Source organism: Aeromonas sp. FDAARGOS 1407 (genome assembly GCF_019048725.1).
GTDB classification, from domain to species: domain Bacteria; phylum Pseudomonadota; class Gammaproteobacteria; order Enterobacterales; family Aeromonadaceae; genus Aeromonas; species Aeromonas enteropelogenes.
The window spans coordinates 412,501-468,891 of sequence record NZ_CP077399.1 but is presented as its reverse complement, the minus strand read 5'-3'; the positions used below and the strand labels follow the sequence as shown (position 1 = coordinate 468,891).

54 protein-coding genes and 4 tRNA genes (2 of these 58 cut by a window edge) are annotated in these 56,391 nt (G+C 58.6%); 27 read left to right on the top strand and 31 right to left on the bottom strand.

The window, feature by feature from the left end; genetic code table 11:
• From I6L37_RS02270 to folB, 4 genes are all read right to left on the bottom strand, one after another.
• Positions 1-1,017 carry the 5' portion of a methyl-accepting chemotaxis protein gene (locus tag I6L37_RS02270; protein WP_216993179.1) on the bottom strand. Its footprint begins 819 nt before the window's first position, so only the first 1,017 of its 1,836 coding nucleotides appear in the window; the start codon lies at positions 1,015-1,017; its stop codon lies beyond the left edge, outside the window.
• Positions 1,018-1,322: 305 nt separating this feature from the next.
• Positions 1,323-1,811, bottom strand: a complete 489-nt coding sequence (locus I6L37_RS02265; RefSeq protein WP_216993178.1) for a YbaK/EbsC family protein — start codon at positions 1,809-1,811, stop codon at positions 1,323-1,325.
• 107 nt (positions 1,812-1,918) lie between these two features.
• On the bottom strand, positions 1,919-2,428 hold the full coding sequence (folK, locus tag I6L37_RS02260) for a 2-amino-4-hydroxy-6-hydroxymethyldihydropteridine diphosphokinase (RefSeq protein ID WP_042070320.1): 510 nt from the start codon (positions 2,426-2,428) through the stop codon (positions 1,919-1,921).
• Positions 2,428-2,799 carry a dihydroneopterin aldolase gene (gene folB, locus I6L37_RS02255; protein ID WP_042070321.1) on the bottom strand — a complete coding sequence of 124 codons (372 nt, stop codon included), beginning with the start codon at positions 2,797-2,799 and terminating at the stop codon, positions 2,428-2,430. Before folB ends, folK begins: the two co-directional genes overlap by 1 nt.
• Before the next feature lie 158 nt (positions 2,800-2,957).
• Between folB and plsY the strand changes: the two genes are divergently transcribed.
• The 9 genes from plsY to I6L37_RS02210 all read left to right on the top strand — a co-directional run bounded on the left by plsY (position 2,958) and on the right by I6L37_RS02210 (position 7,277).
• Positions 2,958-3,620: a glycerol-3-phosphate 1-O-acyltransferase PlsY gene (plsY, locus tag I6L37_RS02250; protein WP_216993177.1), complete on the top strand. Its 663-nt coding sequence runs from the start codon at positions 2,958-2,960 to the stop codon at positions 3,618-3,620.
• A 47-nt stretch (positions 3,621-3,667) separates the two neighbouring features.
• Positions 3,668-3,743, top strand: a tRNA-Phe gene (locus I6L37_RS02245).
• A gap of 52 nt (positions 3,744-3,795) precedes the next feature.
• Positions 3,796-3,871: transfer RNA gene (locus tag I6L37_RS02240), tRNA-Thr, on the top strand.
• 3 nt (positions 3,872-3,874) lie between these two features.
• A tRNA-Phe gene (locus I6L37_RS02235) sits at positions 3,875-3,950 on the top strand.
• Positions 3,951-3,958: 8 nt separating this feature from the next.
• Positions 3,959-4,034: transfer RNA gene (locus I6L37_RS02230), tRNA-Asn, on the top strand.
• 394 nt (positions 4,035-4,428) lie between these two features.
• Complete coding sequence (locus tag I6L37_RS02225) at positions 4,429-5,100, top strand: GAF domain-containing protein (RefSeq protein ID WP_216993176.1); 672 nt, start codon at positions 4,429-4,431, stop codon at positions 5,098-5,100.
• Positions 5,101-5,158: 58 nt separating this feature from the next.
• Entirely contained in the window at positions 5,159-6,076 is a 918-nt protein-coding gene (locus I6L37_RS02220) for an IS5 family transposase (protein WP_216991975.1), read from the top strand.
• Positions 6,077-6,117: 41 nt separating this feature from the next.
• The gene (locus I6L37_RS02215) at positions 6,118-6,537 is read left to right on the top strand and encodes a GGDEF domain-containing protein (RefSeq protein ID WP_302056913.1); all 420 of its coding nucleotides are present in this window, start codon (positions 6,118-6,120) and stop codon (positions 6,535-6,537) included.
• Positions 6,538-6,698: 161 nt separating this feature from the next.
• Positions 6,699-7,277, top strand: a complete 579-nt coding sequence (locus I6L37_RS02210; protein ID WP_216993174.1) for a penicillin-binding protein activator LpoB — start codon at positions 6,699-6,701, stop codon at positions 7,275-7,277.
• Between the two features lie 237 nt (positions 7,278-7,514).
• Here I6L37_RS02210 and I6L37_RS02205 read toward each other — a convergent pair whose 3' ends face one another.
• On the bottom strand, positions 7,515-7,832 hold the full coding sequence (locus I6L37_RS02205) for a hypothetical protein (protein WP_216993173.1): 318 nt from the start codon (positions 7,830-7,832) through the stop codon (positions 7,515-7,517).
• Between the two features lie 325 nt (positions 7,833-8,157).
• On the opposite strand from I6L37_RS02205, the gene I6L37_RS02200 reads away from it, so the two are divergent.
• From I6L37_RS02200 to I6L37_RS02185, 4 genes are all read left to right on the top strand, one after another.
• Positions 8,158-9,045 (top strand): sensor domain-containing diguanylate cyclase, encoded by an 888-nt coding sequence (locus tag I6L37_RS02200; protein WP_026455836.1) that lies wholly within the window; start codon positions 8,158-8,160, stop codon positions 9,043-9,045.
• Between the two features lie 449 nt (positions 9,046-9,494).
• A complete protein-coding gene (locus tag I6L37_RS02195; RefSeq protein WP_254203537.1) occupies positions 9,495-9,776 on the top strand; it encodes a hypothetical protein in 282 nt (93 codons plus the stop codon).
• 78 nt (positions 9,777-9,854) lie between these two features.
• Complete coding sequence (locus I6L37_RS02190) at positions 9,855-11,276, top strand: IS66-like element ISKpn15 family transposase (RefSeq protein WP_032495448.1); 1,422 nt, start codon at positions 9,855-9,857, stop codon at positions 11,274-11,276.
• A 24-nt stretch (positions 11,277-11,300) separates the two neighbouring features.
• Positions 11,301-12,311: an amino acid permease gene (locus I6L37_RS02185; protein WP_254203536.1), complete on the top strand. Its 1,011-nt coding sequence runs from the start codon at positions 11,301-11,303 to the stop codon at positions 12,309-12,311.
• A 64-nt stretch (positions 12,312-12,375) separates the two neighbouring features.
• Here I6L37_RS02185 and I6L37_RS02180 read toward each other — a convergent pair whose 3' ends face one another.
• Both I6L37_RS02180 and I6L37_RS02175 read right to left on the bottom strand, forming a co-directional pair.
• Complete coding sequence (locus I6L37_RS02180) at positions 12,376-13,014, bottom strand: exopolysaccharide biosynthesis protein (RefSeq protein WP_216993171.1); 639 nt, start codon at positions 13,012-13,014, stop codon at positions 12,376-12,378.
• 138 nt (positions 13,015-13,152) lie between these two features.
• Entirely contained in the window at positions 13,153-13,458 is a 306-nt protein-coding gene (locus tag I6L37_RS02175) for a monooxygenase (RefSeq protein WP_216993170.1), read from the bottom strand.
• Between the two features lie 119 nt (positions 13,459-13,577).
• On the opposite strand from I6L37_RS02175, the gene I6L37_RS02170 reads away from it, so the two are divergent.
• Both I6L37_RS02170 and amt read left to right on the top strand, forming a co-directional pair.
• Positions 13,578-13,910 (top strand): helix-turn-helix domain-containing protein, encoded by a 333-nt coding sequence (locus I6L37_RS02170; RefSeq protein WP_216993169.1) that lies wholly within the window; start codon positions 13,578-13,580, stop codon positions 13,908-13,910.
• Between the two features lie 621 nt (positions 13,911-14,531).
• The gene (gene amt, locus I6L37_RS02165; protein ID WP_042029058.1) at positions 14,532-15,947 is read left to right on the top strand and encodes an ammonium transporter; all 1,416 of its coding nucleotides are present in this window, start codon (positions 14,532-14,534) and stop codon (positions 15,945-15,947) included.
• 77 nt (positions 15,948-16,024) lie between these two features.
• Here the strand turns inward: amt and I6L37_RS02160 are convergent, their stop codons facing one another.
• From I6L37_RS02160 to I6L37_RS02120, 9 genes are all read right to left on the bottom strand, one after another.
• On the bottom strand, positions 16,025-16,492 hold the full coding sequence (locus tag I6L37_RS02160; protein ID WP_026455841.1) for a glycine zipper 2TM domain-containing protein: 468 nt from the start codon (positions 16,490-16,492) through the stop codon (positions 16,025-16,027).
• A 98-nt stretch (positions 16,493-16,590) separates the two neighbouring features.
• A complete protein-coding gene (locus I6L37_RS02155; RefSeq protein ID WP_216993168.1) occupies positions 16,591-17,088 on the bottom strand; it encodes a GNAT family N-acetyltransferase in 498 nt (165 codons plus the stop codon).
• 101 nt (positions 17,089-17,189) lie between these two features.
• Complete coding sequence (locus I6L37_RS02150) at positions 17,190-17,594, bottom strand: nitrous oxide-stimulated promoter family protein (protein ID WP_026455843.1); 405 nt, start codon at positions 17,592-17,594, stop codon at positions 17,190-17,192.
• Between the two features lie 88 nt (positions 17,595-17,682).
• Positions 17,683-19,485, bottom strand: a complete 1,803-nt coding sequence (locus I6L37_RS02145) for an aminopeptidase P family protein (RefSeq protein ID WP_216993167.1) — start codon at positions 19,483-19,485, stop codon at positions 17,683-17,685.
• 32 nt (positions 19,486-19,517) lie between these two features.
• Positions 19,518-20,183, bottom strand: coding sequence for a GntR family transcriptional regulator (locus tag I6L37_RS02140; protein WP_026455845.1), 666 nt, complete (start codon positions 20,181-20,183; stop codon positions 19,518-19,520).
• A gap of 190 nt (positions 20,184-20,373) precedes the next feature.
• Positions 20,374-21,999 carry a phosphoenolpyruvate carboxykinase (ATP) gene (pckA, locus tag I6L37_RS02135; protein WP_124239487.1) on the bottom strand — a complete coding sequence of 542 codons (1,626 nt, stop codon included), beginning with the start codon at positions 21,997-21,999 and terminating at the stop codon, positions 20,374-20,376.
• Positions 22,000-22,147: 148 nt separating this feature from the next.
• The gene (gene hslO, locus I6L37_RS02130) at positions 22,148-23,032 is read right to left on the bottom strand and encodes an Hsp33 family molecular chaperone HslO (protein WP_042029062.1); all 885 of its coding nucleotides are present in this window, start codon (positions 23,030-23,032) and stop codon (positions 22,148-22,150) included.
• 86 nt (positions 23,033-23,118) lie between these two features.
• The gene (gene hslR, locus I6L37_RS02125; protein ID WP_026455848.1) at positions 23,119-23,517 is read right to left on the bottom strand and encodes a ribosome-associated heat shock protein Hsp15; all 399 of its coding nucleotides are present in this window, start codon (positions 23,515-23,517) and stop codon (positions 23,119-23,121) included.
• Between the two features lie 244 nt (positions 23,518-23,761).
• The gene (locus I6L37_RS02120; protein WP_026455849.1) at positions 23,762-24,139 is read right to left on the bottom strand and encodes a hypothetical protein; all 378 of its coding nucleotides are present in this window, start codon (positions 24,137-24,139) and stop codon (positions 23,762-23,764) included.
• A 193-nt stretch (positions 24,140-24,332) separates the two neighbouring features.
• On the opposite strand from I6L37_RS02120, the gene I6L37_RS02115 reads away from it, so the two are divergent.
• The 3 genes from I6L37_RS02115 to I6L37_RS02105 all read left to right on the top strand — a co-directional run bounded on the left by I6L37_RS02115 (position 24,333) and on the right by I6L37_RS02105 (position 28,093).
• Positions 24,333-25,730, top strand: a complete 1,398-nt coding sequence (locus I6L37_RS02115; RefSeq protein WP_216993166.1) for a phosphatase PAP2 family protein — start codon at positions 24,333-24,335, stop codon at positions 25,728-25,730.
• Positions 25,727-26,818 carry an AI-2E family transporter YdiK gene (gene ydiK, locus I6L37_RS02110; RefSeq protein WP_042029066.1) on the top strand — a complete coding sequence of 364 codons (1,092 nt, stop codon included), beginning with the start codon at positions 25,727-25,729 and terminating at the stop codon, positions 26,816-26,818. Before I6L37_RS02115 ends, ydiK begins: the two co-directional genes overlap by 4 nt.
• 234 nt (positions 26,819-27,052) lie before the next feature.
• Positions 27,053-28,093, top strand: coding sequence for an IS481-like element ISAs19 family transposase (locus tag I6L37_RS02105; protein WP_216993165.1), 1,041 nt, complete (start codon positions 27,053-27,055; stop codon positions 28,091-28,093).
• Positions 28,094-28,225: 132 nt separating this feature from the next.
• Here the strand turns inward: I6L37_RS02105 and I6L37_RS02100 are convergent, their stop codons facing one another.
• Entirely contained in the window at positions 28,226-29,242 is a 1,017-nt protein-coding gene (locus I6L37_RS02100; RefSeq protein ID WP_216993164.1) for a restriction endonuclease, read from the bottom strand.
• A gap of 423 nt (positions 29,243-29,665) precedes the next feature.
• On the opposite strand from I6L37_RS02100, the gene dhaR reads away from it, so the two are divergent.
• On the top strand, positions 29,666-31,561 hold the full coding sequence (dhaR, locus tag I6L37_RS02095) for a dihydroxyacetone kinase operon transcriptional regulator DhaR (protein ID WP_216993163.1): 1,896 nt from the start codon (positions 29,666-29,668) through the stop codon (positions 31,559-31,561).
• An 87-nt stretch (positions 31,562-31,648) separates the two neighbouring features.
• Here dhaR and I6L37_RS02090 read toward each other — a convergent pair whose 3' ends face one another.
• The 8 genes from I6L37_RS02090 to I6L37_RS02055 form a co-directional block, all read right to left on the bottom strand.
• Complete coding sequence (locus I6L37_RS02090; RefSeq protein ID WP_216993162.1) at positions 31,649-32,731, bottom strand: glycerol dehydrogenase; 1,083 nt, start codon at positions 32,729-32,731, stop codon at positions 31,649-31,651.
• A gap of 136 nt (positions 32,732-32,867) precedes the next feature.
• The gene (gene dhaM, locus I6L37_RS02085) at positions 32,868-33,584 is read right to left on the bottom strand and encodes a dihydroxyacetone kinase phosphoryl donor subunit DhaM (protein WP_216993161.1); all 717 of its coding nucleotides are present in this window, start codon (positions 33,582-33,584) and stop codon (positions 32,868-32,870) included.
• 2 nt (positions 33,585-33,586) lie between these two features.
• The gene (dhaL, locus tag I6L37_RS02080; RefSeq protein ID WP_201942533.1) at positions 33,587-34,216 is read right to left on the bottom strand and encodes a dihydroxyacetone kinase subunit DhaL; all 630 of its coding nucleotides are present in this window, start codon (positions 34,214-34,216) and stop codon (positions 33,587-33,589) included.
• Between the two features lie 9 nt (positions 34,217-34,225).
• A complete protein-coding gene (gene dhaK / locus I6L37_RS02075; RefSeq protein WP_216993160.1) occupies positions 34,226-35,296 on the bottom strand; it encodes a dihydroxyacetone kinase subunit DhaK in 1,071 nt (356 codons plus the stop codon).
• Positions 35,297-35,526: 230 nt separating this feature from the next.
• On the bottom strand, positions 35,527-36,885 hold the full coding sequence (locus I6L37_RS02070) for an NCS2 family permease (RefSeq protein ID WP_042029078.1): 1,359 nt from the start codon (positions 36,883-36,885) through the stop codon (positions 35,527-35,529).
• A 301-nt stretch (positions 36,886-37,186) separates the two neighbouring features.
• Complete coding sequence (gene cspA / locus I6L37_RS02065; RefSeq protein WP_005316548.1) at positions 37,187-37,399, bottom strand: RNA chaperone/antiterminator CspA; 213 nt, start codon at positions 37,397-37,399, stop codon at positions 37,187-37,189.
• Positions 37,400-37,870: 471 nt separating this feature from the next.
• The gene (gene yjbD, locus I6L37_RS02060) at positions 37,871-38,155 is read right to left on the bottom strand and encodes a DUF3811 domain-containing protein (protein WP_216993159.1); all 285 of its coding nucleotides are present in this window, start codon (positions 38,153-38,155) and stop codon (positions 37,871-37,873) included.
• A 143-nt stretch (positions 38,156-38,298) separates the two neighbouring features.
• A complete protein-coding gene (locus tag I6L37_RS02055) occupies positions 38,299-39,201 on the bottom strand; it encodes a cation diffusion facilitator family transporter (RefSeq protein WP_216993158.1) in 903 nt (300 codons plus the stop codon).
• A gap of 419 nt (positions 39,202-39,620) precedes the next feature.
• On the opposite strand from I6L37_RS02055, the gene I6L37_RS22165 reads away from it, so the two are divergent.
• Positions 39,621-39,746: a hypothetical protein gene (locus I6L37_RS22165; RefSeq protein ID WP_019445191.1), complete on the top strand. Its 126-nt coding sequence runs from the start codon at positions 39,621-39,623 to the stop codon at positions 39,744-39,746.
• A 74-nt stretch (positions 39,747-39,820) separates the two neighbouring features.
• Here the strand turns inward: I6L37_RS22165 and I6L37_RS02050 are convergent, their stop codons facing one another.
• Together I6L37_RS02050 and I6L37_RS02045 are read right to left on the bottom strand one after the other, a co-directional pair.
• On the bottom strand, positions 39,821-40,564 hold the full coding sequence (locus tag I6L37_RS02050) for an ABC transporter substrate-binding protein (RefSeq protein ID WP_216993157.1): 744 nt from the start codon (positions 40,562-40,564) through the stop codon (positions 39,821-39,823).
• A gap of 125 nt (positions 40,565-40,689) precedes the next feature.
• Positions 40,690-41,256: a single-stranded DNA-binding protein gene (locus tag I6L37_RS02045; protein WP_026456622.1), complete on the bottom strand. Its 567-nt coding sequence runs from the start codon at positions 41,254-41,256 to the stop codon at positions 40,690-40,692.
• 381 nt (positions 41,257-41,637) lie between these two features.
• Between I6L37_RS02045 and uvrA the strand changes: the two genes are divergently transcribed.
• The 5 genes from uvrA (at position 41,638) to I6L37_RS02020 (ending at position 50,924) form a co-directional block, all read left to right on the top strand.
• A complete protein-coding gene (gene uvrA, locus I6L37_RS02040; RefSeq protein ID WP_216993156.1) occupies positions 41,638-44,463 on the top strand; it encodes an excinuclease ABC subunit UvrA in 2,826 nt (941 codons plus the stop codon).
• A 117-nt stretch (positions 44,464-44,580) separates the two neighbouring features.
• Entirely contained in the window at positions 44,581-46,287 is a 1,707-nt protein-coding gene (locus I6L37_RS02035; protein WP_216993155.1) for a diguanylate cyclase, read from the top strand.
• 434 nt (positions 46,288-46,721) lie between these two features.
• The gene (gene ompW, locus I6L37_RS02030; RefSeq protein WP_216993154.1) at positions 46,722-47,336 is read left to right on the top strand and encodes an outer membrane protein OmpW; all 615 of its coding nucleotides are present in this window, start codon (positions 46,722-46,724) and stop codon (positions 47,334-47,336) included.
• A 220-nt stretch (positions 47,337-47,556) separates the two neighbouring features.
• A complete protein-coding gene (locus tag I6L37_RS02025) occupies positions 47,557-49,536 on the top strand; it encodes a methyl-accepting chemotaxis protein (protein ID WP_216993153.1) in 1,980 nt (659 codons plus the stop codon).
• An 8-nt stretch (positions 49,537-49,544) separates the two neighbouring features.
• Complete coding sequence (locus I6L37_RS02020; protein ID WP_216993152.1) at positions 49,545-50,924, top strand: ABC transporter substrate-binding protein; 1,380 nt, start codon at positions 49,545-49,547, stop codon at positions 50,922-50,924.
• Between the two features lie 76 nt (positions 50,925-51,000).
• Here the strand turns inward: I6L37_RS02020 and I6L37_RS02015 are convergent, their stop codons facing one another.
• A complete protein-coding gene (locus I6L37_RS02015) occupies positions 51,001-51,798 on the bottom strand; it encodes a GNAT family N-acetyltransferase (protein WP_201942519.1) in 798 nt (265 codons plus the stop codon).
• Positions 51,799-52,122: 324 nt separating this feature from the next.
• Between I6L37_RS02015 and metF the strand changes: the two genes are divergently transcribed.
• A complete protein-coding gene (gene metF / locus I6L37_RS02010) occupies positions 52,123-53,019 on the top strand; it encodes a methylenetetrahydrofolate reductase (RefSeq protein ID WP_026456938.1) in 897 nt (298 codons plus the stop codon).
• A 162-nt stretch (positions 53,020-53,181) separates the two neighbouring features.
• Here metF and I6L37_RS02005 read toward each other — a convergent pair whose 3' ends face one another.
• Positions 53,182-54,348, bottom strand: coding sequence for a benzoate/H(+) symporter BenE family transporter (locus tag I6L37_RS02005; RefSeq protein WP_216993151.1), 1,167 nt, complete (start codon positions 54,346-54,348; stop codon positions 53,182-53,184).
• 108 nt (positions 54,349-54,456) lie between these two features.
• On the opposite strand from I6L37_RS02005, the gene I6L37_RS02000 reads away from it, so the two are divergent.
• Positions 54,457-55,026, top strand: coding sequence for a helix-turn-helix domain-containing protein (locus I6L37_RS02000; RefSeq protein ID WP_042029093.1), 570 nt, complete (start codon positions 54,457-54,459; stop codon positions 55,024-55,026).
• 16 nt (positions 55,027-55,042) lie between these two features.
• On the opposite strand, the gene I6L37_RS01995 is transcribed toward I6L37_RS02000, so the two are convergent.
• Positions 55,043-56,239 (bottom strand): NnrS family protein, encoded by a 1,197-nt coding sequence (locus I6L37_RS01995; protein WP_216993150.1) that lies wholly within the window; start codon positions 56,237-56,239, stop codon positions 55,043-55,045.
• Positions 56,240-56,306: 67 nt separating this feature from the next.
• A protein-coding gene (locus I6L37_RS01990) for a hypothetical protein (RefSeq protein ID WP_216993149.1) crosses the window boundary here: on the bottom strand, positions 56,307-56,391 show its end. It continues 287 nt past the right edge of the window; the window shows 85 of its 372 coding nt (coding positions 288-372); the start codon falls outside the window, past its right edge; the stop codon is at positions 56,307-56,309.

Here is a 56,391-nt window from a genome sequence, read left to right as displayed (position 1 = left end):
CGAGCCTTTCACCCGTTCGATAAGGGCGTGAAAGTGATCCAGCATGGTATCGAAGTCACGGCCCATGGCGGCCAGTTCGTCCTTGCCGGTCAATCTGGCACGCAGGGTGAGATCGTTGTTGCTGGTGACCCGACGCATCACGTCGGCCAGCTTGTCGAGGCCGCTCATGATGTTGCGACCGATGGCAAGGTTGAGCAGCAGGGCGGTGATGATGCCAACGGCACACAACATGATCATCATCCAGGTCTGGCGATCATGCTGGGCATTGACGTAGGTGGTCAGCTCCTTGAGCAGGGTGGCGCTTGCCGAGGCCATCTTCTGCTCTTTCTGGATCAGGCTTGCGCGCAGGCCATCCTTGCCGGTCAGACCCAGTTGCTGTTCAGCGCTAACCAGCTCCTTGAAGTACTGGCGGTAGCGCTGGAGCAGCTCGGCCTGTTCCGGATTGGCGGCCAGCGCCTCGGCCAGCGGCGTTGCGTTGGCTTCCAGCTGATCCAGGTAGCGTGCATCCCGGCGCAGCATGAAGTCCTTCTCGTTGCGGCGCAGCTGCAACAAGATGACTTCAAGGCGGGGATCGTCGCGCTCCTTGAGGGCCGACTCAAGCGCATGGGTGGCGGCCCTGAGCTTGCCGTAGAGGCCTGCTTCCGGCGTGAGGCCGATCCGTTCCTGCTCGCTCTGCAGTCGTTTGAATTCAGCCTGGTAGTCATCGAGTGCACCACCGAGCACGGTCAGGTGCGCGTCCATCTCCGCTGGCAGGTAGCCTTGAAGCTGCTGGATGGTCTCCCGGATCCGCTGGCTCTGGGCGGCGAACTCGGTGATCAGGGAGGGATCCTTGCGCAGCAGGTATAGCTTCTCGTCGAGCGCCAGCTGGGTGCGTTCGGAGTCAAGCTGCTGGGTCAGTCGCTGTGCCATGGCAAGCTGCTCGTTTCGCTCCGAGAAGTAGGATAGGCCTCCGACCAGCAGCAGCTGGATCAGGGTGATGAGGAAGGCGGACCAAAGTAACTTCTGTTTGACGCTCATTACTGCCTCACAGCAACAGGGGAAGTACCCGTCATTATCGTTCAGTCGAGCAAAAACTTTAATATTATGTTTATTGTCAATAAGTTGCCGCTTTGTCTGTCACCTGACAGTTTGTGAGGAGGACAGACAATCTCGTTCGGGATCAGGCAGTTGTTTTGTTGGTGGCTAGCCGCCCACAAAGTGAGGAAGTACTTCCTCATGGCAGCATGGAAGACAGTCATCAGGGGGATTGTTGTCGTGAGCGTGGCATAAGGCCGCCCCCGGAGCGGTGACGCGGCTCTTGGGCCCATAGGAGTGGGACGGATTCAGGTCGTTGCCACGGGCAGATAGCTGACCTCACAGGGCAGCTGTGCCAGCACCTGGGGCAGGTGGGCGGTTTCCAGCAGAAAGGTGTGTTCCGGGTGACCCGGGGTCCAGGTAAAGGCGTGATGGGCGAGCAGCTGCGGATCTATCAGCAGCGGGATGTCGGCGCGCGGCAGAAAGGGGCAGACGGCTCCCGGCAGGCAGCCGATCTGTGTCTGCATCTCCTCGGCCGTGCAGATGGAGGGTTTGGCTCCCAGGGTGGCCTTGACTGCCTTGTTGTCGAGCCGCCCGTCCCTGTGGGTCAGCAACAGGGCGAAACGGCCATCCTTGAACTTGAGAAACAGGGTCTTGCTGAACTCCGCCTGCCAGCCAAGGCGTGCCTTGACCTGCTCGTCGGTGGCGTAATCGAGGATGGGCTCGTGTTGATAACGCTGATGGGGTAGATCGGCGAGCAGCTGGCAGTTGAAGTGATGGATGGTATCGAGTGGCATCTATTCCTCCTTTTCATGGGAATTATCCTGCCAGCAGGGCAGGGCAATGGCCAATCACGCTTTCTAATCTGCCATAAGCGACAAGGGCACCGAGGTGCCCTTGTCGATCAGCTGTGCTGCAATGCCGGTGCTTCCCAGTGAAAGGAAATGGGGTAGAGCCGCTGGGAGGCCTTGTCATAGGCTTGCCACAGCTCATCCATGGTGCGGCCATCGAGCGGATGGCGCAGGGCCGGGGCCAGCTCGGCCAGCGGCCACAACACGAAGGCGTTGGTGAGGATCTCGCCGCGTGGCAAGGTGATCGGTGTGTCGCAAACCAGATCGCCATAGAGCAGCAGGTCGAGATCCAGGGTGCGGGGAGCGAACTTCTTGGCATCCGCTTCGCGGCCGTGGGCAAACTCCATGGCGCGCAGGCGCTGGCAGACGGTCGCCAGTGGAAGATCGGTCTGCGCCGCCACCACCAGGTTGTAGAAGGGGCGGCCATTGAAGCCTACCGCCTCGCTCTCGAATACCCGTGACACCAGCAGCTCGCCAAACTCGCCGTACAGGGCATCAAGGCCGGCGCGGATATGGCGCTCCCGCTCTATATTCGAGCCCAGGCTGATATAGAGGGTGGTCATCAGTTGGCGCTCGCTACCGGTGTGCGATGGCGCAGGATCTCGACGCCGACGCCTTCGGCATTGGGTACGGCACCGGGCTTGGTGAGAGTCACTTTGACCCACTGTACCCGCTCATCGGCAAGCACCAGGATGGCGACCTGTTCGGCCATGGTTTCGACCAGTTCGACTACCTTGCCGCTGACATGTTCACAGATCCGGTTGGAGAGGTCGGCATAATCCAGTGCCAGCTTGATATCGTCGGTTGCGGCGGCGGGGCGGTTGTCGAACCCCATCTCAAGGTCAAACCGGAGTTTCTGGCGAATGCCCTTCTCCCACTCATATACACCTATGGTGGTCAAAACCTCGAGTCCGCGAATAAACACCTTGTCCATGACTGTACTTCTTCTTTACTCTTGATGGGCTGTGATGACAGCGCAGGGATGCTGGCCGGGCGACATGCTTGCCGAGGCTGTCTGGTTGGGCAAAGGGTCCAAGCCAGCGTATGTGGCCCGCATCATACCCCATTCATATCGTGGTAAAAACGACCAAGATGACGGCCCTGACGATTTTGATGATTATTCTGGCCTACCTGGGTGGTTCACTATCCAGTGCTGTGCTGGTCTCCCGCTTCACCGGTCTGCCTGATCCGCGGGATCATGGCTCCCACAATCCGGGGGCGACCAATGTGCTGCGCCTCGGTGGCCGGATGGCGGCTCTGGTGGTCTTGCTGCTCGATGTGATCAAGGGAATGGCCCCCGTCTATCTCGCCTGGTTTCTGCAAATCAAACCCGTCTACCTCGGCTTTATCGGCGTGGCGGCCTGTCTTGGCCACATGTATCCCCTCTTCTTCCATTTCCGGGGAGGCAAGGGGGTAGCGACGGCGCTGGGCACCATGCTGCCCATCGGTTATGGCATGGGAGGCGCCGTGATAGGTACCTGGCTGCTGGTAATGCTGGTGAGTGGCTACTCCTCTTTGGCTTCCATCATTACCGTACTGTTGACGCCGCTCTTTACCTACCTGCTCAAACCCGAATATACCTTGCCGGTTTCGCTGCTCTCCTGCCTCATCTTGATCCGCCATCACGAGAACATTGCCCGTTTGCTCAAGGGGGAAGAACCCAGGGTGTGGGGGCGCAAGCGCAGGGCCAGTGAGGGGGAAGTGGAGGAAATGGGGCGCGTTGAGCAAAAAAGAGACGAACGAGACAAAAAGTGAAATTTCCCGTTGACCACCAGCCCTAAAATCCGTTTAATAGCGCCCACGCCCAGATAGCTCAGTCGGTAGAGCAGGGGATTGAAAATCCCCGTGTCGGCGGTTCGATTCCGTCTCTGGGCACCAAATTTTGGTGTCATGAAATAAAAATTTGTTCATGCGCAATGGTTTGAAGTGTGCCGGCTTAGCTCAGTAGGTAGAGCAACTGACTTGTAATCAGTAGGTCACCAGTTCGATTCCGGTAGCCGGCACCATTTGCCCAGATAGCTCAGTCGGTAGAGCAGGGGATTGAAAATCCCCGTGTCGGCGGTTCGATTCCGTCTCTGGGCACCACTTACAATTCCTCCTTAGTTCAGTCGGTAGAACGGCGGACTGTTAATCCGTATGTCACTGGTTCAAGTCCAGTAGGAGGAGCCAACACAAAAGCCCAGCTGAAAAGCTGGGCTTTTTTTATCCGTTTCGTCATGGTGACGAGCGGCTCGCCTGTTGCTGTCGTCGGCCGTCACCATCTGTCGCCGGGCGTTGACTGCTTGTTGCGTCAAGCCATCTCATCCGCAAACAGGGTTCCACCTTGATCCATTATGGGGATCCGGGGCCTGGATGGCCGGAGAATATCGCTTCCTCATTATTAATCTGCAGATGACTGGCTATAGTAAATAATAAAGTCAATTACTTTATAATCGACATTTACAATGCGGTTTATCTGTTCTATATTTATTTGAATGGTTGTTTTGTTATGCAGTTGAAGTTCATTTTATAGCTGATAGAACAATTAAATGCAGTCTATTTGATGAGATATATGGGGAATGTTATGCATAATGAACGTTATCTTGATACAGCCGAACTGGATAAATTAAATTCCGGCGGTGATATAACCATGCCAGTATCATTTATCCTTGATATATCTCGTTCCAAATCACTGCAAGATGTATTGAATGTAGTGGCAAACTGGATTCACCATTTATTTAAAGCAGAACGAGTCAGCATTACAATTAAAGAAAATGAACATTTCCTGAAGCTTTATTCCATTTCCGGTAATCGGGCCATTCCTCTTGATTTTCTTATGCCCATTAAAGACACATTTGTCGGTGGTGTATTTTCATCGGGTCGTTTGGCCATCTGTGATGATTTGAGCATGTCTGACAAGCTGGACTGCCAGATGTTGTATCACAAGGGGATGGGCTGTTGCATGGATGCCCCCATGCTGCAAGGTGACAACTGTATCGGCACCCTGAATGTGGCGCATCAGGATAAATTTTTTTACTCAACGAGAGACGCTGTCATTTTGCAGTGTCTGGCCCATTGGCTTGCCCTCAATATCCAGCTCTATCTGCAAGTCGATGAAATGAAAGTGCTGGCTTCTACCGATTATCTTACCGGCATATACAACCGCAGGGCATTCATGGCAGAAGGGCAGAGCCGGGTCGCCCATTCGTTATTGACGGGGGTTCCCGGCGTTGTTGCCCAAATCGATGAAGCTTGAGTGGAACTAACTGAGGACTCGGTGATCTGATCATCACCATCCTCTTCAAGTCTGCATTATGGGCACGTCGCTTCACCCCATCACCAACTGGCCTAAATACAACAAGTCTTTGATTAATCGTGGTTCACTCACCTTCTGGGTTGATGCCGAGGCCATGAGCAACTGGTTTCACCACGACCATCATGGACGGCGGGGCCGTAGCCAGCTCTACACCGACCAAACCATCGCCACCTTCCTGATGCTCAAGGGGATGTTCAACCTCACTCTGCGGGCAACCCAGGGACTACTAGACTCCCTGTTCGAGTTGATGAATGTGCCGTTGTGTGCACCGGACTATAGCTGTGTCAGCAAGCGAGCACGTACGGTGACAGTGGCCTATCGACAGCCCCCAAAGGGACGCATTACCGACTTGGTTATCGACTCAACCGGGCTGAAGGTGTTTGGTGAAGGCGAGTGGAAGGTCAGAAAACACGGCGCCGAAAAACGGCGAGTCTGGCGCAAGTTGCATCTGGCAGTAGACCCGGTAACCCACGATATCGTGGCGGCGGAGGTGTCATTAGAAAATGTCCATGATGCCGAGGTGTTGCCGACCTTGCTCAATCCACTGCGGCGCAAGCTGGGACGAGTTTATGCAGATGGCGCCTATGACAGCAAAGCCAGCCATCAGCTTATCTCGCGCAAAGGGGCGACAGCCTGTATCCCGCCTCGCAAGAGCGCGGGGTTATGGAAAAAAGGACATCCAAGAAATGACGTTGTGCTGGTGATACGCAAGGAAGGGCTGGCGCACTGGAAGAAGATATCGGGGTATCACCGTCGCTCACTGGCAGAGACGGCGATGTATCGGTTCAAGCAGTTGCTGACGGGGAAAATCAGTCTGCGTAACTACAATGGTCAGGTGGGAGAAGTCATGGCGTATGTCAGCGCCATAAACAAACTGAATACCTTGGAACTACCTGTCAGACAGCCCCGAGTGTAGCGGTCACCCAGGGCAGGCGAAGTCATGACTTTCTGGCTAATTTGGGAAACAACGCCGGGGTTCCCTGTACCGTGGCGATTCTTGATATCGACAATTTCAAGGAGTTGAATGATCGCTATGGTCATGAGGCGGGAGACCTCGTGCTCAGGCAGTTGGCTGCTGCCGTTTGCACCGTCGTCCGGGAGCATGATGTATTTGCCCGCATTGGCGGGGAAGAGTTTGCATTGATTATTGCCGGGGGCTCCCATGATGACAGCGATGATATTTTTGAAAAAATAAGAGCCTTGATTGAAGAGTTGCTTATCGAATATGGCGAATACACCATTCAAGTCACGACCAGCATAGGGGCGTCAGTCTCTACCCCTGCGGATGTCGAGATCGGACATCTTCTGCGAAGAGCGGACATGGCGCTCTATCAAGCCAAGAGTGCCGGCAAGAACAGGGTAATCTTCGAGTTGTAACTGACGTTCTGCACTGGCCTGCGAAGGTGGACGGATCGCTGGGGCAGGCCCTGTCGCCCGCAATGCTGCGGGCATCGATCTTCCCCGAAAATTTACCTAGCATGGAAACTTTGGCGAGCCAAACATGCCGCCGTTACCTTACTGTCGAGAGAATCCACAAGATGAAAATGCGTCCCCTGTTGTTGCTGAGTGCCCTGCTGCTGGGCGGGTGTAGCGTCAATCCCTATCGTTGGCCCGGCAGTGAGCCCCAGACGCCTGCGCCGAGCGAGCCAGTCACCCAGCCTCCCGTGACTCAACCCGAGGTGAAACCACCGGTACAAAAACCGGTGGCACCGACCGCGCTGGCCGTGGCCATGGCGGATGCCTTCGTCCAGGCCCCCGAGGTGCGGGAGCTGGCCAATGGCAACCCTGTACTGCTGCTCACGCCACCCCAGAATGGAACGGGGGAATCTCTCGACACGCGCCCCATGGCGGCGGCCATGATCAAGCGGATCCAGTCCAAAAGCGAGTTTCGCTTCGTCGACCCGGGCCAGGTCGCGGCCATCACCAGCCAGCTCGAATATCAGCAAGGGGGAGTCAATCCTGCCTCTTTGGTCCGCCTGGGGCGCCAGACCGGGGCGGGTTACATGCTCTACGGGGATCTGGTGCAACAGGGGGGACGCTATCGGCTTGCCATGAGCCTGATGGATCTGCGCAGTGGTGAACTGCTCTGGAATGCGAGCCGCTTCGCCAGCCGATAGTTTGGACTTTGTCGGGGTCACCACGGCACCAGGCCAGAGGTGACCCTTGCGGGCCGGTGGGGGGGATGGCCCCCCTTCAGTAGATACCGGTTGTCGCGTTCCTTTACCCTTTACCCTTTATCCTTTCCCCTGCGCATACGCTATGGCCAGCGAGGCCGATAGTGATTGCTCGCTTGCCATCATCAACAATTCCTCACACCAGCGCCGCCATGGCAGTCGGTAGCACGCCACCTTGTCTCAGAGCATCGGGAAGTAGCAGGCGGAGATATCGACGGGCTGATCCGGGCAACCCGGCTGATAAAACTGCCAGCCGGCGTCCGAGAAGGCGCGCAGCTCGCTCTCGACAAATGTCAGCGCCAGGCTCATGGCCTGCAGGGCATCAATACCATGGATAAAGGTCTTGTCACGCAGGCCGGCGAGCTTCACCTTGCAGCGATAGTCACCGTTGGCGGATCTGGTGTCAGGTCTGGGCCTGTGGATGGCGATCTTCAGGCGAAGTTGCTCACCCTCTGGGTTGACGACATCGAACCTGGCGGTGACTAGGGTCTTCTTCATCCGGATATTCCTTTTCCGTTGGTGGGTTCAAGCTTGAGGAGCCCTGGTCGGGGACCAGAAGGAGCTCTGGGGTATCAGCCTAATGGAACCTGGAGACTCAAACAATCTGCTGTCAGCTCATGGCAGATGCCAAAATGAATCAGAGCCCCTCATGCTGGTGTTGCTGAATACCGGCAAAGAGCGCGGTTGATTACCAGGTTGAACATTATTTGCGCATCAAGATTCATCGCTGATTGAATTTGATGTTCGCTCCGGGTCCGGCACGGTACGATATTTTGACAGTCAGCCAGCCTTTCGCTGCCTGAGGCTCGCAGGAGGAGACGGAATGGAGCTTTCGGTCAAGCAACTCTATGAAGTGATGGCCCAACTGCCGGATCCTCTCTTTATCCTGAGCGAAGATGGCTACTACATCGAATATCTGGGCGGGATGGAGGAGCAGTCCTATCAGGACGGCAACCCCCTGACGGGAAAGAGACTGTTCGACGTACTGCCTGCGGTGATGGCGCAATGGGTGATGGAACAGGTGATGCTGGCGCTGGATAGTGGCCAGATCCAGGTGGTGGAGTATGATCTTGCGGCCACTGAGGTGGCGGGGATCGATGCAGCCGTCGGGCCGCAAGGGATGCAGCGATTCGAGGGCAAGATTGCCCCCTTGCCCTCTCTGTATGAGGGGAAGCGAGCGGTCGTCTGGGTAACCCGCAATATTACCTGCCAGCACGAGCTGCAGCAGCGACTGAAATTGCAAAGCGAAACCGATCAGCTCACCGGTCTCTACAACCGGCGATTCTTCTTCGATCACTGGGCCCGGTTGCAGCAGGGGGAGGGTCATGGCCTCATCATGCTGGACATCGACCACTTCAAGCAGGTCAACGATCGTTTCGGCCATCAGGAAGGGGATCGGACGTTGCAACGCTTCTGCGAGTGTGTGGCGACCCAGTTGCGCAGCGAGGATCTCTTTGTTCGTAGCGGCGGCGAGGAGTTTCTGGTGCTGCTGCCGCGACTGGACGAACTGACGTTATTGCGCATTGCGGAGCGGATCCGTGCGGCTGTGGCAGCCCTGGCCGCCGACCCTGTTACGCTGACCGTCAGTCTGGGTACGACGCTGGTGCGACCGGGTGAGGATATCAATCTGGCATTGGCGCGCGCCGACGAGTGGCTCTATCGTGCCAAGCGGGCAGGGCGCAACCGGGTGGCTCACTGCCCATCGCGCTGACGGCCGGCCATCAGCGATTAATAATATCGTCCACCTTCGCTATTATTTCATTGAGGTGGAATTAAGCTCATTTTATTTATTGAAGGTTTTTTACGCCATCATGTTAATATTAATAGGTCGGCCTGGTCTCATTAATCTTGTTGAGAAAAAGGTCGTGGTTTTACCATTATGTTATCAGGACGCTGTCGCACAGCCCTGACAAGACTGGAATGATACATTTTATTGTTTTTTGAAACATCTCGGTTTAAACGGTCATGAATTATTAACCTTGACCTTGATGATGATTTCAATGATGGTAAAACGGCATTTTCGTATTGCCCCGGCGTGCATTATTGAATGTCGGTGGATTTATTATGGTACGAAGTATTCGATATTTTATTGAATATCGCTTGCCAGTTATTTCTGGCCAATAAAAATAATGATGACAGAACAATAAGGTATGTATCGCAATGAGTCTTGCTATTGCAGAAAAGAGTAATACTGTTTCAAAGTTGAAATGGGAGAAAAGTGATTCGGTATGGACCATGGGGCTATATGCCACAGCAGTGGGTGCCGGCACTTTATTTCTCCCGATTACCGTAGGCAGTAACTCCCCGGTTATCTTGCTGTTTATTTTATTACTGGCGTTTCCACTTTCTTATTATTCTCACCGGGCGTTGAGCCGGTTTGTGCTCTCCAGTTCCCATCGGGAGGGAGACATCACCCGTAAGTATTCACCGGAACAGTATTGACACAGGAAAAATGAGACGATCGTCTCTTGATCCCACTTTCCTGCTTGCTTGATCCTGCTCCTTAGATACGCTCCCCCCATGAGCAAAAACACCATGCATTCCGCGGGAATGCCCACCACTCTGGAGCAGGCCAACGAGCTGATTTATAAGCTCCTCGACCGCATCGCCGAGCTGGAGGACCGCCTCAATCAGCACAGCGGCAACTCCTCCAAGCCGCCTTCCAGCGACGGCCCCGGTGCACCGCCGCCGGCCCGCAAGCGTCCGGCGTCCGGCAAGCAACGGGGGGCGCAGCCCGGTCACAAGGGACATCGCCGCGAGCGGCATCCGCTTGATGCCCGCCTGACCCTGGTCCCGCATTACCCTGCCGCCGATTGCGCTTGCTGTGGCGGGGACATGGTGGCCCATGCCAAACCCTATCAGGTTCATCAGGTGTTCGAGCTGCCCGAGGTGAGCTATCTCGTCACCGAACACCAACTGTATCGTGCGACCTGCTCACGGTGTATCGGCACGACCCAGGCCGCACTGCCAGACAACGTCAGCAGCAGCCAGATGGGGGCCAATCTGCTCAGCTACATCGCGCTGCAAAGCGGCCAGTTTCACCAGAGCGTCAGCCAGATACAGCAGCAGCTCAAACAGCATTTCGGCCTGAGTTTTAGCCGGGGCGCCATCAGTGAGGCGCAGGGGCGGGTGAGTGCCATGCTCACCCCGACCTACCAGGCCATCAAGCAGCAGGTGCAGACGGCCACCCACGTTCATGCCGATGAGACCCGGCATCAGCGGGGTGGAGAGCGCCGCTGGATGTGGCTGGCGCTGAGCAAGATAGCCGTCTGCTTCATGACGGCCTATGGCCGTGGTCAGGAGGCGGCCAAGCGGCTGCTGGGCGCCGAGTTTGACGGGGTGCTGGTGACCGACCAGTACGCCGGCTACCGGTTTATCGACGCCGACCAGCGGCAACTGTGCTGGGCCCACGTGGCCCGCAATCTCGTGGCCATCGCCGAGAGTAGCGAGCAGTGCAACCAGCCCATCGGTGCCCGGTTGGTCTTGCTGGCGGATGCGGTGTTTCGTACCCGGCACCGTTGGGAAAGCGGTGCGTTGAGCAAGCAGAAATACCTGCGCAGGCTCGCGCGTTACCGGCAAAGCTGGCGAAGCCAGTTGGAGCGCGGCGCCCTGTTGTGCAGCAAACGCTACCGTGGACGATGCCAGTTGCTGCTGCGGGATGACGAGATGCTGTGGCGGTTTATGACTGACGACGAAATAGCGCTGACCAACAACGAGGCGGAGCGGGCGCTGCGTGGCTATGTGCTCTGGCGCAAGGGTAGCTACGGCGTGTGGTCTCACCGGGGCGAGCTGTTTCGCCAGCGCATCCTGTCGTTGGTGGAGACCGGCAAGCGATTGGGCCGCTGCCCACAGGAGTGGTTGAGGGCCGTGGTCAGGGCGTGCATCGAGAAGACAGATTATCCCATCCCGGCAGAACTGATGCCGTCAACCCCGTCCTGGTGAATAGATACCATCACCCATGTGGTGGTGGAGCACTTTGGCGCCAGAGCCGGCCAGTTGCTGATGCTGGTCTACCTGATGGCCTTCTACCCCATCATTCTGGTCTACAGCATCTCCATCACCAATGCGATCCAGAGCTTTCTGGTGAACCAGCTGGGGAGTGCCGCGCTCCCTCGTGGCTGGCTGGTACTCGGGGTCATGCTGGGTCTGCACCTGATCCTGCTGGCGGGCAAGCATATAGTGGTATCGGCCATCAGCGTGCTGGCCCTGCCCATGGTGGCGTTTCTGCTTGGCCTCTCCTTCTATCTGCTGCCCCAGTGGAGCCTCTCCTATTTTACCGAGAGCCAGGCGGTGGATTGGTATGATCCCGCCTTCTGGAAATCCCTCTGGCTTATCGTGCCTGTGATGGTGTTCTCCTTCAGCCATGCTCCCATCATCTCCTCATTCAGCGCCGCCCAGAAGAAGCGGGATCATCAGCATGCGGACCAGCTCAGCAGACGCATCATCAAGTGCAGCAGCCTGCTGATCTGCGGCAGCGTGATGTTTTTTGTCGTGAGCTGCGTGATGAGCCTGAGCCAGGCCGAGATGGCGCTGGCTCGTACCGACAATATCTCCGTGCTGTCGGCGCTGGCGAACAAGTTCTCCAACCCGTTGATTGCCTATGTGGGGCCGCTTATCGCCATCCTGGCCATGTCGAAATCCTTCCTCGGCACCTCCATGGGGGTGAGCGAAGGAACGGTGAGCATGGTGAGTGGCGCCTGCCAGGGGCTCGGGCTCTCCCTCAAGGAGTCGACCATTACCCGGGTTTCCTCCCTGATCCTGTTCGTCGTGACCGGGGTCATCACTTACCTCAATCCCAACGTGCTCGACATCATAGAGCGCATCAGCGGGCCGCTCATCGCCGTGATCCTGTTTCTGCTGCCTGCCTGTTCCATCTATCGCTTGCCCGCGCTCAAGCGCTATCGCGGGGCGAGCACCCTGTTTGTGCTGGTGATGGGGCTGCTTGCCATCTCGGCCCTTATCTACGATCTGTTCTGACGAACCGGATCCGGCACAAAGCAAAAAGGGCGGCTCATGGCCGCCCTTTTCATATTTCTGGCTGTCAGCCAAACAGGGTCGAGATGTTCTGTCCCGCCATCAGCAGGCCGATGGCCAGGGCGCTGAACCAGACCAGGGTCGCCGTGACCAGTAAATAACCGCCAGCGACGAACAGGCCATCGCGCTGCAGCATGCCGGTGCTTAGCAGCAAAATGGCCCAGGCCGGCATGGCGTTGGTGAAGGGGATGGCACCCAGAGGCAGCATCAGCAGCAGGGCTGCCAGCATGATCAGCAGGCCATTGCAGCGGTTGATGGTGGTGCCGCCAGTCAGCAACAGCAGGCGCGGGCGGATGAAGCGATCGATGCGGGCCAGCAGATCCGCCCCCTTGTGCAGGGTCGGCTTGAGCTGATCCGCAGCGAAGCGGCGTTCCATCAGAAAAGCAGGCAACCAGGGCACCCGGTTGAGAGTGATGCCGATGCCGATAAACAGGATCAGCAGACCAAACGGGGTGCTGACGCCCGGAATGGAGACCGGCAGCAGGAAGGGCACGGTGAGCAGCACGCAAAACAGCAGCATGCCCTGTTCCCCCACCAGGGTCAGCATCTGGCGCAGGCTGATGTGACTCTCGTCGATGGCGTGTGCCGTGGACCGCAGGGTATCAGAGAGCGTGCTTTGTGGATCTTTGAGTTGCGCGGCAACCATGCCTGATGTCCTTCTGATGAGTGCTGAGGGTCACCATGACCCGGTTGTGCGTCAGAATACGGGGGCAAGGTTAATAGCGGATGAATAGGGGGGGCAGGTAGCGAAGCGCCGCCCCGATCGGGCGGCGAGGCGAGCGGATCACTTGATGCCGAATGTGATGCGGCTGAGGGGCTCGTTGACGTTGAACAGCTTGTATTGCACGTCGCTGGCGCCCATGGCAAGCACTCGCTGTTCGTGCATCTGCACGTATTGCCGTGCGCTCGCCTCATCCTCGAACAGATAGATGCCACCCGCTTCGCCGGTGCGCGGGTTCTCCGTCCATATCTTGGAGATAAACCCGGGCTCGCGGGTGATGGATTCGGCCAGCGGCACGGCGGCCTCGGTCAGTGCCGGCCCCATCTGCTCGGCGGGAAAGGTGAAATGGATTTGCAGCAAACTGGGCATGACGGCTTCTCCTGTTGAATGATACGACTCGTCGCATCATAGGAAGCCGGCATTTTGGCTGCAAGAAGGCACATTTTAGTGGCATAGTTACCCTGAAGTAACCATTAGCGAGGTACGCCTTGAACCCGCCCCTCTGTCCTGCCTACGAGGTATTGCGACTGCTGAACGGAAAATGGAAACCGGCCATCCTGTTTCATCTGCAAAGCCAGACTCTGCGTTTTGGCGATCTGCGTCGCCGTTTGCCCGCCGTCAGCCAGAAGGTGCTCACCGCCCAGCTCAAGGAGCTGGAGAGTGACGGTGTCATCAGCCGGACCCTCTACCCCAGCGTGCCTCCCCGTGTGGAGTATGCCCTGACACAATTGGGTACGGCTTTGCTGCCCCTGTTGCAACAGATGCATGACTTTGCTCTTGCCAACGCCGGGTTGCTGACACAGCAGCAGGATGTGACTTAGGCCTCCTGGGGCCGGCCATGTCTCATATCCGCAGATGATCAGGGGAGGGATGCCCTTCGCCAGGGGATGAGCCTGACCCGATACCCGGTGTCAGTGAGCTCTCGCTGCACTCTTTCCTTGCGCCAGTTCCCGAATGCCTGCGCTCATATCCAGCCAGATCTGTCCTGTTCGTGGGTCACGCCCGTTTTCCTGCCATATCGCAGCCAGATCATTCCTGGTGATGACGGATCTTCCCGATGTTGGCTCGCGCGTGGTCAAGAGGCGCCCCTGATTTGGCTGCGCCGTTCTGGTGCGCCCGCCATGACCTGCCCTGTCACGGGGCGGTCGAGGGCTGGATGGCGCATCTCGTGCGCCAACTTGGTGCGTCAAGTGCTAGGTTATAAGTTAATCATTTGATTTTATTTGGTTTTAATTTTTGGCTCACTTTATGCTTTTTATCTGTCAGGTGGTGTCTGCGGCCATCGGTGACAGCAGTCATGATGGCGCTCCTGTGCAGACCCCTCCCCGTGCCGGGCACGGGCGTGATTTTGGCAAGCCGTGAACAGTGCTGCGGCCGCCACGGATTCAATCAAGGAAACGGAGCCGGTCATGGACCGGCACGACAGGGAAGGAGAGTGCTCTATGGTCAAAAAATGGATGATGGCGGGTTTGCCAATACTGTCTGCCTTGCTGGTTACCCCAAGTTGGGCCGAAGAGGTCGCTCAGGTGCAGGCTGCGGCCACTATCACCATCAACAAGGGGGACAATACCTGGATGCTGCTGTCGGCAGCGCTGGTGATCCTGATGTCGATCCCCGGTCTGGCGCTCTTCTACGGCGGCCTGGTTCGCGCCAAGAACATGCTGAGCGTATTGATGCAGGTATTCACTCTGTTTGCCCTCATCTGCGTGCTGTGGGTGATATACGGTTATTCGCTGGCCTTCACCGAAGGAGGCAGCTTCTACGGATCCTTCAGCAAGGTGCTGCTCGCGGGGGTCACACCTGATTCTATCGCCGCCACCTTCAGCAAGGGGGTCGGCATCAGCGAATTCATCTACGTGGTGTTCCAGGGGGCATTTGCCGCCATCACTTGCGGCCTGATCGTGGGAGCCTTTGCCGAGCGCATCAAGTTCTCCGCCGTGCTGCTGTTTTCGGTGATCTGGTTTACCTTCGCCTATATCCCGCTGGCCCACATGGTGTGGTACTGGGCGGGCCCCGATGCCTACACGGACGCCGCCGCAGCTGATGCTGCAAACGCCACCGCGGGCTATCTGTTCCAGCATGGGGCCCTCGACTTTGCCGGTGGCACAGTGGTGCATATCAACGCCGCCGTGGCCGGTCTGGTCGGCGCCTATCTGGTGGGTAAACGCCTGGGTTACGGTCGCGATCCCATGACTCCCCACAGCCTCACCATGACCATGATCGGGGCCTCCCTGCTCTGGTTTGGCTGGTTCGGTTTCAACGCGGGGTCGGCTCTGGAGGCCAACGGCACGGCGGCGCTGGCCTTCGTGAACACCTGGGTGGCCCCGGCGGGTGCGGCCCTCTCCTGGACCTTGGCCGAGTGGGTGATGAAGGGACGTCCCTCCCTGCTGGGCGCCGCTTCCGGTGCCGTCTCCGGTCTGGTGGTGATCACGCCGGCGGCCGGCTTTGTCGGGGTCGGCGGGGGGCTGGTGATGGGGCTTATCAGCGGTGTGGCCGGCCTGTGGGGGGTGCACGGTCTCAAGCGCTGGCTGGGCGCTGACGACAGCCTGGACGTATTCGGGGTGCACGGGGTGTGCGGTATTCTCGGCGCCTTGCTGACCGGTGTCTTTGCCAGCCCGGATCTGGGCGGTACCGGGGTGTGGGACTATGTTTCCAACCAGGTGGCCGATGGCTACTCCATCCTGGCCCAGGTGAAGGTTCAGGCCATCGGGGTAGGGGTCACCATCCTCTGGTCCGGCGCCGTGGCTGCGGTGGCCTACAAGGTGATCGATATGGTGATCGGATTGCGGGTGAAGGACGATGCAGAGCGGGAGGGGCTGGATGTCACCACCCACGGCGAGAAGGCCTACAGCATGTGATCCTGGTTATGCCAGAGCACAAAAAAACCGCCGGGAGACCGGCGGTTTTTCATTGTTATCGAGAGAGGGCGAGCGGCTTAGTTGACCACGGCGACGTTGATGGTGCCGTTGCCCTGGGTCATGCGAACCCGGGCGCCCGGGACGAAGGTCGGGCTGGCTTTCTGGACCACCACGATGGATTCCCCGGTCTCTTTCTTGATCTCGAGCTCGACGCCATCAACCTGGTTGAACTTGTCTCCGGCGGCCTTGCCTGCGGCTGCACCGGCGATGGCGCCCCCGGCGGCAGCCAGGTCACGGCCGGTACCGCCGCCAATGGTGCTGCCCAGCAGGCCGCCGACCACGGCGCCACCTATGGTGCCGAGCAGGGCGTTCTCTTCGGCCTGGATCTTGACCGGACGGGTCGAGATGATGGTGCCGTAGCTGACGGTTTGTACCTGTTTGGCGCGATCCTTGGTGTAGACATCGCCGGAGTAAACATCGCTATTGGCGCAGCCAGTGATGGTGGTGGCGGCAAGCATGGCAATGATGGTCATACGTTTAAACATGGTGGTTCTCCTGCACTGCACGCAATTTGAACAATCTGGTTGGTGAGTCGCACTTTACTCCAACCCGGTTGCACATGAAATTGGCAAAATGTAACCAATTATGTGTCCTGAGGGTGGCTTTGTCCTTGAATCCAGCCTGTACCAGAGAGTTTTTTCACCAGCACCAGGCGATCTTCTCCCGGGCCGAAGTAGCCTGAGACTTCCTCCATCAGCTGGTAGCCGAGGCGGTAGTAGAGACGCTGAGCCGGGTTGGCGGGATCGACGGTGAGGCGCAGCTCGTCGACGTTCAGGGCGCGCTGGTTCACCTCCATCTGGCGCATCATCCGCTCGGCCAAACCGAATCCGCGTGCCTCTGGCAGCACCGCCAGCGACAGCACCCAGCCTTGCGCGCGATCCTGGCCAAATCCCCCCAGCACATAGCCCACCAGATGCCCTTCATGCTCTGCCACCAGCAGCAGCTGTGGCCACAGATCCATGGCCTGGCGGAAGAAAAAGGCCGGATAGAGATCCTCGCCAAAGACCTTGGCATCGATCTGCCAGATCCCGTGCATGTCGGCATGGGTGGCGGTGCGCAAAACGGGCGGGGTGTGGTGCATCAGGACTCCATGGTTGCAGTAGTTCGCCGTTGAGCGGGAGGTCAACGGCAACAAAGGAGCCATAGGGTACTGGCCATCCCTTGCCCGATGCAAGGGGGCATTCAGGGCGGCAGCGGGCGACTGTGGGGCAGTTTGGGCGCCTTGCGCAAGCGGTCGAGCAGGTGGCGCAGGGTAAGCCAGGGGTGATGCCACAACATGCGCGGGCCGCTCCATTTCATGACCTGGAGGATCTGCTTGCGCATCGCGGAGGCGTAACAGTGAATGCTGCAGTTGGCGCAGGTCGGTTTGTGATCGTGGCCATAGCGACAGCGATTGAGCCTTTGGTAGGCAAAATCCCTGAGCTGGTGGCAGCGTTGGCAATGGGGATCCTGGTGATGATGCTGGCAGTAGAGGCGGATCATGGCGCTGACCGTCTTTTGCTCGCGCATCAGTCTGGGGTGGTCACTCGTCTCGCTGTGAGTAGCAGCGTGTGAGCCCCCGGCTGGGCTGGCATGATGACTTTTCATGGGCGCCATTTTCCTGACCCGCCCGCCGAGGGTGTTGATACAGGTCAAAAGGGGGGGCAAAAAAACAGGGCCCGTGGGCCCTGTGTCATCAGATGAGGCTGGTTGCCTGCTCAAGCCAGGCGAGATCGTCCCCGTCGAGCAGCGGGCTCAGGCGACGGAACACCTCGGCATGGTATTCGTTGATCCAGCGGAACTCGTCCGGGCTCAGCAGGCTGCGATCGATGAGGCGAATATCGAACGGCACATAGGTCAGGCGCTCGAAGCCCAGCATCGGCAGCTCGCCGACCTGCTCCTGCTCGGTCACCACCACCAGGTTCTCACAGCGGATGCCGAAGGCATCTTCCCGGTAGTAACCCGGTTCGTTGGAGAGCACCATGCCCGGTTGCAGGGGGACCATGCTCCCTTTCGGGGAGATGCGCTGCGGACCTTCGTGCACGCTGAGGAAGTGGCCGACCCCGTGACCGGTACCATGGTCATAGTTGTAGCCGGCCTGCCACAGCGGCATGCGGGCCAGCACATCGAGCTGGATGCCGGCGGTGCCGCGCGGGAAGCGGGCCTGATCCAGGGCGATGTGGCCCTGCAGCACCCGGGTGAACATGGCTTTCTGTTCGTCGGTCACCTCACCCACCTTGATGGTGCGGGTGATATCGGTGGTGCCGTCCAGATACTGACCGCCGGAGTCCACCAGATAGAGGCTGTCCTGACCGAAGGGGCGCGGCGTGCCGTTGCCATGGTAGTAGTGGCACATGGCGGCGTTGGGGCCCAGCGCCGAGATGGTATCGAAGCTCGGCTCGATATAGTGTTCCTGCTCGCGGCGGAAGGCTTCCAGCTGGTCGGCCAGGGTGCCTTCGTCCATGCCCTCGAAGGAGCCTGCGGCGATCTGCCGATCCAGCCAGGCGAGGAAGCGGGTCACGGCCACGCCGTCGCGCAGGTGGGCGGCGCGCATGCCCGCCAGCTCCACCTCGTTCTTGCAGGCTTTCGGCAGCATGGTGGGGTCCTGGCCGGCGACCAGGATAGCGCCCGCCTCTTCCATCACCAGCTGGGTCCAGGCGTTGGCGCTGTCCGGGTCGGCCAGCACCTTCTGCTGATCCTCACCGATGCGTACCAGCACGTCACCCAGCTTGTCGATGGGGTAGACGGAGACGTCCTGACCCACGTGCTGGCTGAAGGCGAAGCAGTCGATCTTGTCGGTATCGACGAAGAAATCCACAGTGGTGTTGGCGTACAGCACCGCAAAGCCCAGTACCACCGGCAGGCGCTCGATGTCGCGGCCACGCAGGTTGAGCAACCAGTTGATGGGCTCGGCCTGGGTCAGCAGCACCGCATCCAGACCGCGCTTGCGCAGATCCGCCGCCAACAGCTCACGCTTGGACTGGCTGGACTGGCCAGCCAGCTCCTCGCTGTAGAGAATGACCGGGCTCTTGGTCGGCGCGGGGCGATCGGTCCAGTACAGATCGATGGGGTTTTGCTCGACGCGCACCAGCTCGATGCCGCGCTCGGCCAGCAGCGCCTTGGCTTGCTTGTACCAGGTCAGGCTGTGCAGACGGGCGTCGAAACCGACCCGGGCGCCGGACGGCAGCTGTTCGGCCAGCCACTGCACGTGGGGGTTGTCATTCAGGTGAAGAAACTCGAACAGCTCGGCAGGGGTCTGCATGCGGGCCTGCACCGTATAGCGGCCATCGACAAACAGGGCGGCGCGCTGGGCCATGATGATGGCGACGCCGGCGGAACCGTTGAAACCCGTGATCCAGTCCAGTCGCTCGGCGTAGGCGGGGATGTACTCACCCAGGTGCTCATCATCGTGGGGGATGATAAAGGCGTCCAGCTCCTGCATGGCCAGCTCGGCCCTGACCTGGGCGACGCGGGTTTCAATCAACTCGAAATTATTCATATCGTTATGCCAGATGGTTGCTATATGAGTGTTCAGTTGTTGTGGCTGCTGTCCAGGATCCGCTTGATCGACTGGCCTGCGGCCTCGATATGCTGCTTGAGCAGCACCACCGCCTCGTGCTTGCGCCGGGCGCGACATAGCTCCAGCAGCTGGGCGTGTTCACGCTCCGCCTTGTCCACGCCATCGCTGGCAAACAGCAGCTCGAAGCGGACATAACGGTCACAGCTCAGGTTGATCTGGGCGATGAGATCCAGTGCCTGGGGGCGGCCGGCAGCCTGATAGAGGGTGGCGTGAAAGCTGTGGTTCAACTCGGCCCAGTGTTCGATCTGGGTGCCTGACTCCAGGGCGTGATCGAACTGGGCGAGGATTGCCTCCGCTTGCGCGAAGGTGGCTTCGGTCATCTTGTCGACGGCATGAAACAGGGTATCGGCTTCCAGCAACGCTCGCAAATAAAACAGTTCCTCGATGGCCGAGGCGTCCAGCATGGTGACCACGGCGCCGCGATGGGCTTCGAACTTCACCAGCCCCTGGGCCTCCAGCTGCATCAGGGCTTCCCGCACCGGGATGCGGCTCACAGCCAGCTCCTTGGCGATGGCATCCTGGCGCAAGGGGGCGCCGGCGGGAATTTCCCCACGGAGGATCCGGCCACGGAGGTTTTCCATCACCATCTGGGTTCGGGTCTTGTAGGGTGGGGTCATGGCAGGGTCACGATAGCGCGTTACGAAATTGTATATTGTATAAAGTTTGGCTGAATCTACCCCGTTGGGGCGAGCAAGGCAAGGTTTACGGGCGTCCAGCCCAATGCCAGCAGCGTTCGGAGCTTGTGTAAAAAACAAAAATGCCGGTCAGCAAGGCTGACCGGCATGATTCACTCGTCGCGAGGAGTTATTACAGTTGCGGACCTGCCGCCACCAGGCGCTTGCCCTCGTCGTTGTCGGTGAAGCGCTCGAAGTTCTTGATAAAGCGCTGGGCCAGATCCTGAGCCTTGGCATCCCACTCGGCCTTGTCGGCGTAAGTGTCACGCGGGTCGAGGATCGCCGGGTTCACGTCGTGCAGCTCGGTCGGCACTTCCAGGTTGAAGATCGGCAGTACCTTGGTCGGCGCCTTCTCGATGGAGCCATCCAGGATGGCGTCGATGATGGCGCGGGTGTCCTTGATGGAGATGCGCTTGCCGGTGCCGTTCCAGCCGGTGTTGACCAGGTAGGCCTCGGCGCCCGCCGCTTCCATCCGCTTCACCAGCTCCTGGCCGTACTTGGTCGGGTGCAGGGAGAGGAAGGCCGCGCCAAAGCAGGAGGAGAAGGTCGGAGTCGGCTCGGTGATGCCGCGCTCGGTACCGGCCAGCTTGGCGGTGAAGCCTGACAGGAAGTGGTACTTGGTCTGCTCCTTGGTCAGCTTGGCGACCGGCGGCAGCACACCGAAGGCGTCGGCGGTCAGGAAGATCACCTTGGTGGCATGACCCGCCTTGGAGACCGGCTTGACGATGTTTTCGATGTGGTAGATGGGGTAGGAGACACGGGTGTTCTCGGTACGGGAGCCATCGTCGAAGTCGATGGTGCCGTCGGCAGCCACGGTCACGTTCTCCAGCAGCGCATCGCGGCGGATGGCGTGGTAGATGTCCGGCTCGGCCTCTTCGGAGAGCTTGATGGTCTTGGCGTAGCAGCCTCCTTCGAAGTTGAACACGCCGTGGTCGTCCCAGCCGTGCTCGTCGTCACCGATCAGCTGGCGCTTGGGATCGGTGGAGAGGGTGGTCTTGCCGGTGCCGGAGAGGCCGAAGAAGATGGCCACGTCGCCGTCCTGACCCACGTTGGCGGAGCAGTGCATGGAGGCGATACCGCGCAGGGGCAGGAAGTAGTTCATCATGGAGAACATGCCCTTCTTCATCTCGCCACCGTACCAGGTGCCGCCGATGAGCTGCATCTTCTCGGTCATGTTGAAGGCGACGAAGTTCTCGGAGTTGAGGCCCTGCTCTTTCCAGTTCGGGTTGGTGCACTTGGCACCGTTCATCACCACGAAGTCCGGCTTGAAGGTCTTGAGCTCTTCTTCGCTCGGGCGGATGAACATGTTCTTCACGAAGTGTGCCTGCCAGGCCACCTCGGTGATGATGCGTACGGCCAGGCGGGTGTCCGGGTTGGCGCCGCAGAAGCCGTCGACCACGAACAGGCGCTTGCCGGAGAGTTGCTTGGTTACCAGGGATTTCAGATGTGACCACACTTCCGGGGTGATGGCCTTGTTATCGTTCTTGCCTTGGTCAGACCACCACACAGTATCCTGGGTAGTTGCGTCTTTGACGATATATTTATCTTTCGGGGAGCGGCCGGTGAAGATACCGGTGTTGACGTTGACGGCGCCCAGCTCGGTCACTACGCCGCGCTCGAATCCTTCCAGGTCGGGGCGAGTCTCTTCTTCGAACAGCTGCTCGTAAGAGGGGTTGCGTACAATTTCCTGGCTGTTTTTGATGCCGTACTGGTCCAGACCTAATTGTTGGGCCAGGGTGGGTTCTGCCACGATTGTCATTGTATTCTCCTGGGGTCAGAGGTTGTAGGGTTCTATCTGGCGTCCATCCTATCACTTAGGTGGTAGAGTTTAGCGATCGCCATCAAACTTTATAAAATAGGGTATTTTTTTGTTATTAAAGTTAAAGGCGGGTTTTGCCCGCCTTTAATTAGTGTAACTTGTTTGCATCATTGCCGGGAGCCCTGCTGAACAGGGTTTCGACGTCGATCCCATTAAATTGGTACTGGGCGCCGCAGTAATCACAGTGCATGTCGATCTTGCCGAGCTCCTGCACCATATCCATCACCTCTTCCTTCTCGATCTGCAGCAGGGCCCCTTCGCAACGCTCGCGGGAGCAGGTGCAGCGGAACTCGACCGCCTGCGGATCGAATACCCGCACCTTGTCCTGATGGTAGAGGCGGTAGAGGATCTCTTCCGCTTCCAGACCGAACAGCTCTTCATCCTTGATGGTGCTGGTGAGTTGGGTCAGGTGGTCAAAGTCATTGCTGTGATCCTCGCTCTGGGCGGGCAGCTCCTGCAGCATGATGCCGGCCGCGCGCGGGGCACCTTCATGGTAACCGGTGCGGATCCACAGCTTGGTCGCCAGCTGTTCGGATTGGGCGAAGTAGTGCTCCAGGCAACCGGCCAGGGTGTCGGCGTCCAGCGCAATGATGCCCTGATAGCGCTCGCCCTGCTCCGGAGTGATGGTGATCACCAGCTGGCCGTTGCCGATCAGGCTCTGCAGCTTGTCGTCGTTCGGCAGCTCGCCCTCGTAGCGGGCCACGCCACGCAACTGCTGGTTGTTGTCGCCGTTGATGACGGCCAGACGGACCGGGCCGTCCCCCTGCAGCTGCACCGTGATGGAGCCTTCGAACTTGAGGGTGGCGGTCAGCAGGCTGGTGGCCACCAGCAGTTCACCCAGCAGCTTTTGTACCTGCACCGGGTAGTTCTGGGCTTCCACCACATGGCGATAGGTGTGATCCAGCTGGACCAGCTCGCCACGTACTTCGTACTCTTCAAACAGATAGCGATACAGCAGATCTTGGTTGCTCATCATGTATTCCTGGGTTGTTCGGTGAGGTAAATCGGTCGGGTTGGCTCCTGCCTCGCGGTGGCCAGCCCGTCGTTAAATGGGTTGGGTCAGTATTGCTTGACCTTGAGCAACTGGCGCCGCTCCTGTTTGTCGGGGCGACGCTCCGGGCTCGGGGCAAACTGGCTGTTGAAACGGCGGGCTTCGCTGTTCTCGGCCCGTTTCTTCAGGCTGTCAGCCGTCTCTTCATAGAGTTGCTGGGCCAGCGGTGCCGACTTGCGCTGTTCGCTGAGGGCCAGCACTCGCACTTCCCGTTCATCCTGGCCCTGCCAGAAGCGGATTAGTGCCCCTACTTCCACATGTTTGCCCGGTTTGCTGCGCTGACCATTGTAGTGCACCTTGCCCCCGTCAATCTGATCCCGCGCCAGCGAGCGGGTCTTGTAGAAGCGTGCCGCCCACAACCACTTGTCGAGACGAACCTCGAGGGTGCTTTCTGCATGTTTGGACATGAACGGGCTCCATAACGGGGAAAAGAGGCGGTCGATTATACCAGAGGCGATGGCCGGGATAGAAACCGGGCGACAGGGGAGCCGGCATCGGCGGGCATCCGTGTCACCATCATGTTGGCAGCCTGCTGATTGAAAAGGAGAAATATTGCCAGACTGGATAAACGTCAGGGCTTGGCGCAACACGGTGTCGAAGGCATAAAAATGCCGCCTGGTGGGGCGGCATCGAGGGGCGGCGGAGCCGGGATCAGAAACGATCCTGTTGCTCTGGCTTGCTGCCCTGCTCTTTTTCGCTGTGTTCGATGGCGGTACGGATGAGATCCACCCCGGCGCGGATGATCAGCACCCCCATGTTGACCAGCTTGACGCAGACCCACATGAAGGCGATCAGCAGGATCAGCTTGAGCACTGTCTGGAACGCCTCCAGGAAGTTCTGTTCCAGATTGGCGGTCAGGCCGCTGGCACTGCTCATCAGCCAGGTGTAGACCTCGCGCACGAAGGGGATGCGGCTCGGCATCTCCAGCACGTCGAGGGCGGCGGGCAGGGCCTGGAAGATGACGATGCTGCCAAACAGGATCAGGATGACACCGAGGGAGATGCCAAGGAAAAAGCCGAACTGTCTCATTAAGGGCTCCAGCATTTGCTGTGTGACATTGAGGTTAGCTCTCAATAGTAGGGAGTCACTCCTCTGACCGCAATCGTGGCGGCGCAGGAGTGAGGGGCAAGCCCGGGCTGGCAAGGGGCGACCGGTGCGATGGCATTGCCCGTTTGACGGATTTCTGGGAGGCTTGTCACCCAGCTTGTCTGAGTGACGGATCATGTTGAAAATCCTGTTGTTACTGTTGATTGCCCTGGGGGCCGGCCTGCCGGTTCAGGGGGCCGAATTGCCGCCGAAAACGGCGCCAAGTGCTGCCGTTTGTGCGATTCGGCACCAGGGCGATGTCTTGCTGGTGCAGGATCGCATTTCTTCCCGCTATAGCCTCAGTGGCGGTTATATCGACGAAGGGGAAACACCGGCCCGGGCGGCGCTGCGAGAGCTTTATGAAGAGACCGGACTCTCGGGCGAGGTGATTAAACCGCTGGGGCGCTGGCAGCGGGCGGAGATCTTCGCCTGCCGCACCCTGGAGCCGATAGTGGCGCAACAAGGCTCGGGATTTGTCTCCCTCCTGCGGGCCCCCAATCTGGGTGGAGAGATCCTCAACGCCCGTCTGATTGCCATCGATAAGCTGCCCGCCGCAGAGCGCCGTTTTCCGGATCAGCTCGACTGGTTGCAGGGGCGGCTGGACGAGGTGCCCGAGAGCGAGGTGAGCTGGCAATCGGACTTCGTGGCGCAGGGCAGTAGCTTGCACCGGGCCGAGATCCCCCTGATGGTGCGGTTGCAGCAGTGGCTGGGGCCTGATGTATGGTGGCTCTCGGTCAGCAACCTGTTTGGTTCAGGAGGCTTTCAGCTTGCCCTGATACCTTTGCTGCTGCCTCTGCTGGGCTGGCCACGGTTGCGTCAACTGCTGTTTGCCATGCTCTGGCTCGGCCTGCTGGTGCAGGTGGGCAAGGAGAGTATCGGCTGGCCACGTCCCTTCCATTTGTTGCCGGAGCTTGCGGCCAGCAGTGCCCAGGGATTCGGCATGCCGAGCGGCCACACCGCCTCGGCCATGGTGTTCTGGGGGGCGCTGCTCGGCTGGTTGTGGCCGGCGTACCGCTGGCGTGCCACCCTGCTGGCGTTGGTACTCGCTCTTGCTACCGGGTTGGCGCGAGTCTGGCTCGGTGTGCACTTTATCTCGGACGTGGCAGTCGGGCTGCTGCTTGGCGCCCTGGTGCTGGCGATGCGAAGCGCCTGGCGCTATGACGCCCGAGCCACTGGCTGGCTGGTGCTGATCACGTTTGCCTTGGTCAGCGCTGGTTGGGCCCAGTCGACTCATTTGGCCGGGATTGGCGTGGTTGCCCTCGGGCTTTGGCTGGGGGGAACCGCTTCGCTGGCGCGAGGTGGCCATCCTCCCGTGCTGATCGGTGTCGTCACGCTGGCAGGTGGCGCGCTTTTGGGAACCGGCCTGTGGGCACTGCCGCTGCTTACCAGCAGTTCGCTGGGGATCCTGTTCGGCCAGCTGTCGCTCTTTTTCGGACTGGGGCTCTGGTTGAGCGCCGGTCTCTGGTGGATACTGTCTCTCCTGAATACTGACTCTCTACCCCGGGGAATGGGCCCCGATAAGGGAACGCTATGAATATGAAAAAAGTGGATCTGGCCAAGATAACCCTGGGGGTGCTGTTTATCAGCATCCTCATCATCTCCTGTTTCATGGTGCTGCGCCCCTTTCTGCCCGCGCTGGTGTGGGCCACCATGATCACCATCGCGACCTGGCCGCTGATGTTGATGGTACAGCGCCTGCTGTGGGGCAAGCGCACGCTGGCGGCGCTGACCATGACGCTGGGATTGTTGCTGATGTTCGTCATTCCGTTGTTCATGACCCTGGCGAACGTGGCGGAGAAGGCGCCCATGCTGATCGAGCTGGGCACCAGTATCAGCCACTCGCCGCCGCCCGAGTTGCTCTGGCTGCAACAGATCCCGCTGGTGGGCGCCAAACTCTATGACTTCTGGCAGCAGATCCTGGCCAGCGGTGGTCAGGTGCTGTTTGCCAAGCTGGCCCCCTATTTTGGCCAGACCGCCCGCTGGCTCGCCTCCCAGGCCGGCAATCTGGGCCTGTTGTTTGTCCACTTCCTGCTGACCGTGGGGATCTGCGGTGTGCTTTATCACTCGGGGGAAATGGTCGCGACCGGCATCCGCCGCTTTGCCCATCGTCTGGCGGGGGAGCGCGGCGACAATGCCACCGTACTGGCCTCCCAGGCGATCCGCGCCGTGGCCATGGGGGTGGTGGTGACCGCCATCGTACAATCCTCGGTGGCAGGTCTGGGTCTGTGGATTGCCGGCATTCCCTACACCATGGTGCTGGTGGTGGTGATGTTCATCCTGATCGTCGCCCAGATCGGCCCCTTCCCCGTGTTGTTGGCCTGTATCGGCTATCTCTACTGGAGCGGTGATACCACCTGGGGCACCTTCCTGCTGGTGTGGTCGCTGATCGCGGGGACCATGGACAACTTCCTGCGCCCCTTCCTTATCAAGCGCGGTGCCGACCTGCCCCTCATCCTCATTCTGGTGGGGGTTATCGGCGGCTTGCTGACCATGGGGATCATCGGTCTCTTTATCGGCCCCGTGGTGTTGGCGGTGGGTTACACCCTGCTGGATGCCTGGATAAAGGAAGGAGATCACCTGCCAGAGGCGACCGCTGTGGTTGAACCGCCCAAGGCTGAGTGACGATTCAGCCACCATCGCTGATGCCAAGAGCCGCCCAATGGGCGGCTCTTTTATTTATGGCGATAGTGTCAGGCTGGTTGGTGCCACGGCAAAAAGGGATATCCATCTTGCTCAGAAAGGTAGGGGTGTATGGAGATGGTATTCACCTGACAGTTGCCCACAAAAGGGAGTGGTCATACGGCTTCAAACCGGATAACAAAACGGTACCCCTACCGTGTTATCCGGAGTCACCGTATGACCACCAACGAGAAAGTAGCACGTCGTAAACTCAGCCTGCTAGAGCTCGCCAAAGAGCTCAATAACGTCAGCAAAGCCTGTAAGCTCATCGGCTACAGCCGCCAGCAGTTCTACGAGATCCGCCGTAACTACCAGACCTATGGCGCCGAGGGCTTGCTCGACAAACTCCCCGGCTGTAAAGGGGGGCATCCCAACCGGGTCGTTCCCGAGATTGAGCAGGCCATCCTCGATTACTCTCTCACCAGACCAACCCATGGCCCGCTGCGGGTCGCGCAAGAACTGGCTCTGCAAGGCATCAACGTCAGTGCGGGCGGTGTGCGTGGCGTGTGGCAACGTCACGATTTGCTCTCTAAGCATGACCGCTTGTTGCGCCTCGAGAAAACCCATAGGGAGCAGGCCATTGAGCTCAATGACGAGCAAATTCGCCTGCTCGAGCGCTTCAGTCCCGAGTTCCGCGAACGCCAGATAGAGGTCCACTACACCGGGGAACTGGTGGCAGTCGACACCTTCTTCGTCGGTGCACTCAAGGGGGTGGGCAAGGTGTATCTGCAAACCGTGCTCGATTGCTACAGCCGCCACGCCTGGGGACGGCTCTACACCAGCAAGCTGCCGGTGACGTCGGTCCATGTACTCAACGAAACGGTGCTGCCGTTCTTCGAGGCTCACGAGGCACGGGTCTATACCATCTTGTCGGACAATGGGCGCGAGTTCTGCGGGCGCCCTGACCATCATCCCTACGAGCTGTTCCTGCAACTGGAGGGGATTGAGCACCGGACCACCAAGGTACGCAGGCCACAGAGCAACGGCTTTATCGAACGGTTGCATCGAACCTTGTTGGATGAACACTTCCGTATCAAAGGGAGGACAACCTGGTATGAGTCGGTGGAGCAGATGCAGACAGACCTGGACAGTTACCTGGAGCACTACAACAACCAGCGACCACATCAGGGCAGGATGATGGAAGGACAAACGCCCTACAGCATGTTCAAGAAGGGTCTGAAATTGATACCGAAGGAAGTGCGCACTAAAGTAGCGTAAACAAGACACCGGTTTGAGGCCGGTGTCAGGTGATAACTAGATCTGTACAGTAGGGGGCCCTAATTTCATACTATTCATTGGAATGGGGAGAACTACGAGTTGACGTCCCTCATGAATGGTTTGTTAGGAGAATCATCTCAGCTTTTCCACCAAAAGCTTTCGTACTAGTTCTTCGCAAACATAATTATATATATCATATGATTTTTTCACTTTATTCGGCAATTCATTCAACGTTTTAATTGGTAATTTAATCATCTTTCGTAATTTATTTTTTTGAATTTCATTGTCTGTTTCTAAAATTTCATTTTCAATATGTTCGATCAGCCATTTCTGCGTATTTTTCATATCGTCAAGGGACGTAATATCCGCAGAGTTGAATAACCAAGCAAGAGCCAACGTAATAAAATTGTAAACAAATTGACGCGAATTCTCCGAAGCCATACTAAAGCATTTTTTCCGAAATGATTCATAGTCAACAGAATCAAGCATTAGATCGCCGATTGTTTCATCAGGAGATATTGGTGTGCGAAACCGAGGGCGAATAATTTGATAATATGCCATCGAAAAAGCTTCATCTCGTTTGTCTGCATCTAAGGAATCCATCAACTCAATTAAATATCCAATGGAATTCAGCTGAGGCTTCATTGTATACGCAATGTGATACCTATTGAGAACAGGAAGATAACTGAGTTCATTTGCCAAATTGTATTTTTGTCTCAATTCTTTTTTACCTGCAGAAAGATTCTCCAAATCTTTAAGTTCCCACACTTTAATCCTAAATGGGGGCTTGTGCTCTCTTTGATATTCTTCGAGATAGTTTTTGGTTGGGTTGGACAAAAAGTTAGAAACTATAATTAACAAGACATCAGGTCTTTTTGAGTTAGCCCAGGCTAATGCACTTTGAATTTTTTCTGGAGGGACTCCTTTTATGTAATGTTTACACTCTATAAACCATTGCTCATGGTGTTGGCTTCCATCCACGTCACGCCGTAGTAATTGACCTTGAATATCTCTTCCTTGATCAGAGGGACTAGATAACAATCCAGTTCCTTTACGCCAACTTAGATTAACGAAATCCATGCTATGGAGAAGGTCATAGCAAAACTCTTCAAATTCAGAATCTTTCAAATCATTCAATGTGAATGTCATCTATCTGTCTACTCCTAACTCTCGACTAAAGTGCTGGCAACTTATCCACTCCCATAACATTACCGGTCTGCCTCTGCCTCTGCCTCTGCCTCTGCCTCTGCCTCTGAACGTATTTGCTTTATGTTCTCTTTTGGATCTATTTTTGGCGGTGGGCAAAAACTTACACGCAATGAGCGGCAATGGAAAGCACCACCCTGCCTCACCTTTTTGAACAAACCAAGAGTGTGATCGAGGTGACATATTAGGATCGCGAGGTGATACCGGAGTGCCGCGCCTTCTGTCGCTGGTTCGGTCAGCAATGTGTCGATGGCGAACCTGACCGGGATGAGGACGGGGTTGCCACCCTCTGAGGCAGGTCACTGAATCGGGCCTGCAAGAGTGGTTAAATGGTCGGCTAACATCTTGCCGGATATTGCTGTGACTATGCCATCTGACCTTCAGCCACTGCAGCCCTGGCCTGACTATCTGCAGGCCTCCTGGCTGCGCTGTGCCCACCAGACCAGCGCGACACTCTGGCACCCGCCTCACTGCGCCAGGGGGCAAACTTTGCAAAGCCTGCGTCAGCGCAAGCGGGAGCTACTCACTACCGGCGAGATGGCCCTCGAAGATCTCTACGAATTTATGGAAGAACGCCCCTGTGCCCTGCTGCTCACCGACGAGAGCGGCTGTCTGCTGGCCCGCACCGGCCACGGCGAGACCCTGAAGGCGCTCGATGCGCTGGGTTTTGGCCCCGGCGCCTTCTTCAGCGAGGGGCGCATCGGCACCAATGCCATCAATCTGGCGGCGCTGGAGGGGATGCCGCTCTGCGTCAGCGGCTCCCAGCATTTCAACCAGACCCTGCACCCGTGGCACTGCTGCGCCAGCCCGGTTTACAACAGCAATGGCCGCCAGGTCGCCATCGTTGCCCTGATCTGCAAGGTGGAGGCGGCGACGGCCGGGGATCTGGCGCTCACCGTCAGCGCTGGCCGCGAACTGGCCCATCTGCTGCAGGCGGAGCGCCTGATGCAGGAGTCCCAGCACCATTTGAGCGAGCTTTACGCCCTGCTCGATGGCATGGATGACGGCGTGTTGGCCTGGGATCCCCAGGGCCGGCTGCGCTACCTCAACGCTCTGGCGGCCAGGCGGCTGCGGCTTGAGCCGGCTCTCTGCCTCGGCCAGCCGCTGGAGCAGCACCTGCTGCTGCCCCAGCGACTGCAACTCGCCATCAAGGGGCTGACGCCGCTCAGCCACGTGGAGGTGACGTTGGAGCGCACGGGCACAGGGGAGTTCATCAATGCGCTGGTGAGCCTCAAGCCGTTGCCCGGGCCGGATGGGGTCAGCTTTATCGTCCTGCTCCATCCGGTCGACAGGCTGCGCGCCATCCATCAGTTGCGCCAGACGGTGCCCGAGCTGTCGGCGCTGGTGGGGGAGTCGAGCGCCATGCGCAAGCTGCTGCGCTACGCCCGTCAGGCGGCTCAGGGGCAGGGGCCGATTCTGCTGCGCGGCGAGGAGGAGGTGGGCAAGGCCCAGCTGGCTGAGGCCATCCATTTCGGCAGCGATCGGGCCGCCGGCCCCCTCGTCACCCTCAATTGTCAGGCATTGCCGAGCGAGCGGATGGCGCTGGAGCTGATGGGCTCCGACGAGGCGGGGCAGGAGCGGGCCGGCAAGTTCGAGCTGGCCCACGGCGGCACGCTAGTGCTGGAACAGATCGAGTTTCTGCCAGCCCCGATGCAGGCAGCCCTGCTGCAGTTGCTCAAGACAGGTCGCATCCAGCGTTTCGATTCGGCTCGCGTGTTGCCGCTCAAGGTGCGGATCATCGCCACCAGCAGCGCGCCGCTGGAGCAGAAGGTGCAGGAGGGGAGTTTCGGTCGTCAGCTGCTCTATGCCCTGCAGGCGTGCGAGCTCTGGTTGCCGAGCCTGCGCGAGCGCACGGCGGATCTGCCCGGGCTTATCAGCCAGCAACTGGCGGCACAGGGGCGTGAGCCGGTGCGCCACTTCAGCCCGGCGGCCCTCGACTGTCTGCAGGCCTATTCCTGGCCCGGCAATCTGGGGGAGCTGCGCAGCGCCATCGAGCATGCCCTGCTTCACTCCAGCCAGGGGCAGATCCCGCCGGAGGCGCTGCCGGCCGCCATTCGTCATGGTTATCGGCTGGTTGAAGACGAGGTGGTGGGGCAGCCGCTGCTTACCCTGGCCGAGCTGGAGCGCCAGGCCATCCTGCGCACCGCTCACGCCTGCAAGGGGCAGGTCAGTCTGATGGCCAGGCAGCTTGGCATAGGCCGCACCACCCTCTGGCGGCGGCTGAAAACCCTGGGTATCGATCCCGCCGACTACCACGGATAACGGCTGTCCATCGGTCTTTGCTCCCGGAAAGTCGCAAAACAACAAGGCCCCGCAATGGCGGGGCCTCTTCATATGGCCAGCGTGTCGTTACAGCCCCAGCTGGTGGGCGGTGATGATGGCCGCCAGCACATCTTCCGCAGTGACCTTGAACGGCATGTTGTGGATGGTCTCGCCCTCGGCGGTGGAGGCCCTGGCCACGTCCATCAGGCGTGCCATATCCAGCTCCTTGACCCCCATCATGTGCAGGTTGGTCGGCAGGCCCACCGAGCGGCAGAAACTCAGCACTGTCTCGATCTCCGCCATGGGGGCATTCTCCAGCACAAGTTGCACCAGAGTGCCGAACGCCACCTTCTCGCCGTGGTAGAGGTGATGGCACTCATCAAGCTGGGTCAGGCCGTTGTGGATGGCGTGGGCGGCGGCGAGACCACTGCTCTCGAAGCCGATGCCACTGAGATAAGTGTTGGCCTCTATGATGTTCTCCACCGCTCTGGTGCAGAGCCCCTGTTCCACCGCCAGCTTGGCCTTGTAACCATCGGCCAGCAGGGTCTGGTAGCAGAGCTCGGCGATGGCCTGGGCCGCCAGGGTGGAGGCGCCACCGGCCATGGTCTGGCAGCCGGAGACCTTGTTGGCGCGCGCCTCGAAGTAGGTGGAGAGCGCATCCCCCATGCCGGAGACCAACAGCCGCACCGGCGCGCGGGAGACGACACCGGTATCCATGATGACCATGTCGGGGTTGGTCGGGATCATCAGGTATTCGCTGAACTGCCCCTGTGGGGTGTAGATGACAGCCAGCGCGCTGGTGGGGGCATCGGTGGAGGCGATGGTCGGCACTATGACCACCGGCAGTTTCTGGTAGAAGGCGACGGCCTTGGCGATATCGAGCGTCTTGCCGCCGCCGATGCCGATGATGACATCAAAGGGCGTCTGGCTGCAGCGGGCCAGCAGCCGGTCGATCTCGGGGCGGGAGCACTCGCCGTTGAAGCAGTCGAACTCGGGCTGGAACCCGGCCTCGTGGCAGCTGGTGGCGACCGTGTCACCCACCAGTCTGGTGACGAAGGCATCGGCCAGGATCAACGGCCTGCTGCCGAGCGCCTTGACGTAGTTGCCGAGATTGGCGAGGGCCCCGTTGCCTTGTACATATTTGCTGGGGCTGATGATGATGCGATCCATTTTCTATCCCTCTTTCTGTGAGAATCGGGGCGAAGTGTCCGGGGATAGCCCCGGAGCACCTCGTCTTGAAAAGGCGCCAAATGTGCGGCGAATCAGGCCGATACGGCGCCTGAAACAGCAGACCGGTGAGCGGCGGTCAGTCGCCGAAACGCTCATCGGCAAGCTGTCGGAAGCAGGCCAGTGCTGCCTCGGCATCCTCTCCGCGGGCCAGCAGGGTCAGGCGATCCCCCTGGCGCACGTCGAGCATGGCGAGCCGGGTCAGGCTGCGGGGATTGGCTTCTTTCTCCCCCTTTTGCAGTTTCAGCTCGGCGGTGAAGGGCTTGAGGCTGGCCACCAGACGGGCGGCGGGGCGCACGTGCAGACCGTGGGCATTCTCCACCACCACTTCGCAGCGCAGCCAGCCCTGCTCGGCGGCCGGGGTTGGGTCGGCAGTGTCTTGGCGCGCGCTGGCCGGCAGCATGGCCTGTTTCGGGCCCAGGGCCCCCAGCGCCTCGGCGGCCACCTCGTCCAGGCTGAGACCGGAGCCGGCTGCCACCACGGCGGCCAGGGTGCCCTCGACCAGGGGGGCAGGGCAGAGTCGCACCCGGGCGCCCAGCTCGGGAGGCAGCAGCTCGAGGGCGGTCTCGGCACTCAATAGAGCGCTGCCAAGATCCATCAGCACCAGCACGCCACTGCCGTCATCCGCTTCTTCGATCGCACTCATCACGGCGATGGCATCGGTGCCGATGGGGTGGTCGGGGTCATTGACCCCGGCCGCCAGCCGCAACCGGGCCGGGCTACCCAGCTGGCCGGCCAGTTCCTGCAGACCGGCCGCCAGGGTGGCGCTGTGAGAGACAACTACGATTCCTATCATGTTTACAACCTCGCTCTGTCACGCAGGGCTGTCAGCAGCAGCAGGGTCGAGGTGGCCCCGGCATCCTGATGGCCGATACTGCGCTCGCCGAGATAACTGGCGCGCCCCTTGCGGGCCTGCATCTGTATGGTGGCCTCGGTGCCGGCAGTGGCGGCGGCCACCGCCTTGTCCAGCGCCTCGGGCAGCGGCAGACCCTGCTGCTCGGCCTGTTGCAGTGCAGCCAGGGCGGGCCACCAGGCGTCGCACATGGTCTTGTCGCCCGGCTCGGCGCGACCACGGGAGACGATCCCCTCCACCCCGTCGCTCAACATCTTGCAAAGCTGGTTCAGGTTCAGGCTCTGGCAGGCATCGCTGCTGGCCGCGGCACGGATGAAGAAGGTGCCGTAGAGGGGGCCGCTGGCGCCCCCCACGGAGGAGAGCAGGGTCATACCGGTGGTTTTCAGCACCTGGCCGATGTCCTTGTCCGCTACTGCTGGCAGCTTTTCGGCCACCTTGGCAAAGCCGCGCTGCATGTTGAGGCCGTGATCCCCATCGCCGATGTCGGTATCAAGCGCGGTCAGGTAGTCGCGCTGATCGGTGAAGATGTGCTCGCAATCGAGCAGCCAGTTGACGATTTGATGCTTGCTTAACATGGACATTCCTTAGCAGCCGCGACGCAGGGCGGGGGTGTTAACGGGGGCATCCCACAGGGTCATCAGCTCGTCATCCACCTTGAGCAGGGTGATGGAGATGCCGGTCATGTCGAGAGAGGTGCAGTAGGGACCGATCAGGTTGCGCACCAGATGAATGCCCGCTTCTTCACACAGGGTGGCGAGCCGGCCATAGACGCCGTAGAGCTCGGAGATGGGGGTTCCCCCCAGGCTGTTGACCAGCGCGATGACCCGGTCGCCCTTGTTGAGCGGCTCGATAAAGGTGTGCTCCTCCTGCCAGCTGCCACTGGCGCGATCCCAGTGACGCAGGGTACGGCCATAGGGGCGGTTGTCGGTCAGCTCCTTGAACATGTCATCCACCAGGGCGTTGAGGTCGGTGAAGGGGCGGCGCTCGATGCCCGGCTCGCCATGGATGCCGACCCCGAATTCCACCTCGTTGTCGGCCAGGGTGAAGGAGGGCTTGCCGGCGGCCGGCACTGTGCAGGCGTGCATGGCCACCCCAATGGTGCGGCTCTGATTGTTGACGCGGCGGGCCAGGGCCTCGCAGCGCGCCAGGTCATAGCCCGCCTCGGCGGCGGCACCTACCAGTTTTTCACACAGCACTGTGGTGGCGACGCCGCGACGGCCCGCGGTGTAGAGACTGTCTTTGACCGCTACGTCGTCATCGATGAGGGCGAAGCCCACCTTGACCCCGTCACCGTGCAGCAGTTCGACTGCGGTCTCGAAGTTGAGCACATCGCCGGTGTAGTTCTTCACCAGAAACAGCACGCCAGCGCCACCGTCGACCGCCTGACCACACTCGTACATCTGATCCGGGGTGGGAGAGGTAAAGATCTCGCCGGGACAGGCACCATCCAGCATGCCCTTGCCCACCAGACCGCCGTGCATCGGCTCGTGGCCGCTGCCACCGCCGGAGACCAGCGCCACCTTGCCTTGTACGGGGGCATCGGCGCGGGTGATGTAGTGGGGTTCGATACGGACCTTGAGCTCGGGATGGGCGGCAGCCATCCCCATCAGTTGTTCACGGACCACGGCATCGACGGCATTGATCAGTTTCTTCATGGCTCACTCCTTGGCTTGCCACCGCATGGTGGGCAAATGGTTGGTAGAGCCAGTCTAGCGAGAGAAAGCGGGAGAAAAATGACGGCCGTTCCGGTTCGGATCTGAAACAGCCTGAGGGCACTTGTCGTTTCAAACTGAAACGCAGACGGGGGGAATGGAGGGGAAATGTTAGCCGGGTCACAACCACGAAAAAGGGCCCCAGCAGGAGCCCTTTCCGATAACCGAAGGTATTAGATGGCCCAGCCACCGGCGTAGAAGATCACCAGCGCCACGGCGATGATGACGGTGCCGATGTTGAGTTTTTTCCACTCGGCGGCAAACAGGCGGCCGATCACCAGCGCCACGAAGCCCAGCATGATGCCGGTGACTATGTTGCAGGTCAGCACGATAAAGACGGCGCACAGCATGCCGGAGAGAGCATCGACCGAATCGCTGAAGTCCAGCTTGGTGACGTTGCCCAGCATCAGCAGACCCACGTACATCAGGGCCGGTGCGGTGGCGTAAGCCGGCACCAGATAGCTCAGCGGAGAGAGGAAGATCATCAGCAGGAACAGCACGCCAACCAGGGTGGCGGTCAGGCCGGTCTTGCCACCTGCGGCGGTGCCTGCGGCCGATTCGATGTAGACGGCGGCCGGAGCACCACCGACGGCGCCCGCCACCATGCTGCTGACGGAGTCGGCGGTCAGGGCTTTGCCGCCACTGATGATGTGGCCGCGCTCGTTGATAAGGCCGGCCTGGCCAGCTACGGCACGGATGGTGCCGGTGGCGTCAAATACGGCTGTCATCACCAGCGCCAGCACGGTGGGGATGACCACCGGGTTGAGGGCGCCCAGCAGATCCATGCTGCCTACCAGAGAGCCTTTCTCGCCGGTCAGGCTCGGCATGGCGAAGAAGCCCTGCCAGGTCACTTTCGGGTCGAAGATGAGGCCGAGGATGGAGATGGCGATGATCACCATCAGGATGCCGCCCGGCACCTTGCGGCGCTCCAGGCCGAAGATGGCGGCCAGACCCAGCACCGTCATGATGACGGGGAAGGCGGTCACTTCACCGAGCTGGACCGGCAGGCCGGCCCCTTCGTTCTTGATCACCATGCCGACGCCGTTGGTGGCGATCAGCAGCAGGAACAGGCCGATACCGATACCGGTGCCATGGGCGATGCCGGAGGGGAGGTTGTCCAGGATCCATTGGCGTACGCCAGTGACGCTGATCAGAGTGAACAGCACCCCCATCAGGAAGATGGCGCCGAGGGCGACCGGGATGCTCAGCCCTTGCCCCAGTACCAGGCTGAAGGCAGTAAAGGCGGTGAGGGAGATGGCGCAACCGATGGCCATGGGCAGCTTGGCCCACAGACCCATCAGCAGGGAGCCGAAGGCGGCGATCAAGCAGGTGGCCACGAAGACGGGTCCCTGCTCGAAGCCGGCGGCACCCAGCATGTTCGGCACCACTATGATGCTGTAGACCATGGCCAGGAAGGTGGTCAGCCCCGCAACCAGCTCCTGACGCACGCTACTGCCGCGCGCAGAAATGGAAAAATAAGAGTCCAGAAAGCCGCCGTTCCCTGCTTGGGCGGCCATATCTTGCTTTGCCATAACTAATCCTGAAAGTGTGAAGGAAATCGTTTGCGTTGGTGGCGCGCAAAATAGCAAGAAATCGCGACAAAAGCAGCGGATAACCCGAAATTTTCGTCAAGATCTCCACATAAGGAGCCATTCGGGATTTTTTTCGAGCCAAAGCGACTCGAGCAGGAGAGGCATGTGTGATGCCGGTTGTCTGGTGAGAGGTTAAAGGTGTGACATATGAATAACAAAAAACCCGCCGAGGCGGGTTTTTTCAATGCTTGCAGTGTACTCAGCCAATGGCATGAGTCATTGCCAGACGGTTTGGCCTGAATTACAGACCAACGACGTTGGCAGCTGCCGGGCCTTTCTGGCCTTGCTCGATGGTGAACTCAACGCGCTGACCTTCGTCCAGGGTTTTGAAGCTGGTGGACTGGATGGCAGAGAAGTGCACGAACACGTCTTTGCTGCCGTCAGCCGGGGAGATGAAACCAAAACCTTTCTCGGCGTTGAAGAATTTAACAGTACCAGTCATTTTGTTAGACATAATAATTTCTCTTTAAATAGTGTTTGAAATGCCATTGTGGCAATTTTTGATTTTTCGTCAGCAATACGTATGGGGAGCACTAAAGAAGGAGAATTATTTTACAGGAATTATGAAAAGTAATTCCTATGTTAATCACTGCTTTACTAAAATGTCTGCCTAACATAATCAGGTCTGAACTGCCGAACCATCGAGAAGGATTTAAACACGCTGTCTTTTTTTAAGCAAACTTTATCTGTAAATTAAATTTCTCAAACACAAAAAAAGCCTTAAAATCATCATAAAAATGATATTTTTCAATCACATAGAAATTTAAAATAATAATGATTGCATTCTTGAGAAGCGCTATGTCTGCTCATTTTCATCATAAAAAGCGCTGTGGTGAAAGATGAGATAGGGGGGCAAATGAGTGTCTGGGTTAAAAAAAGTGGAAAACCCGCCTGCTCTGGGCGTAGCGGGTTGCTTGAAACGAGATCAGCGATTGTTACGAAACTTGCTGCTGACAGAATCAATCCAACTGAAGGTCTCCGGCAATACCTGATTTTTGGCGCGCTCTTTCGCCTTCTCCCGTGCCAGCTTTGATGCAATCTGAGCTGCTTCGGCACGGTTAGCCACTATCATGAGCCTGCCTTCTTCGCGGATTTTGTTGCGCTCACCATTGGTCAGTGGATGGTCTGCATTGGCCTGTGCTTTCTGCAATAACAGTTTGATTTCGGCTTTTTCATCCTGTGTCAGGTCTTTCATTTCTAGTTTTTTCACGGTGCTTTCCTGCTTCAGGGTAATAAGACACCCTAACACAGTTGTCTCCATCACGACCGGAACAATCACGCTTTTGGTGAAAATGAGCCTTTTTATGCTCTTTTATGGCATTTATTCGAGCGTTCTCCGCCAGATTGGATCCTTCAGCAGAGGGGGGCCGCAAGCATTCCAGTCTGTTCATCAGGTTCGACGTGGATCAACACGATGGCGTGCGGCAACTGCTGCATGATGGCCTCCTCTATCCGGTCACAGATGGTGTGGGCTTCGCCGATGCTCATGGCGGGCGGCAGGGTGAGGTGAAAATCGATATGGCGACGACGACCCGCTTGGCGGCTGCGCAGATCGTGAAAATCGGCACCCGGTGGGCAGCAGTCGGTGATGATGCGGCTGGTCATCGCCAGTTCCTCGGGACTCATGCTGCGATCGATCAGGGGGTGAAAGGCTTCCATCAGCATGGCGATGGCTTCCTTGACGATAAACAGCGCGACACCGATGGCCACCAGGGGATCCAGGATGGCAAGAGAGTAGCCAAACAGGCTGGCCAGCCAGATACCGCCAAGCCCGGCAGCCACACCGGCCGAGGTGAGCACGTCGGCCTTGAGATGAAGGGCATCGGCAGCCAGGGCGACGGACTCCTCTTCTCTGGCCACCTTGTAGAGGTACGCCGAGACGACAGTGTTGACCAGAGCCGAGATCACCATCACCAGCACACCCCAGCCGATGCTCTCTATGGGGGAGGGGTTGAGCAGCTTGCCGATGGCTTCAACCATGATCCAGCCTGCGGCCAGCAGGATCAGCAGCGCTTCAATGACGCCGGAGACATTTTCAATCTTGTCATGACCATAGGGGTGGTGCTCGTCGGGGGGCAGATCCGATTTCTTCACCGCAAACAGGGCGATCAGGGCGGCGACCAGATCCATGGCCGAGTGAATGGCTTCCGAGATGATGCTGACCGACCCGCTGATGAGACCGGCCACCAGCTTCATGATGATCAGGCTGATATTGGAACAGACGGAGACCAGGGCTGCGCGAGATTTTCGGGACATGATTCGGGTTCCTGACTCAATAACGGCATTTGCAAAGTGGTGCATTATATATTTCAGCCACCAAATAACCCGTGCCACTTTGTAATATAATGTTTCCGGTGATAGTGAGAATGCTTATTAAAATATTGTTCTTTGCAGTCACATATATTTAATCTGGCAAATGCATATAAATTTTTGGCGGTGTCATATCAAAATGACGATCGTTAATCGCGTTTTTTATGGCCATAACAGATCTATCGGAAAATTGTCGCAGCGGCATGTTTGCGCGGAAACCGGGCTGGATCCCGGGGCATGGCGGGGGTATGCTGGCTCTGGTGATGGCCTTGCGCCATCGCACCAAGCGTACTGAAGTTGATGATTCGGATGACATGCTGGCGCCCTCACGGGACCAACTGTCTGGGTAACATTTTTGGAGTTTGATGATGAGTAACAAAGAACATCACAACGGCAAAGATGCCAAGAAAAAACCGCAGATGTCACTGAAGGAAAAACGCGAAGCCAAGCGGCAAAAAGCCGAGCTGAAAAATGGCAGCGCAATGAAGTAACGCTCCTCTTGCTGTTGTTCCTCCGGGGCCAGTACAAAGCCAGCCTGTGATGGGCTGGCTTTTATGTTTGTGCGTCAGGGCGTGGCGCCGTATGTCTCGAAAACCTTCAGATAGCGACCATCCTGCTTCATGGCGGTGAGCTGGCGGTCAAACAATTCCCGTGTGTCGGGTGAGCGAAACGCAAAGTGATAGATGGTGGGAGGGAACAGATCCGCCTGGTTGATCTGGGCCCGTTGATAGCGTTCGCCGGAATGAGGATGGGTGATCAGCTGGTCCAGATAGTAGTAGAACACCCGCTCTTCCAGCACGATGGCATCGACTCTGCCACGCAGCAGCTGGTGTACCTGGCCTTGCTGCTTGGCAACCTCTTCATAGCGGGGATTCTGGCTGACCATGGTGGCAAAGTGTTCTCCCAGGATAACTTTCGCGCGCTGAAAAGAGGTGACTCTCAGGTGTCGCAGCTCATCCAGTGTGGTGACGGGGTGGTCGTACAGGGTAAAAACCCGGTTATGAAAGGTGATGACAGGTTGGGTCAGGAAGCGGCTATCTATCATGCCGGGTCTGACGTTGATGATGGCATCCAGTTTGCCGGACTTGAACATGCGAAAGGTGCGCTCCAGCGGCAGAAATTCGAACTGAAGCTGGTATTGGGTGCCGGTAAAGGCTTGCGTCAGCAGATCCAGTTCTATGCCACGCTTTTCCCCTTCGATGACATAGGGAGGAATGGCAAAACTGACTCCGACCCTGAGAGGTTTTGCCAGCAGGCATCCGGGGGCAAGGGCGATCAGCAACAGCAGGACATGGACAATCAGCTTCATCGCACCTCGTACGAACGATCCTGTCGATACATCAATCTGGTTGGAGTGCCTTAAACTGGCAAAATTCTGCTTACTGGCAGCTCAAAAAAAGCCCTGGCTAGGCAGGGCTTTTGCATTGCTTCATTTTAGAACGGAATATCGTCGTCGAAATCCATCGGCGGCTCGTTATAGACCGGCGGAGCTGACTGGGGCTGCTGAGCCGGACGGCCGTAACCACCCTGCTGCTGCATGTTCTGCTGCGGAGCGGGACGCTGCTGGTTCATCGGCTGCTGCATGGCCTGCTGCGGCTGGCCCCAGCCACCCTGGTTCTGGCCACCCATACCCTGACCAGCGCCTTGCGGACGGCCACCCAGCATCTGCATCACGCCGCTGAAGCTGTCGACCAGCACTTCGGTGGTGTAGCGTTCCTGGCCGCTCTGATCCTGCCATTTGCGGGTTTGCAGCTTGCCTTCCACATAGACCTGGGAACCCTTTTTCAGGTATTCACCGGCGACTTCGGCCAGCTTGCCCATGAAGACGACGCGGTGCCATTCGGTGCGCTCTTTCTGCTCGCCGGTTTGCTTGTCGCGCCAGGTTTCAGAGGTGGCCAGGGTAATGTTGGTCACAGCACCGCCACTCGGCATGTAGCGTACTTCCGGGTCTTGCCCGAGGTTACCGATCAGAATGACTTTATTGATGCCTCGACTGGCCATAATCTCTCTTCCACCTTTATATTCCGGCCAGGCAGCAAGCCTGGGCCAACCAAATGAGTTCCGCGATTTTTATCTGTGCCATGCTGTTATCGCATTGAACAACATGGTTTTCTATAACCCTTGTAGCAGTCAGGCTGATGATCGCTGATTACCTGGCACAGGTTTAGCGCACAATAGTAACAGCTGATGCGCCCCTGCGCATCATCCAGCGAGCGTACTCGCAGGTCAGGCGGCGGGTGAAGGGTCTCTGTTGACAACCCGCTCCGGCGTGGCCGCTTATCGTCAAAAAGGATAACCGCGATAGATAATGCCTGTCTATTCATCCAGTAGTCTCTGTGCCATACTGGCTCGCTCTGGTCTGTGTATCGAGCGTGCAACAAGATGGAAAAGATCGTGGTCCGGGGTGCTCGCACCCACAACCTCAAGAACATCAACCTGACCCTGCCCCGCGACAAGCTGATCGTGGTCACCGGCCTCTCCGGCTCGGGCAAATCCTCCCTGGCGTTCGATACCCTCTATGCCGAGGGGCAGCGCCGTTATGTGGAGTCGCTCTCCGCTTATGCCCGCCAGTTCCTCTCCCTGATGGAGAAGCCGGACGTGGACCACATCGAGGGGCTCTCCCCGGCCATCTCCATCGAACAGAAGTCCACCTCCCACAACCCGCGCTCCACGGTCGGCACCATCACCGAAATTTACGACTACTTGCGTCTGCTGTTTGCCCGGGTCGGCGAGCCGCGCTGCCCGACCCACGGCATCCCGCTCACCGCCCAGACCATCAGCCAGATGGTGGACCAGGTGCTGGCCCAGCCGGAAGGCGCCAAGCTGATGCTGCTTGCCCCCGTGGTGCGCAACCGCAAAGGGGAGCACGTCAAGCTGCTGGAGAACCTGGCGGCCCAGGGTTATATCCGTGCCCGCATCGACGGGGAGGTGTGTGATCTCTCGGATCCCCCGACCCTGGAGCTGCAAAAGAAGCACACCATCGAGGTTGTGGTGGACCGCTTCAAGGTGCGTGACGATCTGCAGCAACGCCTCGCCGAGTCGTTCGAGACGGCGCTGACTCTCTCCGGCGGCATCGTCCTGGTGGCGCCCATGGACGGAGATGAGGGGGAGACCCTGACTTTCTCGGCCAACTTCGCCTGCCCCGAGTGTGGCCACTCGGTCTCGGAGCTGGAGCCGCGCATCTTCTCCTTCAATAACCCGGCCGGCGCCTGCCCCACCTGCGACGGTCTCGGGGTGCAGCAGTACTTCGATCCGGACAAGGTGATCCACGATCCGGGCCAGAGCCTGGCCGGTGGCGCCATCCGCGGTTGGGACAAGCGCAGCTTCTACTACTTCCAGATGCTCAAATCCCTGGCCGAGCATTACGACTTCGATCTGGAGGCGCCTTGGGAGGATCTGCCACCCAAGGTGCAGGAGGTGATCCTGCGTGGCTCCGGACGCGGCGACGTGGAGTTCCGCTACATGAACGACCGCGGCGACGTGGTGGTGCGCAAGCACCCGTTCGAGGGGATCCTGCACAACATGGAGCGGCGCTACCGGGAGACCGAGTCCAACGCGGTGCGTGAAGAGCTCTCCAAATACATCGCCAACAAGCCCTGCGCCAGTTGCGGCGGTAGTCGGCTGCGGGAAGAGGCGCGCCACGTCTTCATCGAAAACCGCAACCTGCCGGCCATTGCCGACGACTCCATCGGTGACGCTCTCACCTTCTTCGCCGGCCTGACCCTGACCGGCCAGCGCGCCCAGATCGCCGAGAAGATCTTGAAAGAGATCGTCGAGCGGCTCGGCTTCCTGGTGAACGTCGGCCTCAACTATTTGAGCCTGTCGCGCAGCGCCGAGACTCTTTCCGGCGGCGAGGCCCAGCGGATCCGGCTGGCCAGCCAGATCGGCGCCGGTCTGGTGGGGGTCATGTATGTGCTGGATGAGCCTTCCATCGGCCTGCACCAGCGCGACAACGAGCGGCTGCTCAAGACGCTCACTCACCTGCGCGATCTCGGCAACACGGTGATCGTGGTGGAGCACGACGAGGACGCCATTCGCCTCGCCGACCACGTGCTCGACATCGGCCCGGGGGCCGGGGTGCACGGCGGCGCCATCGTCGCCCAGGGCACACCGGCGGAGATCATTGCGAACCCCGAGTCCCTCACCGGTGACTACCTCTCCGGTCGCAAGCAGATCGCCATCCCAGCCGAGCGCACGCCGCTCACCGGCAAGTGGTTGAAATTGAAAGGGGCGAGCGGCAACAACCTGCGTAACGTCAACCTGGATCTGCCAATCGGGGTGATGACCTGCGTTACCGGGGTCTCCGGCTCCGGCAAGTCGACCCTGATCAATGACACCCTGTTCCGTATCGCCCACCGCGAGCTGAACAAGGCGACCGAGTCGACCCCGGCTCCCTATCGCAGCATCGAGGGGCTGGAGCACCTGGACAAGGTGGTGGACATCGACCAGAGCCCCATCGGCCGCACCCCGCGCTCCAACCCAGCTACCTACACCGGCCTGTTCACCCCGATCCGCGAGCTGCTCTCCGGCACCCAGGAGGCGCGCTCGCGCGGCTATCAGCCGGGCCGCTTCTCCTTCAACGTGAAAGGGGGCCGTTGCGAGGCGTGCCAGGGGGATGGGGTCATCAAGGTGGAGATGCACTTCCTGCCGGACGTCTACGTGCCGTGCGACGTCTGCAAGGGCAAGCGCTACAACCGCGAGACCCTGGAGGTGAAGTACAAGGGCAAGAACATCCACGAGATCCTCGAGATGACGGTGGAAGATGCCCGCGCCTTCTTCGATCCGGTGCCGGCGGTGGCGCGCAAGCTGCAAACCCTGATGGACGTAGGCCTCTCCTACATCCGCCTAGGCCAGTCGGCGACCACGCTGTCGGGGGGCGAGGCGCAGCGGGTCAAGCTGGCGCGCGAGCTCTCCAAGCGCGACACCGGCCAGACCCTCTACATCCTGGACGAGCCGACCACTGGGCTGCACTTCCATGACATCCAGCAGTTGCTCAAGGTGCTGCACCAGCTGCGGGATCGCGGCAACACCATCGTCATCATCGAGCACAACCTGGACGTCATCAAAACTGCCGACTGGATCGTCGATCTGGGGCCCGAAGGGGGCTCGGGGGGTGGCCGCATCCTGGTTACCGGCACGCCGGAGGCGATCTGCGCCAACAAGGAATCCCACACGGCGCGTTTTTTAGGGCCGATGCTGGCGAAATAAACTGCGTAATGAGAGAGGGGCCATCGGCTCCTCTCTGCTATCAAATCCACTAGATTGAAAGAGGCATTTCAATGCCGACAGGCTACTGAACTGCCATTGGCAACTACATGGTGACGTATGACCAGATCTCCCCGCTCCCTCGATCATCTGCTGGCATATTCCATGATCCCCATCTGGGTTGGGGCCATCTTGATGTTGCTGGTGTTGATCGCGCTGACGCAAGTACCGGCCGCCACCCGTATCGAAGAGCAGCGGGTGAAAGAGCATCTGGTGCGAGTGCTCAAGGCGATTCAACTCGATATCAGAGCGGTGGATGCCTTTACCCGGGATTGGGGGATCTGGGATGACAGTTACTACTTCATCACCCATCACAACCGTGACTATATCGAGGCCAATCTGCTCAGCGACATGCCGATGCGGGATTTCGGTCTCAACCTGATCAGCTACATGGACCTTCAGGGGAACGAGATCTGGACCCACACCCAGTTGCCGGAAAATAACGACTCCGGTACCACGGCGACCGAGTTGCCCAATTTCCTCGATGATCTGAAACGTCAGCTGCGTCAGGACTCCCTGGCGCAAGGCACGGTCAATCTGCACGGGATCCGGAATTCCCTGTGGGGGCCCCTCATCTTCTCCTGGCAGCCTATCCACCTCAGCGATGGCAGCGGTACGCCCAACGGTTTTCTGCTGGCATTGCGCTGGCTGGATCGTCCCTACATCGAGCAGATTTCCGAACGTACCGCACTGCCGATCATGATTGTCCCCGCTCGCCAGGGTGAGGGGGAGACGGGTTTTCAGCCACTGCAGGCGCAGATGACCTATCGCCTCATCGATCTTGGCCTGCAACGGGTTCGTGGTGAGGGGCGTCTGCTCAACAATGCTGGCCAGCCGGTGGTGACCCTGGTGCTGGAAGAGGAGCGGAAGGTGCTGCAAGCTACCCTGGAGGGGGCCTTGCTGACGTTTGCCGGCATGCTGGTCGTGAGTGCGCTGTGCATGCTGCTCGCCATGCACAGGTTGAAGAGCATAGTGCTGACCCCTCTGCATCAGCTGATGACGGCGTTGCAGCGTTTTGGCGACAAGCCGGATGTGGCGCAGATCCCCCATATCGACAGCAGTACCGAGTTGGCGACTCTCAGCAGCAAGATGCGTGAAATGGCCGGCAAGGTGAGTCAGCAACACGATGAGTTGTTGGCCAGATCCAACCTTATGGAGATGGCGGCCTTTACGGATCCTCTGACCCGTTGTTTCAACCGCCGTTACCTGGAGGGGTGGTTACAGGATCACAGGGCTGAACCCTGTACGCTGTTGCTGCTGGATCTCGATCACTTCAAGCGGATCAACGACAAATTTGGTCACGACGTCGGGGATCTGGTGCTGCAACAGTTGGCTGAGCTGCTCAGAAAGCTGGTGACAACCGATGTCGGGCCGATCGTCCGGCTGGGGGGAGAAGAGTTTCTGCTGTTGTTGCAAGTCGAAGACGAATGCGAGATTGCGCTGTGGGTGGAACGGCTCAGGCTGCGCGTCGCCAGTCATCGTTTCGGCAGGGAAGAGACACCGCTCTGGCTGACGGTTTCCTTGGGATATTGCCGTTATCCGTTACACCCTTCGATGGTCGACAGCTTCTGGAGCCATAGCTTCAAGTTGGCGGATATGGCTCTCTATCGTGCCAAGCAGGAAGGGCGCAACCAGTGGCAGGGTTACACGGGAACCTTGCCACCAGATGCGATCGCGCTGACTCCCGAGCAGATTGTCGATGGCGATCATCTGCAGCTGAACAGGCTGGAGTTCCGGGATCAGCCCTGCCGAACCAGTACCAGATAAGCCATGGCGACGATAAAACCGATCAGGATAAAGAGAAAGGATCCTATCCCCCACACGGCGGCGAGAAATGCCCCCACCTTTTGCCATCTCGACTCATTCTTCATAAATAAATAATTACTTTCCAGTAACTTGCGTGCCACAAAAATACGCTCGTCAGGCCTTGCACACAACTGTTAATTGTTTATTCCGCAAAATGGATAAGATGCCTTAATTCGGCATATTTAGTCGCAATCAGACGGGCGAAATAAAGTCGTGTGAGTGATGGCTGGTGTGTCGCAAATAGTGTGACGGCAACGAAAATTTGCCAATAAAGATGCCATGCCAATCAATCTATTTCTGCTTAACATTTGTCCCAAATCAATAACCATGCACTTACAAGCTTTTATAGTCAGCACGCTTACAGCATCGAATGACAACAAAAAAAGGACTTAGTGATGAAAAAGATTCTTCCTCTGATGATTGCAGCAGCCCTGACCTCTCCCTTCGCCATGGCACACCAGGCTGGCGATATTCTGGTGCGTGGTGGTGTCGCGGTAGTTTCTCCTCAAGAGAGTAGCGATGACGTATTGGGCAAAGGTGAATTCGACATCAAGAATGACACGCAGCTGGGACTGACTCTGAGCTACATGATCACTGACAACTGGGGCGTCGAGTTGCTGGCTGCTACTCCTTTCTCCCACAAGGTCAGCACTCCTGGCCTGGGTGAGATAGCCAAGGTTAAACATCTCCCTCCGACACTGATGGGCCAATACTACTTTGGCGATGCCCAGAGCAAAGTTCGTCCATACATCGGGGTTGGTGTGAACTACACCACCTTCTTTGATGAGAAAGGAGTAGGGGCTCTCGATGGCGCCAATATCAACCTTGACGATTCCTGGGGCCTGGCTGGTCAAGTCGGCATTGATATGGCGATAACCGACCGCTGGTTTGTAAACGGTTCGGCTTGGATCATGGATATTGATACTGATGTCAATGTTGAAGGTGTCGGCACCTTCAAGACCAATATCGATCCCATGGTCTTTATGGTCGGCGTCGGCTACCGCTTCTAATAACCGGATTCTGATGGCGTAATGCCGCAGATATATAGCTAAGCACGTCTCCTTTCAGCCCGGCTCGGTCCGGGCTTTTTTATGTCTGCCATTAATTACAAAGTGATTAATTAGCCTCGGCAGATCAATAAAATAGCTCCTCTCCTCCCTCTATAATGCGCCGTTTCTGCCGATAGTGACTATGTTCACTTTACCTTTCCCCACGAGCGAGGATGTCTCCATGGGTTTATCTATTGTGCAGCGGATCATCGCCGGATTTGTGTTGATGCTGCTGTTGCTGATCCTGCTTGGTGTGATCAGCACCTTTAAAATCAAGGGTATCAATGACGGTCTCTCCGCCGTCTCCGATCGGGCGACCCCCCTGGTGGTGGCGGTGGCCAATCTCAAGGGGGCATTGCAAGAGAGCAATCGCTGGGTGCTGGTTTACCGCACCAGTGAAGATGCTGCTCAACTGCCGCAGTTCGCCAACCAGTTCAAGGAGCAGCAAGCCCGCTTCACCCAGCTGAGCCAGGAGATGGGCAAGTTTACCGAAGTGGCGGAGGCGCGTGCCCGCTTCCGGCAGGTAGAGAGTGCGACCGGCCAGTTCTATAGCCTGGCGGAACAAGTGCTGGCCCAGCATGGCAAGTGGGTCGATGCCCTGGCGCAGCGGCACAAATTGCAGCTGGAGTTTATCCGGCTCGAGGACACCTATCAGTGGGCCGCCGATCTGCTGTTGCAGCAGAGTGCCAGCAAGCGCTCCATGCGCAACAAGGCCGAGCTCATCACCTCGGGGATCGCACGGGATCTGAAGAATATTCGCCGGGCCGATGCCAAGACGGATCTCAATGAGCTGGAAAAGGTGCTCAGCAAGGACATTGAGATGGCCCGCAAGCGCCTGGAACGCGTGCTGGTGCCGGATGATGTGAAGCAGCGTTTCGTGACCAATCTGGATCGGATGCAGGAGCTGGCACTGGGCCCGCAAGGCTTGCTGGCCACCATGCGTCAGGCACAACAACTGGAGCTGGCGCTGGTCAGCCTGAACCAGCAGCTGGATGCCAGCCTGGCCAGCAGCCTGAGCCTGCTTGACGAAATGGGTCAGTCGGCCGGTTCCATTGCCAGCGAGAGTCGCGTCAATGCCGATGCCGCCGTCAGCAGCGCCAGTTTCTGGATCCTGATCGTGGCCACCGTCTCGGCGGCTGCGGCGCTGCTCATCGGTTACACCACGGCACGCAGTATTCAGCGTCCGTTGCAGATGATCAACCGGGAGCTGGAGTACATGGCGGCCGGGGACATGACCCGCCGCATCAATTACCGCAGCAGTTGCGAGTTTGGCAGCCTTTCCCGCTCCATCGACACGCTGGCGGGCAAGACCGGAGAGTTGCTTTCCCAGATCAATGCGGGTTCCCGTCATCTGGTGGAGGAGGCGAGCCGCGCCGCCGAAATCAGCGAACGGGCCATGTCCCGGGTACAGGATCAGAAGAGCCAGACCGATCAGGTGGCGGCTGCCATCACCGAGCTGGAGGTGAGTGCCACTGAGGTGGCCCGTTCCACCGATGGTACCAAACATGAGGTGGATCTGGCCGATGAGGAGGCCAGAAGCGGCCGCCAGAAAGTAGCGACCACCCGTCGCATCACAGAACAGCTGGCCAGCGCCATGGAAGAGGCGGTCGGTATCACCTACAAGCTGGGGGAATTCAGCAACAACATCGGCAGCATTCTCGACGTGATCCGCAGCATCGCCGAGCAGACCAACCTGCTGGCGTTGAACGCGGCCATTGAGGCGGCCCGGGCTGGCGATGCCGGTCGCGGTTTTGCCGTGGTGGCCGACGAGGTACGGGCACTGGCTAACCGGACCCAGACCTCGACCGAGGAGATCCAGAGCATGATCGAAAACTTGCAGAGCTCCAGCAAGCATGTGGTGGAAGTGATGGGGCGCAGCCAGGAGCAGACCCATAGCTGCGTTGAGCAGACCCGCGAGATGGATGCGGCACTGCAATCCATCGCCGATAGGATGAGCGCCATCAAATCGATGGCGGATCAGGTAGCCAATGCCGCCCAGGAGCAGATCTCCGTCAGCCAGGGGGTGGCTCGCCATATCGCCGGCATTGCCGATGTGGCCTACGAGACGGAACGGGAGGCACGAGAGTCGGCCAGCAGCAGTGAAGTGCTGGCGGATCTGGTCGCCAAGCAGCAACAACTTATCGCACATTTCAAGGTCTAGGAGGGCTTATGGCTAACAAGTGGATTGGAGCCCTGAGTCTCCTGTTGTGTGGCCAGCTGATGGCCAGCGAGCTGGTGATCGAGAGCTGGCGTGCCGATGACAAGGCGTTGTGGGAGCAAAAGATCATCCCGGCGTTCGAAGCGACGCATCCGGGGATCAAGGTGACGTTTCATCCGGTGCAAAACGTCAACTATATGCCTACCTTGTTGGAGAACCTGAAGGCCGGCAAGGCGGGGGATCTCATCACCTGCCGCCCGTTTGATGACTCCCTCGCTCTGTTCAAGGCCGGTCATCTGGCCGAGCTGACCGAGATGGCGGGGATGGAGAACTTCCCGAGCTTCGCCCAGTCGCCCTGGCAGACCGACTCCGGTGCCCAGACGTTTTGCGTACCCATGGCGTCCGTTATTCACGGCTTTTTCTACAACAAGAAGATCTTCAGTGAATTGGGGCTGACCCTGCCGCAGACCCGCGACGAGTTCTTCGCCGCGCTCGACAAGGTGAAGGCCGATGGCCGTTATGTGCCGCTGGCCATGAGCGGCGGCGAGAGCTGGGTCTCCTCTGAACTGGGTTTCCAGAACATTGGTCCCAACTACTGGAAAGGGGAAGACGGGCGCCTGGCGCTGATCGGCGGAAACGAGCGGTTCGACAACCCGCATTATGTGAAGGTGTTCGAGGAGCTGGCTCGCTGGCGCCCCTATCTGGGTGAAGGGGGTGAGAGTCGGGATTATGCTGCCACCAACGAGCTGTTCACCTCGGGCAAGGCCGCCTTTTATGTGGCCGGTTCCTGGGAGATAGCACCTTTCACCGGCAAGGTCGATTTCGGCGTCATGCGCCCGCCGGTCGCCAAGCAGGGGGCTGGCTGTTTCTTCACCGATCACACCGACATCGGCATGGGGATGAACCCGGCGAGCAAAAACAAGGAGGCCGCCATGGCATTCCTGCAGTGGCTGACTACGCCCCAGTTTGCCGAGCTCTACACCAACGCGTTGCCGGGCTTTTTCTCCCTCTCCAACCACTTCTTCGACGTCACCAATCCGGCGGCCAGAGAGATGATGGAGTGGCGGGATCAGTGTGATTCCACCATACGGGTGGCTACCCAGATCCTCTCTCGCGGCACACCCAAGCTGGGGGATGAGCTGGCCGAGGTGAGTCAGGCGGTATTGCTGGGCAAAATGGAGCCCAAAGCGGCGGCCGAACGACTGGAACAAGGGCTCAAAGGTTGGTATGCCCCCCATCAGGGCAGCAAGGCCACAGGGCAGGAGTGCCAGTGTGATACCGGCGTGACTCAGACAAGTGCCGTTACTGCGACGCAAACAGCGCCGCAACCTGCCGCGCAGGATGCCGTCGAGCAGGCGCTTTCCAGCGAGTTGGAAACACCGCAACAGTAGAGCATGACCAGTAGATTCTGATTGTGCAGAAAACGGGAGGCATCAGCCTCCCGTTTTTATTGGCGAGTCTGACGGTTCAGGTATCGGAGGGCCAGCGGCAGAGGCTGCCGATGCGGGCCACGGGAGTGAATCCGAGCGAGCGATAAATCCGCTGGGCGTGGTAGTGCTCATCGGCCACTATGATCAGCCGTTCTACCCGCTTCAGCCCTTGTCGTGCCACATGGCTGAGCAACCGGCGGCATAGCCCCCTGTTGCGCCACGCCCTGTGGGTGCGCACCAGCTGGAAACGCCCCATGGTATCGGTAAAGAAGAGGCCACAACTGGCGATCAACTGGCCCTCCTGCCAGATCCCCCACCAATCGCCGAGTCCATCGGCGATCATGGCCTGGTAAAGCCGTTGTCGTGAGTGCAGATAGGCGAGATAGCTGGCCTCGTCATGACTCATGTCTCGCTCATGGAGTTCGAAGTCGAGCCACGTCTGCCAGTCGCTTGCCCGGAATGCACGAAGTTCCTGACCCGGATGAGAAAGCATCACTGGTTGCCAGCTCTGCTCGTCGAGTGCCAGCACCACACACTCCAGATACTGATAACCCGTTGTTACAAATCCGGCTATTCGGCTGTTTTGTCCTTCCGCCAGCGGCCATTGGAAAGTGCGGTGACGGATCCTGGGATCCTGGCCGATCAGTTGATCGAAAGTGGCTTCGAGCCAGCCCTTGTCCCTGTCACTGGGAGGGGTGGAGAGCAGCAGATAGTTGCCGAAGTAGTAGTCGGGGGCATCCGGAGTTCGCACGGCCCAGAACTCGTCATGCCGGGTGACTTCGCCCTGATAGCGGTCGAACAGCAGATCCGTGGCAAAGCCGGGGTGGGTGTCCATGGTGATACTCCTGCAAAGATTCAATCTGTTATCGGCAAGAGCAGGAAGAGGAAAAGGGGCCGGAGAAACCTCCGGCCAAACAATCACACGCAGATTCAGAACGTCCAGGACGATCCGGCTTCATCATAACTCGACCTTGGTGATTTTGGGATGGGGTCAGGGGGTTACTTACCGTTAATTTTGTAAATATGGGACGGCCCGAGTGGAAGAGTGACAAATCAGAGTTGACTTTGGGACGCTTTGCTCATAAATATAGAGACGTTTAGACGTCCAAACATCCGTTTTGACGTACACAGATGGATTGCAGGACAGGGAGAAGAGCAGATGGGATTTCACAGTGCACGTCAGGTTGAGGCGCTCAACCAGAGTCTGGCGGATTTGAATGGCGATATATCGGTCAGCTTCGAGTTTTTTCCGCCCAATAGCGAAGGCATGGAAAATACCTTGTGGCAGTCCATCGAGCGCCTGAAAGTGCTGGAACCCAAGTTCGTCTCCGTGACCTATGGCGCCAACTCCGGCACTCGGGATCGCACCCATAAGGTGATCAAGGACATCAAGGAGCGGACCGGTCTCATCGCGGCGCCGCACCTGACCTGTATCGATGCCAGCCGTGATGAGTTGCGCTCTATCGCCCGTGATTACTGGAATAGCGGCATCCGCCACATAGTGGCGCTGCGTGGTGACCTGCCTCAGGGGGTCGACAAGCCGGACATGTATGCCACCGACCTGGTTGCCCTGCTCAAATCCGAGGCCGATTTCGATATCTCGGTAGCGGCTTATCCGGAAGGGCACCCGGAAGCGAGAAGTGCGCAGTCGGATCTGCTCAACCTCAAGCGCAAGATAGATGCGGGGGCCAACCGTGCCATCACCCAGTTTTTCTTCGATGTGGAGACCTACCTGCGTTTTCGCGATCGCTGTGCTGCCATCGGCATCGACGCCGAAATCGTGCCGGGGATCCTGCCGGTCTCCAACTACCAGACGTTGGCCAAGTTTGCCGGGTTTACCAACGTGAAGATCCCGCGCTGGATGCATCAGCGCTTCGAGGGGCTGGAACATGATCAGATGACCCGTAACATGGTCGGGGCCAGTATCGCCATCGACCAGGTCAGGGTGTTGAGTCAGGAAGGAGTGAAAGATTTCCACTTCTATACCCTGAACCGCTCCGAGCTGACCTACGCCATCTGCCATACCCTTGGGGTCAGGCCGAAAGGACAAGCCTGATGCAACAGATGCAAGATCAAAACAGCCAATGAGTCTCTCATTGGCTGTTTTTTTTATGGCGGCCGGCCATCATCCGGCAGGGGCTATGAAGAGATGATCTGGACTCCTGAGATCAACCCGGCTGGTTGGTGTTACCAGGTGTGTCCGTGTTCTTTGCCTGGTTTACTGCTTTGCGCGACCCCGCGGCCGTGACTGGATCAGGTGCAGGCCAAACCCGATGAGCAGTCCCCAACAGGCGGCGCCGACACCGAGCAGGCTGATGCCGGATGCCGTGATGATGAAAGTGAGCAGGGCCGCTTCTCGCGCCTCATCGTGTTGCAACGCCGTGTGCAGGCTGCTGCCTATAGTGCCAAGCAGCGCCAAGCCAGCCACGCAGGTGATGAATGTCGCAGGGAAGGCGGTAAACAGAGCCGCGACCGTGGCGCCGAAGCAACCGGTCAGCAGATAGAAGCAGCCCGCCCAGACGGCAGCCGGCCAGCGGCGGTTGGCATCCGGATCCACCTCTTTTCCCATGCAAATTGCGGCGGTGATGGCTGCCAGGTTGAAAGCGTAACCCCCAAAGGGGGCGAGCAGCAGGCCGGTCAGGCCGGTCCAGCTGATAAGAGAAGAGGTCGCTGGTTGATAGCCATGAGCCCGCAAGATAGTTATCCCGGGCATGTTCTGGGAGGTCATGGTGACGATAAACAGCGGCAGAGCGATGCCAAGCAGGGCATCGAGGGAGAAAGTCGGCGAGATCCAGACCGGAGTGGCCAGTTGCCAGTGCACGCCGCCAAGTTGCAGCTCTCCTCGCAAAGCACAGATCGCTATCCCGCTCATCAGTACCAGTACCATGGTGTAACGGGGCCAAAGATGGCGGCCCAGCAAAAAGGCCAGCAACAATGAGCCAAGCAGCAAGGGATCCTGCGGAGCAACCTTGAACAGATCCAGGCCGAATCTGAGCAATACCCCGGCCAGCATGGCGGCGGCCAGTGGGGCTGGAATATGGCGCATCAGCCGATCGAACCAGCCACTGATGCCGCACAGGGTGATCAACAGAGAGGAAATGATAAAGGCACCGATGGCCTCAGCCAGAGTAAAGTTGCCGAGACTGGTGATCAGCAGGGCTGCCCCCGGGGTGGACCAGGCTGTGAGCGCGGGGATGCGGTAATAAAGAGAGAGACCGATACAGCTAATCCCCATGCCGATACCGAGCGTCCATAGCCAGGAGGAGACCTGAGCCGCATCCGCCCCGGCTGCCGTTGCCGCTTGAATGATCAGGATGACGGAGCTGGTATAGCCGACCATCACGGCAATAAAGCCTGCCACTATATGGGGAAGCGCGAAGGGCATGGGTGACTCCTGTCGGTTTGTGCGTTATAGCGTACAATATGTCGCCAACTATATCGTTGTGCGTTATAGCGCACAATCGAATTACGCAGGATCTATAGAGGGGTAACCATGCAAGAGATAAATCAGCATCTGGCCCATCGCCTGAGGGGGTTGCGCAGTGAGCTGGGTTGGAGCCTGGATGTAGCGGCGCGGGAGACCGGAGTCAGCAAGGCTATGCTGGGGCAGATCGAGCGGGGAGAGTCCAGCCCTACGGTGGCGACCCTGTGGAAGATTGCCACCGGTTTTCGGGTTTCCTTCTCCAGTTTTATCGAACCCGCTCCGGTTACTCAGGGAGAGGCGCTTTATCGTACTGCCGATGCCATCCGTCAGCAGCCGGCGGGGGAGGGAATGCAGGTTGCTCCTCTCTTTCCCTATGAGAGCCGGTTTGGTTTCGAGTTGCTTGAATTGACTCTGTTACCTGGCTATCAGCGTGAATCCGACCCCCATGAGCCAGGGGTGACCGAGCATGTCATCGTCATCAGTGGCGTGATGGAGGTGCTGGTGGAAGGGGAGTGGCGCTCGCTGACCCAGGGGGAGGCGGTTCGGTTTGCAGCCGACTCCCCCCACGGTTATCGCAATCTGGGTGTGGCTCCCGCAATCTTTCATAACCTGATCCACTATCCGGTTAATCGGTCATGAACAATCTTCCGGGCGATTACCCCGGGCGGCCATCCGCTCTGGGGCTGGTCAGGATGGGGGCATACACCCAGACAAACAGGCCATAAGCCAGGCTCCAGGCCAGGCCGCTCAAGTTCCAGCCATGCAGGGTGTAAGCAGGCCAAAGCAGCGGAACGAGCACCCGCAACAGCGCTGCCACAATGATCAGGACAAAAGCACTGCGGATACGGCGTCCCACTTGCAAGGCGCGACCGCTATGGCCGAGAGAAACCCGTGCGATCATGCCCAGGATCATGGTGCCCAGACAGCCTGCGCTAAGCAGGTGGCTGGCCAAGGAAAGGCTAATGGACATCCCGGCAGCTTGAGCCGCGAGCGCGAGCAAGCCCAAAGGGATGAACAGATAGGCGAGGTGCAACGACCATAGCAGGGGATGACCCAAGGTTGTAGGCAACCGCCAGCGCAGCTGGCGCCACAGGTGCAAGCTTGCCGCCACTATATATAGAGGCGTCATATAAACGCTGGTCGTCCATTGGTTTGGAAAGAGTAGCCAGATCGACAAGAGCAACCATAAAGAGGCTAGCGCGCCACGTTCCAGCCATACCAGCGGAACCGCTTTATCCAAACCAGTGGCTCTGGCGGTAAAAAAGGGAATGACCCGTCCTCCCATCACGGCAATCAGGGTGGTAAACAACAATACCGTGGTGATCAACAAATGTTCTAGGGTGGCCCACTCGCCATGCCATATCCAGCTTGTTCCGTTGAGCAGCGTCAATACCAGCAGTAATGGAACAAAGAAGAGGTTGCGCCATTGTCGGGTGATGATGATGGGCTTGGCGAGGAACCAAGCGCAAAGTGGCAGCCAGGAAAGATCAGCCATCATCAAGAGGGTATTTTCTTCTCCAAGCCAGGGTAGTAGTAGCCGAGGCAACGCCCAAAGACTCACAACCAGAGCCAGTGGCCAGCTTCGCACACCTGGATGGGCCGTCCAGTTTTGTACCGCGGTCAGCAGAAATCCCGAGACGATGGCCGCACCGAACCCAAACAGCATCTCATGGGCATGCCACCAGACAGGGTTGCCGATACCGGGCATCGACAGCCAGCCATTGATTTGCCCTATCCAGCCCAGCATAGCCAGCGTAGAAAACAGGGCGCCCAACAGGAAGAAAGGCCGAAACCCCAAACGAAACAGGGGGAGTATCCGCTCTTCCTTGCGGCTATCCAGAATCTGATGCATGACGACAACCTTAAATAAACATTTCAAAAGTTAATTATAAAGTGACTTTTGAAATGTTCAATTTAAATCAGTGCTGATGATGCCTTGGTGTAAAAACCATCGGAAAATGCATGGTTTGATGGGTATTTGAGCGGTTGAGTCGATATTGGCAA

Excerpts from the sequence above, each read along its gene's own strand:
- I6L37_RS02265 (WP_216993178.1), bottom strand. The coding sequence starts at position 1,811 with ATGCCACTCGATACCATCCATCACTTCAACTGCCAGCTGCTCGCCGAT.
- folK (WP_042070320.1), bottom strand. The coding sequence starts at position 2,428 with ATGACCACCCTCTATATCAGCCTGGGCTCGAATATAGAGCGGGAGCGC.
- folB (WP_042070321.1), bottom strand. The coding sequence starts at position 2,799 with ATGGACAAGGTGTTTATTCGCGGACTCGAGGTTTTGACCACCATAGGT.
- plsY (WP_216993177.1), top strand. The coding sequence starts at position 2,958 with ATGACGGCCCTGACGATTTTGATGATTATTCTGGCCTACCTGGGTGGT.
- I6L37_RS02225 (WP_216993176.1), top strand. The coding sequence starts at position 4,429 with ATGCATAATGAACGTTATCTTGATACAGCCGAACTGGATAAATTAAAT.
- I6L37_RS02220 (WP_216991975.1), top strand. The coding sequence starts at position 5,159 with ATGGGCACGTCGCTTCACCCCATCACCAACTGGCCTAAATACAACAAG.
- I6L37_RS02210 (WP_216993174.1), top strand. The coding sequence starts at position 6,699 with ATGAAAATGCGTCCCCTGTTGTTGCTGAGTGCCCTGCTGCTGGGCGGG.
- I6L37_RS02205 (WP_216993173.1), bottom strand. The coding sequence starts at position 7,832 with ATGAAGAAGACCCTAGTCACCGCCAGGTTCGATGTCGTCAACCCAGAG.
- I6L37_RS02200 (WP_026455836.1), top strand. The coding sequence starts at position 8,158 with ATGGAGCTTTCGGTCAAGCAACTCTATGAAGTGATGGCCCAACTGCCG.
- I6L37_RS02195 (WP_254203537.1), top strand. The coding sequence starts at position 9,495 with ATGAGTCTTGCTATTGCAGAAAAGAGTAATACTGTTTCAAAGTTGAAA.
- I6L37_RS02190 (WP_032495448.1), top strand. The coding sequence starts at position 9,855 with ATGAGCAAAAACACCATGCATTCCGCGGGAATGCCCACCACTCTGGAG.
- I6L37_RS02180 (WP_216993171.1), bottom strand. The coding sequence starts at position 13,014 with ATGGTTGCCGCGCAACTCAAAGATCCACAAAGCACGCTCTCTGATACC.
- I6L37_RS02175 (WP_216993170.1), bottom strand. The coding sequence starts at position 13,458 with ATGCCCAGTTTGCTGCAAATCCATTTCACCTTTCCCGCCGAGCAGATG.
- amt (WP_042029058.1), top strand. The coding sequence starts at position 14,532 with ATGGTCAAAAAATGGATGATGGCGGGTTTGCCAATACTGTCTGCCTTG.
- I6L37_RS02160 (WP_026455841.1), bottom strand. The coding sequence starts at position 16,492 with ATGTTTAAACGTATGACCATCATTGCCATGCTTGCCGCCACCACCATC.
- I6L37_RS02155 (WP_216993168.1), bottom strand. The coding sequence starts at position 17,088 with ATGCACCACACCCCGCCCGTTTTGCGCACCGCCACCCATGCCGACATG.
- I6L37_RS02150 (WP_026455843.1), bottom strand. The coding sequence starts at position 17,594 with ATGAAAAGTCATCATGCCAGCCCAGCCGGGGGCTCACACGCTGCTACT.
- I6L37_RS02145 (WP_216993167.1), bottom strand. The coding sequence starts at position 19,485 with ATGAATAATTTCGAGTTGATTGAAACCCGCGTCGCCCAGGTCAGGGCC.
- I6L37_RS02140 (WP_026455845.1), bottom strand. The coding sequence starts at position 20,183 with ATGACCCCACCCTACAAGACCCGAACCCAGATGGTGATGGAAAACCTC.
- pckA (WP_124239487.1), bottom strand. The coding sequence starts at position 21,999 with ATGACAATCGTGGCAGAACCCACCCTGGCCCAACAATTAGGTCTGGAC.
- hslO (WP_042029062.1), bottom strand. The coding sequence starts at position 23,032 with ATGAGCAACCAAGATCTGCTGTATCGCTATCTGTTTGAAGAGTACGAA.
- hslR (WP_026455848.1), bottom strand. The coding sequence starts at position 23,517 with ATGTCCAAACATGCAGAAAGCACCCTCGAGGTTCGTCTCGACAAGTGG.
- I6L37_RS02120 (WP_026455849.1), bottom strand. The coding sequence starts at position 24,139 with ATGAGACAGTTCGGCTTTTTCCTTGGCATCTCCCTCGGTGTCATCCTG.
- I6L37_RS02115 (WP_216993166.1), top strand. The coding sequence starts at position 24,333 with ATGTTGAAAATCCTGTTGTTACTGTTGATTGCCCTGGGGGCCGGCCTG.
- ydiK (WP_042029066.1), top strand. The coding sequence starts at position 25,727 with ATGAATATGAAAAAAGTGGATCTGGCCAAGATAACCCTGGGGGTGCTG.
- I6L37_RS02105 (WP_216993165.1), top strand. The coding sequence starts at position 27,053 with ATGACCACCAACGAGAAAGTAGCACGTCGTAAACTCAGCCTGCTAGAG.
- I6L37_RS02100 (WP_216993164.1), bottom strand. The coding sequence starts at position 29,242 with ATGACATTCACATTGAATGATTTGAAAGATTCTGAATTTGAAGAGTTT.
- dhaR (WP_216993163.1), top strand. The coding sequence starts at position 29,666 with ATGCCATCTGACCTTCAGCCACTGCAGCCCTGGCCTGACTATCTGCAG.
- I6L37_RS02090 (WP_216993162.1), bottom strand. The coding sequence starts at position 32,731 with ATGGATCGCATCATCATCAGCCCCAGCAAATATGTACAAGGCAACGGG.
- dhaM (WP_216993161.1), bottom strand. The coding sequence starts at position 33,584 with ATGATAGGAATCGTAGTTGTCTCTCACAGCGCCACCCTGGCGGCCGGT.
- dhaL (WP_201942533.1), bottom strand. The coding sequence starts at position 34,216 with ATGTTAAGCAAGCATCAAATCGTCAACTGGCTGCTCGATTGCGAGCAC.
- dhaK (WP_216993160.1), bottom strand. The coding sequence starts at position 35,296 with ATGAAGAAACTGATCAATGCCGTCGATGCCGTGGTCCGTGAACAACTG.
- I6L37_RS02070 (WP_042029078.1), bottom strand. The coding sequence starts at position 36,885 with ATGGCAAAGCAAGATATGGCCGCCCAAGCAGGGAACGGCGGCTTTCTG.
- cspA (WP_005316548.1), bottom strand. The coding sequence starts at position 37,399 with ATGTCTAACAAAATGACTGGTACTGTTAAATTCTTCAACGCCGAGAAA.
- I6L37_RS02055 (WP_216993158.1), bottom strand. The coding sequence starts at position 39,201 with ATGTCCCGAAAATCTCGCGCAGCCCTGGTCTCCGTCTGTTCCAATATC.
- I6L37_RS22165 (WP_019445191.1), top strand. The coding sequence starts at position 39,621 with ATGATGAGTAACAAAGAACATCACAACGGCAAAGATGCCAAGAAAAAA.
- I6L37_RS02050 (WP_216993157.1), bottom strand. The coding sequence starts at position 40,564 with ATGAAGCTGATTGTCCATGTCCTGCTGTTGCTGATCGCCCTTGCCCCC.
- I6L37_RS02045 (WP_026456622.1), bottom strand. The coding sequence starts at position 41,256 with ATGGCCAGTCGAGGCATCAATAAAGTCATTCTGATCGGTAACCTCGGG.
- uvrA (WP_216993156.1), top strand. The coding sequence starts at position 41,638 with ATGGAAAAGATCGTGGTCCGGGGTGCTCGCACCCACAACCTCAAGAAC.
- I6L37_RS02035 (WP_216993155.1), top strand. The coding sequence starts at position 44,581 with ATGACCAGATCTCCCCGCTCCCTCGATCATCTGCTGGCATATTCCATG.
- ompW (WP_216993154.1), top strand. The coding sequence starts at position 46,722 with ATGAAAAAGATTCTTCCTCTGATGATTGCAGCAGCCCTGACCTCTCCC.
- I6L37_RS02025 (WP_216993153.1), top strand. The coding sequence starts at position 47,557 with ATGGGTTTATCTATTGTGCAGCGGATCATCGCCGGATTTGTGTTGATG.
- I6L37_RS02020 (WP_216993152.1), top strand. The coding sequence starts at position 49,545 with ATGGCTAACAAGTGGATTGGAGCCCTGAGTCTCCTGTTGTGTGGCCAG.
- I6L37_RS02015 (WP_201942519.1), bottom strand. The coding sequence starts at position 51,798 with ATGGACACCCACCCCGGCTTTGCCACGGATCTGCTGTTCGACCGCTAT.
- metF (WP_026456938.1), top strand. The coding sequence starts at position 52,123 with ATGGGATTTCACAGTGCACGTCAGGTTGAGGCGCTCAACCAGAGTCTG.
- I6L37_RS02005 (WP_216993151.1), bottom strand. The coding sequence starts at position 54,348 with ATGCCCTTCGCGCTTCCCCATATAGTGGCAGGCTTTATTGCCGTGATG.
- I6L37_RS02000 (WP_042029093.1), top strand. The coding sequence starts at position 54,457 with ATGCAAGAGATAAATCAGCATCTGGCCCATCGCCTGAGGGGGTTGCGC.
- I6L37_RS01995 (WP_216993150.1), bottom strand. The coding sequence starts at position 56,239 with ATGCATCAGATTCTGGATAGCCGCAAGGAAGAGCGGATACTCCCCCTG.